The organism is Arthrobacter sp. ZGTC131, assembly GCF_002929275.1.
Taxonomy (GTDB): domain Bacteria; phylum Actinomycetota; class Actinomycetes; order Actinomycetales; family Micrococcaceae; genus Arthrobacter.
Genome location: NZ_PJIK01000012.1, coordinates 55,052 through 111,351 on the forward strand (window position 1 = coordinate 55,052; position 56,300 = coordinate 111,351).

At 67.0% G+C, this 56,300-nt stretch carries 53 protein-coding genes, 2 pseudogenes and 1 riboswitch (2 of these 56 running past the window's edge); of the genes and pseudogenes, 20 read left to right on the forward strand and 35 right to left on the reverse strand.

Annotated elements, in window-relative coordinates:
- The 7 genes from CXQ90_RS15240 to CXQ90_RS15270 all read left to right on the forward strand — a co-directional run.
- Positions 1-516, forward strand: partial view of a Gfo/Idh/MocA family protein gene (locus tag CXQ90_RS15240; RefSeq protein WP_104140225.1) — the final stretch only. 672 nt of this gene lie to the left of the window's left edge; only the last 516 of its 1,188 coding nucleotides appear in the window; the start codon falls outside the window, past its left edge; it ends in the stop codon at positions 514-516.
- A 27-nt stretch (positions 517-543) separates the two neighbouring features.
- Positions 544-1,548 carry a sugar phosphate isomerase/epimerase gene (locus CXQ90_RS15245; RefSeq protein ID WP_104140226.1) on the forward strand — a complete coding sequence of 335 codons (1,005 nt, stop codon included), beginning with the start codon at positions 544-546 and terminating at the stop codon, positions 1,546-1,548.
- A gap of 58 nt (positions 1,549-1,606) precedes the next feature.
- Entirely contained in the window at positions 1,607-2,305 is a 699-nt protein-coding gene (locus CXQ90_RS15250; protein ID WP_104140227.1) for a ThuA domain-containing protein, read from the forward strand.
- Complete coding sequence (locus CXQ90_RS15255) at positions 2,290-3,417, forward strand: Gfo/Idh/MocA family protein (RefSeq protein WP_104140228.1); 1,128 nt, start codon at positions 2,290-2,292, stop codon at positions 3,415-3,417. The genes CXQ90_RS15250 and CXQ90_RS15255 overlap by 16 nt, the downstream gene beginning before the upstream one ends.
- Before the next feature lie 201 nt (positions 3,418-3,618).
- Positions 3,619-5,076 carry a sugar porter family MFS transporter gene (locus CXQ90_RS15260; RefSeq protein ID WP_104140229.1) on the forward strand — a complete coding sequence of 486 codons (1,458 nt, stop codon included), beginning with the start codon at positions 3,619-3,621 and terminating at the stop codon, positions 5,074-5,076.
- Between the two features lie 192 nt (positions 5,077-5,268).
- The gene (locus CXQ90_RS15265; protein ID WP_219816694.1) at positions 5,269-6,252 is read left to right on the forward strand and encodes a LacI family DNA-binding transcriptional regulator; all 984 of its coding nucleotides are present in this window, start codon (positions 5,269-5,271) and stop codon (positions 6,250-6,252) included.
- Between the two features lie 114 nt (positions 6,253-6,366).
- A complete protein-coding gene (locus CXQ90_RS15270) occupies positions 6,367-7,815 on the forward strand; it encodes a cell wall metabolism sensor histidine kinase WalK (RefSeq protein ID WP_104140231.1) in 1,449 nt (482 codons plus the stop codon).
- A gap of 26 nt (positions 7,816-7,841) precedes the next feature.
- Here the strand turns inward: CXQ90_RS15270 and CXQ90_RS15275 are convergent, their stop codons facing one another.
- On the reverse strand, positions 7,842-8,528 hold the full coding sequence (locus CXQ90_RS15275) for a response regulator transcription factor (protein WP_104140232.1): 687 nt from the start codon (positions 8,526-8,528) through the stop codon (positions 7,842-7,844).
- Between the two features lie 500 nt (positions 8,529-9,028).
- On the opposite strand from CXQ90_RS15275, the gene CXQ90_RS15280 reads away from it, so the two are divergent.
- Positions 9,029-9,229 (forward strand): hypothetical protein, encoded by a 201-nt coding sequence (locus CXQ90_RS15280; protein WP_104140233.1) that lies wholly within the window; start codon positions 9,029-9,031, stop codon positions 9,227-9,229.
- A gap of 117 nt (positions 9,230-9,346) precedes the next feature.
- Here the strand turns inward: CXQ90_RS15280 and CXQ90_RS15285 are convergent, their stop codons facing one another.
- The 7 genes and pseudogenes from CXQ90_RS15285 to CXQ90_RS15315 form a co-directional block, all read right to left on the reverse strand.
- Positions 9,347-9,676 carry a PepSY domain-containing protein gene (locus tag CXQ90_RS15285; protein WP_104140234.1) on the reverse strand — a complete coding sequence of 110 codons (330 nt, stop codon included), beginning with the start codon at positions 9,674-9,676 and terminating at the stop codon, positions 9,347-9,349.
- A gap of 131 nt (positions 9,677-9,807) precedes the next feature.
- Positions 9,808-10,521, reverse strand: a complete 714-nt coding sequence (locus tag CXQ90_RS15290) for a glycerate kinase (RefSeq protein ID WP_308470555.1) — start codon at positions 10,519-10,521, stop codon at positions 9,808-9,810.
- A pseudogene (locus tag CXQ90_RS15295) lies at positions 10,491-10,610 on the reverse strand (LysR family transcriptional regulator); the annotation flags it as partial. The gene CXQ90_RS15290 and the pseudogene CXQ90_RS15295, both read right to left, overlap by 31 nt.
- Before the next feature lie 155 nt (positions 10,611-10,765).
- Positions 10,766-11,290: a YbhB/YbcL family Raf kinase inhibitor-like protein gene (locus CXQ90_RS15300; RefSeq protein WP_104140235.1), complete on the reverse strand. Its 525-nt coding sequence runs from the start codon at positions 11,288-11,290 to the stop codon at positions 10,766-10,768.
- A 9-nt stretch (positions 11,291-11,299) separates the two neighbouring features.
- Positions 11,300-12,265 (reverse strand): carbohydrate kinase, encoded by a 966-nt coding sequence (locus tag CXQ90_RS15305; protein ID WP_104140312.1) that lies wholly within the window; start codon positions 12,263-12,265, stop codon positions 11,300-11,302.
- A gap of 104 nt (positions 12,266-12,369) precedes the next feature.
- Positions 12,370-13,548, reverse strand: coding sequence for an acyl-CoA desaturase (locus tag CXQ90_RS15310; RefSeq protein WP_104140236.1), 1,179 nt, complete (start codon positions 13,546-13,548; stop codon positions 12,370-12,372).
- 13 nt (positions 13,549-13,561) lie between these two features.
- Positions 13,562-14,656 (reverse strand): ferredoxin reductase, encoded by a 1,095-nt coding sequence (locus CXQ90_RS15315; protein ID WP_104140313.1) that lies wholly within the window; start codon positions 14,654-14,656, stop codon positions 13,562-13,564.
- A gap of 242 nt (positions 14,657-14,898) precedes the next feature.
- Between CXQ90_RS15315 and CXQ90_RS15320 the strand changes: the two genes are divergently transcribed.
- A complete protein-coding gene (locus CXQ90_RS15320; protein WP_146068911.1) occupies positions 14,899-16,359 on the forward strand; it encodes an insulinase family protein in 1,461 nt (486 codons plus the stop codon).
- On the opposite strand, the gene CXQ90_RS15325 is transcribed toward CXQ90_RS15320, so the two are convergent.
- Positions 16,356-17,183, reverse strand: coding sequence for an alpha/beta hydrolase (locus tag CXQ90_RS15325; RefSeq protein WP_104140238.1), 828 nt, complete (start codon positions 17,181-17,183; stop codon positions 16,356-16,358). The genes CXQ90_RS15320 and CXQ90_RS15325 overlap by 4 nt on opposite strands.
- A 257-nt stretch (positions 17,184-17,440) precedes the next feature.
- On the opposite strand from CXQ90_RS15325, the gene CXQ90_RS15330 reads away from it, so the two are divergent.
- The 4 genes from CXQ90_RS15330 to CXQ90_RS15345 all read left to right on the forward strand — a co-directional run bounded on the left by CXQ90_RS15330 (position 17,441) and on the right by CXQ90_RS15345 (position 21,920).
- Positions 17,441-18,547 (forward strand): GTP pyrophosphokinase family protein, encoded by a 1,107-nt coding sequence (locus tag CXQ90_RS15330; protein WP_104140239.1) that lies wholly within the window; start codon positions 17,441-17,443, stop codon positions 18,545-18,547.
- Positions 18,548-18,553: 6 nt separating this feature from the next.
- Complete coding sequence (locus tag CXQ90_RS15335) at positions 18,554-20,056, forward strand: SulP family inorganic anion transporter (RefSeq protein ID WP_104140240.1); 1,503 nt, start codon at positions 18,554-18,556, stop codon at positions 20,054-20,056.
- Between the two features lie 144 nt (positions 20,057-20,200).
- Positions 20,201-20,402: riboswitch (cyclic di-AMP (ydaO/yuaA leader) on the forward strand.
- A 3-nt stretch (positions 20,403-20,405) separates the two neighbouring features.
- The gene (locus CXQ90_RS15340; RefSeq protein ID WP_104140241.1) at positions 20,406-21,191 is read left to right on the forward strand and encodes an NlpC/P60 family protein; all 786 of its coding nucleotides are present in this window, start codon (positions 20,406-20,408) and stop codon (positions 21,189-21,191) included.
- Between the two features lie 207 nt (positions 21,192-21,398).
- Positions 21,399-21,920, forward strand: coding sequence for a hypothetical protein (locus tag CXQ90_RS15345; protein ID WP_104140242.1), 522 nt, complete (start codon positions 21,399-21,401; stop codon positions 21,918-21,920).
- 116 nt (positions 21,921-22,036) lie between these two features.
- On the opposite strand, the gene CXQ90_RS15350 is transcribed toward CXQ90_RS15345, so the two are convergent.
- The 3 genes from CXQ90_RS15350 to CXQ90_RS15360 all read right to left on the reverse strand — a co-directional run bounded on the left by CXQ90_RS15350 (position 22,037) and on the right by CXQ90_RS15360 (position 23,494).
- The gene (locus CXQ90_RS15350; protein ID WP_104140243.1) at positions 22,037-22,453 is read right to left on the reverse strand and encodes a CBS domain-containing protein; all 417 of its coding nucleotides are present in this window, start codon (positions 22,451-22,453) and stop codon (positions 22,037-22,039) included.
- Between the two features lie 33 nt (positions 22,454-22,486).
- Complete coding sequence (locus CXQ90_RS15355; RefSeq protein WP_104140244.1) at positions 22,487-22,960, reverse strand: SRPBCC family protein; 474 nt, start codon at positions 22,958-22,960, stop codon at positions 22,487-22,489.
- Between the two features lie 114 nt (positions 22,961-23,074).
- A complete protein-coding gene (locus CXQ90_RS15360) occupies positions 23,075-23,494 on the reverse strand; it encodes a MarR family winged helix-turn-helix transcriptional regulator (RefSeq protein WP_104140314.1) in 420 nt (139 codons plus the stop codon).
- A gap of 331 nt (positions 23,495-23,825) precedes the next feature.
- Here CXQ90_RS15360 and CXQ90_RS15365 point away from each other — a divergent pair, with 331 nt between their 5' ends.
- Entirely contained in the window at positions 23,826-24,101 is a 276-nt protein-coding gene (locus CXQ90_RS15365) for a hypothetical protein (protein ID WP_104140245.1), read from the forward strand.
- A 220-nt stretch (positions 24,102-24,321) separates the two neighbouring features.
- A complete protein-coding gene (locus CXQ90_RS15370; RefSeq protein WP_104140246.1) occupies positions 24,322-24,828 on the forward strand; it encodes a hypothetical protein in 507 nt (168 codons plus the stop codon).
- 131 nt (positions 24,829-24,959) lie between these two features.
- Here the strand turns inward: CXQ90_RS15370 and CXQ90_RS15375 are convergent, their stop codons facing one another.
- Together CXQ90_RS15375 and CXQ90_RS15380 are read right to left on the reverse strand one after the other, a co-directional pair.
- Entirely contained in the window at positions 24,960-25,862 is a 903-nt protein-coding gene (locus CXQ90_RS15375) for an LssY C-terminal domain-containing protein (RefSeq protein ID WP_258064547.1), read from the reverse strand.
- Between the two features lie 195 nt (positions 25,863-26,057).
- Positions 26,058-27,197: a diguanylate cyclase gene (locus CXQ90_RS15380; RefSeq protein WP_104140247.1), complete on the reverse strand. Its 1,140-nt coding sequence runs from the start codon at positions 27,195-27,197 to the stop codon at positions 26,058-26,060.
- Positions 27,198-27,354: 157 nt separating this feature from the next.
- Between CXQ90_RS15380 and CXQ90_RS15385 the strand changes: the two genes are divergently transcribed.
- Positions 27,355-28,380: a bile acid:sodium symporter family protein gene (locus CXQ90_RS15385; protein ID WP_104140248.1), complete on the forward strand. Its 1,026-nt coding sequence runs from the start codon at positions 27,355-27,357 to the stop codon at positions 28,378-28,380.
- Positions 28,381-28,402: 22 nt separating this feature from the next.
- Here the strand turns inward: CXQ90_RS15385 and CXQ90_RS15390 are convergent, their stop codons facing one another.
- From CXQ90_RS15390 to CXQ90_RS15415, 6 genes and pseudogenes are all read right to left on the reverse strand, one after another.
- Entirely contained in the window at positions 28,403-28,909 is a 507-nt protein-coding gene (locus CXQ90_RS15390; RefSeq protein ID WP_104140249.1) for a flavin reductase family protein, read from the reverse strand.
- A pseudogene (locus tag CXQ90_RS15395) lies at positions 28,893-30,306 on the reverse strand (LLM class flavin-dependent oxidoreductase). Before CXQ90_RS15395 ends, CXQ90_RS15390 begins: the two are co-directional and overlap by 17 nt.
- A gap of 111 nt (positions 30,307-30,417) precedes the next feature.
- The gene (locus CXQ90_RS15400; protein WP_181038581.1) at positions 30,418-31,362 is read right to left on the reverse strand and encodes an ABC transporter permease; all 945 of its coding nucleotides are present in this window, start codon (positions 31,360-31,362) and stop codon (positions 30,418-30,420) included.
- A complete protein-coding gene (locus CXQ90_RS15405) occupies positions 31,362-32,270 on the reverse strand; it encodes an ABC transporter ATP-binding protein (RefSeq protein WP_104140250.1) in 909 nt (302 codons plus the stop codon). The genes CXQ90_RS15400 and CXQ90_RS15405 overlap by 1 nt, the downstream gene beginning before the upstream one ends.
- 382 nt (positions 32,271-32,652) lie before the next feature.
- Positions 32,653-33,339 carry a LacI family DNA-binding transcriptional regulator gene (locus CXQ90_RS15410; protein ID WP_104140251.1) on the reverse strand — a complete coding sequence of 229 codons (687 nt, stop codon included), beginning with the start codon at positions 33,337-33,339 and terminating at the stop codon, positions 32,653-32,655.
- Positions 33,340-33,419: 80 nt separating this feature from the next.
- On the reverse strand, positions 33,420-34,241 hold the full coding sequence (locus CXQ90_RS15415) for a hypothetical protein (RefSeq protein ID WP_104140252.1): 822 nt from the start codon (positions 34,239-34,241) through the stop codon (positions 33,420-33,422).
- 388 nt (positions 34,242-34,629) lie between these two features.
- Between CXQ90_RS15415 and CXQ90_RS23005 the strand changes: the two genes are divergently transcribed.
- A complete protein-coding gene (locus CXQ90_RS23005; RefSeq protein ID WP_258064548.1) occupies positions 34,630-35,910 on the forward strand; it encodes a hypothetical protein in 1,281 nt (426 codons plus the stop codon).
- A 92-nt stretch (positions 35,911-36,002) separates the two neighbouring features.
- Here the strand turns inward: CXQ90_RS23005 and CXQ90_RS15425 are convergent, their stop codons facing one another.
- The 4 genes from CXQ90_RS15425 to CXQ90_RS15440 all read right to left on the reverse strand — a co-directional run bounded on the left by CXQ90_RS15425 (position 36,003) and on the right by CXQ90_RS15440 (position 41,185).
- Positions 36,003-37,814: a biotin carboxylase N-terminal domain-containing protein gene (locus CXQ90_RS15425; RefSeq protein WP_104140253.1), complete on the reverse strand. Its 1,812-nt coding sequence runs from the start codon at positions 37,812-37,814 to the stop codon at positions 36,003-36,005.
- A complete protein-coding gene (locus tag CXQ90_RS15430) occupies positions 37,814-39,493 on the reverse strand; it encodes a 5-oxoprolinase/urea amidolyase family protein (protein ID WP_104140254.1) in 1,680 nt (559 codons plus the stop codon). Before CXQ90_RS15430 ends, CXQ90_RS15425 begins: the two co-directional genes overlap by 1 nt.
- Before the next feature lie 87 nt (positions 39,494-39,580).
- Positions 39,581-40,339, reverse strand: coding sequence for a LamB/YcsF family protein (locus CXQ90_RS15435; protein ID WP_104140255.1), 759 nt, complete (start codon positions 40,337-40,339; stop codon positions 39,581-39,583).
- A 108-nt stretch (positions 40,340-40,447) separates the two neighbouring features.
- Positions 40,448-41,185 carry a LysR family substrate-binding domain-containing protein gene (locus CXQ90_RS15440; protein WP_104140256.1) on the reverse strand — a complete coding sequence of 246 codons (738 nt, stop codon included), beginning with the start codon at positions 41,183-41,185 and terminating at the stop codon, positions 40,448-40,450.
- A gap of 80 nt (positions 41,186-41,265) precedes the next feature.
- Here CXQ90_RS15440 and CXQ90_RS15445 point away from each other — a divergent pair, with 80 nt between their 5' ends.
- On the forward strand, positions 41,266-41,664 hold the full coding sequence (locus CXQ90_RS15445; protein WP_104140257.1) for a DUF5997 family protein: 399 nt from the start codon (positions 41,266-41,268) through the stop codon (positions 41,662-41,664).
- 354 nt (positions 41,665-42,018) lie between these two features.
- Positions 42,019-44,295: a fibronectin type III domain-containing protein gene (locus tag CXQ90_RS15455; RefSeq protein ID WP_104140259.1), complete on the forward strand. Its 2,277-nt coding sequence runs from the start codon at positions 42,019-42,021 to the stop codon at positions 44,293-44,295.
- 131 nt (positions 44,296-44,426) lie between these two features.
- Here CXQ90_RS15455 and CXQ90_RS15460 read toward each other — a convergent pair whose 3' ends face one another.
- The 11 genes from CXQ90_RS15460 to CXQ90_RS15510 all read right to left on the reverse strand — a co-directional run bounded on the left by CXQ90_RS15460 (position 44,427) and on the right by CXQ90_RS15510 (position 55,125).
- On the reverse strand, positions 44,427-44,903 hold the full coding sequence (locus CXQ90_RS15460) for a universal stress protein (protein WP_104140260.1): 477 nt from the start codon (positions 44,901-44,903) through the stop codon (positions 44,427-44,429).
- Positions 44,904-45,023: 120 nt separating this feature from the next.
- On the reverse strand, positions 45,024-45,809 hold the full coding sequence (locus tag CXQ90_RS15465) for a DeoR/GlpR family DNA-binding transcription regulator (RefSeq protein ID WP_104140261.1): 786 nt from the start codon (positions 45,807-45,809) through the stop codon (positions 45,024-45,026).
- A 96-nt stretch (positions 45,810-45,905) separates the two neighbouring features.
- Positions 45,906-46,595: an SDR family NAD(P)-dependent oxidoreductase gene (locus CXQ90_RS15470; protein ID WP_104140262.1), complete on the reverse strand. Its 690-nt coding sequence runs from the start codon at positions 46,593-46,595 to the stop codon at positions 45,906-45,908.
- Positions 46,592-47,890, reverse strand: coding sequence for an exo-alpha-sialidase (locus CXQ90_RS15475; RefSeq protein ID WP_104140263.1), 1,299 nt, complete (start codon positions 47,888-47,890; stop codon positions 46,592-46,594). The genes CXQ90_RS15470 and CXQ90_RS15475 overlap by 4 nt, the downstream gene beginning before the upstream one ends.
- A 4-nt stretch (positions 47,891-47,894) precedes the next feature.
- The gene (locus CXQ90_RS15480) at positions 47,895-48,671 is read right to left on the reverse strand and encodes an HpcH/HpaI aldolase/citrate lyase family protein (RefSeq protein WP_104140264.1); all 777 of its coding nucleotides are present in this window, start codon (positions 48,669-48,671) and stop codon (positions 47,895-47,897) included.
- 60 nt (positions 48,672-48,731) lie between these two features.
- Complete coding sequence (locus CXQ90_RS15485; protein WP_104140265.1) at positions 48,732-49,721, reverse strand: aldo/keto reductase; 990 nt, start codon at positions 49,719-49,721, stop codon at positions 48,732-48,734.
- A 57-nt stretch (positions 49,722-49,778) separates the two neighbouring features.
- Positions 49,779-50,612: an ATP-binding cassette domain-containing protein gene (locus tag CXQ90_RS15490; protein WP_104140266.1), complete on the reverse strand. Its 834-nt coding sequence runs from the start codon at positions 50,610-50,612 to the stop codon at positions 49,779-49,781.
- Positions 50,605-51,678, reverse strand: coding sequence for an ABC transporter ATP-binding protein (locus tag CXQ90_RS15495; protein ID WP_258064549.1), 1,074 nt, complete (start codon positions 51,676-51,678; stop codon positions 50,605-50,607). The genes CXQ90_RS15490 and CXQ90_RS15495 overlap by 8 nt, the downstream gene beginning before the upstream one ends.
- Before the next feature lies 1 nt (position 51,679).
- A complete protein-coding gene (locus CXQ90_RS15500; RefSeq protein WP_181038582.1) occupies positions 51,680-52,615 on the reverse strand; it encodes an ABC transporter permease in 936 nt (311 codons plus the stop codon).
- Positions 52,612-53,547, reverse strand: a complete 936-nt coding sequence (locus tag CXQ90_RS15505; RefSeq protein ID WP_104140267.1) for an ABC transporter permease — start codon at positions 53,545-53,547, stop codon at positions 52,612-52,614. Before CXQ90_RS15505 ends, CXQ90_RS15500 begins: the two co-directional genes overlap by 4 nt.
- 3 nt (positions 53,548-53,550) lie before the next feature.
- Positions 53,551-55,125: an ABC transporter substrate-binding protein gene (locus tag CXQ90_RS15510; RefSeq protein WP_104140268.1), complete on the reverse strand. Its 1,575-nt coding sequence runs from the start codon at positions 55,123-55,125 to the stop codon at positions 53,551-53,553.
- A gap of 205 nt (positions 55,126-55,330) precedes the next feature.
- Here CXQ90_RS15510 and pdxA point away from each other — a divergent pair, with 205 nt between their 5' ends.
- A protein-coding gene (gene pdxA, locus CXQ90_RS15515) for a 4-hydroxythreonine-4-phosphate dehydrogenase PdxA (protein ID WP_104140269.1) crosses the window boundary here: on the forward strand, positions 55,331-56,300 show its 5' portion. Its footprint extends 1,442 nt past the window's final position; 970 of the gene's 2,412 nt are visible here — the first part of the coding sequence; its start codon is at positions 55,331-55,333; the stop codon falls past the right edge of the window.

Here is a 56,300-nt window from a genome sequence, read left to right on the forward strand (position 1 = left end):
CGGCCTCTTGCAGGGGACTTGGTGGGGCTCGGCGGGCAGGGCGGCGCTGATGCGCCCCGCGGAGCGGTGACGGTTGACGACGCCGCGATCTTCAGTGCCCGGTTCGACGGCGGCGATGCTTCAGCTGGCGCCGTCGGTGTCTTCGAAGCCACCCGGTACGCTCTGGGCAGGAAGAACGCCATGCGCTTGGAACTGAACGGCACCAAGGGGTCCCTCGCCTTCGATTTCGAAGACATGAACGTTCTTTCCTTCTACGACGCCGCCGAGTCGCCCGACGCAGGATTCCGCCGGATCCTCGTGACGGAGCCCGAGCACCCCTATGTGGGCAAGTGGTGGCCCACCGGCCACGGCCTGGGTTACGAGCACGGTTTCACCCACCAGGTGGTGGACCTCGTCAACGCCTTGGCGGAACAAAGGCAGCCGGAACCGTCGTTCGCGGACGCCCTCCAGGTCCAGCAGGTGCTCGCCGCCGTGGAATCCAGCGCCGTCAATTCCAGCCAGTGGCAGAAGGTCTAAGCCCGTGAAGACAGACAAGGAAGCACGATGACCCGACCCATTACGCTATTCACCGGCCAGTGGGCCGACCTGCCGTTTAAGGAGGTGGCCCGGCTCGCAGGCGAGTGGGGCTTTGACGGGCTGGAGATCGCCTGCTGGGGCGATCACCTGGACCCGCGCCGCGCCGCCGAGGACGATGGCTACGTCCAGGACCGGCTGGACATCCTGGAAAAGAACAACCTGCAGGTCTTCGCAATCGCCAACCACCTGACCGGCCAGGCGGTGTGCGACGACCCGATCGACCAACGCCACCGGGACATCCTCGCTCCGGAGATCTGGGGCGACGGCGATCCAGAAGGCGTCCGTTCCCGCGCCGCGAGCTCCATGATGGACACCGCCCGGGCCGCCGCCCGGCTGGGGGTGAAGACCGTCACCGGCTTCACCGGCTCCTCGATCTGGAAAGCAGTGGCGATGTTCCCGCCCGCGTCCGAGGCCATGATCGACGCCGGGTACCGGGACTTCGCGGACCGCTGGAACCCGATCCTTGACGTGTTCGATGAGGTTGGAGTGCGCTTCGCACTGGAAGTCCACCCCTCCGAAATCGCCTATGACTACTGGACCACCAAACGCACCCTCGAGGCCATCGGGCACCGGCGGGCCTTCGGGCTTAACTTTGACCCGTCCCACTTCATCTGGCAGGACCTGGATCCCGTGATGTTCCTGCAGGACTTCGCCGAGCACATCCTGCACGTGCATGTGAAGGAATCCGTGCGCCAGCTCGACGGCCGCAACGGCAGGCTCGGCTCGCACCTGCCCTGGGCCGACCCGCGCCGCGGCTGGGACTTCGTGACCGCCGGGCACGGGGACGTGCAGTGGAACAGGATTTTCCGGACGCTGAACGCGATCGGCTACGCCGGACCCACCAGCATCGAATGGGAAGACGCCGGCATGGACCGGCTCACGGGGGCGCCGCAGGCCCTGGCCCTCGTCAAGGACCTCGCTGCCATCGCCCCGCCGTCTGCGGCATTCGACGCCGCGTTCGCCACCCGCTGACTACCGCGCGCTGACCATCTTCCGCCGGCCACAGGCCGGCGCCCATCAAAGGAACCCCATGACAGAACGTAAGACCGCCCTAGTGGTCCGTGGCGGCTGGGACGGGCACCAGCCCTTCGAAGCCACCGAACTCTTCATTCCCTACCTCAAAGACAACGGCTATGACGTCCGCGTCGAGGAGTCGCCCAAGGTGTACGCCGACGCGGCCTATATGGCCGGCGTCGACCTGATCCTGCAGTGCATGACCATGACCACCATCGAAAAGGAGGAGTTCGCGGGCCTGCGGACCGCCGTCGAAAATGGCACCGGTCTGGCCGGCTGGCATGGCGGGATCGCCGACTCCTACCGCAACAACTCGGACTACCTGCACCTCGTCGGGGGGCAGTTCGCCTGCCACCCCGGCAAACACCCGGATGAATGCATCGGGGAGCAGTCCGACAACTACGTGCCCTACACAGTGAACATGCTTCCCGCCGCCGCCAGCCATCCCATCACGGAAGGCATCTCCGACTTCGAGCTGGTGACCGAGCAGTACTGGGTGCTCTCCGACGACTACATCGACGTTCTCGCCACCACCACCCAAAAAGCCCGCGAATGGGACCCTTGGCACCGCGAAGTCACCTCACCGGCAATTTGGACGCGGCACTGGGGTGAGGGCCGGATTTTCGTCGCGACCCCCGGCCACCGCGTGGAAATCCTCCAAGACCAGAACGTTCGAACCATCATTGAAAGGGGCCTGCTGTGGGCAAGCCGTTGAAAGTAGGAATCATTGGCTGCGGGGCCATCATCGCCCAGTACCTCACTAACTTCCGCCGGCTCGACCAGATCGAACTGGTAGCCGTAGCGGACTTGGATCCCGCCCGCGCCCAGGCCGTCGCCATGGACTACGAGGGCGTCCGTGCCGTCACCGTGGAGGAACTGCTCGCCGCGGACGACGTCGAACTGGTGCTGAACCTGACCATCCCCGCCGCGCACGCCGAGGTTGCCCTGAAGGCCATTGCCGCCGGGAAGAGCGTCTACGGCGAGAAGCCGCTGGCGGCCTCCACCGCCGAGGCGCGGCAGGTCCTGGACGCTGCCCGCCAGGCGGGCGTCGCCGTCGGCTGCGCTCCTGACACGGTGCTCGGCACCGGGATCCAGACGGCCCGCAAGGCGATCGACGACGGCCTGATCGGCGCGCCTGTCTCGGCCACCGCCACCATGGTGACCCCGGGGCACGAGCGGTGGCACCCGAACCCGGACTTCTATTACCAGCCCGGCGGCGGTCCCCTGCTGGACATGGGCCCCTACTACGTCACCGCCCTGGTAACCCTGCTCGGCCCCGTGGTGTCCGTCATGGGCGCCGCCAGCCACACCCGCAACACGCGCACCATCGGCTCCGGACCCCGCCAGGGGCAGGAGGTCCCGGTAGACATCGACTCCCATGTCACGGGCGTCCTCGTACATGCCTCCGGCGCTCTCTCCACCTTGTTCATGAGCTTTGACGCTGTAAAGTCCAAGTCGCCCAACATCGAGATTCACGGTGAACTCGGATCGCTGGTGGTGCCGGATCCCAACCACTTCGACGGCGACGTCCGGCTGTTTTCGCTGGGCGCCGACGAATGGGACACCCTGCCCGTCTCGGCCGGCTACGTTGACTCCGGCCGCGGCTTCGGCATCGCCGACCTTGCCTCGACGCCGCCCGGCGAAGAGCCGCGGGCAGGCGGGGAGCTGGCGTACCACGTCCTTGAAGTCATGGAATCGGTCCTGGAATCTGCCCGGACCGGCGCTGCGGTAGCCATCCAGAGCACTGCGAAGCGGCCGGACACCGTCAGCTTGACCGTTTTGTCCACCGAGATGGAGGGGCTGCAGGTTCAGGAAAGCACGTCCTAGGATCCGGGCCCGCAACTGCTGCTGCGCATGCACCCTGGACGGGCCTCGGCCCCGAGGCCCGTCCAGACAGTTTGACCGCATGTCAGAACAAAGTCTTGACTCGGGAATTAGAGCGCTCTAATCTGGGTAAACGGTGTCTGCACCACCTCTCACCATCCATCGCCCGAAGGCCGCCCGCAGTTCGGCCCCACCGATCCCAGGATGTCAACAATGTCGTTGCAAGCAGCACGCCCGCCCGCGTCGGGCTCCAAACATCGCGGATACCTCACCCGCCTGACCGTCATCTCCACCCTTGGCGGACTCCTGTTCGGCTACGACACCGGAGTCATCTCCGGTGCGCTGCTTTACATGCAGGACTCATTTAGCATGACCCCGGTGGAGGAGGCAACGGTCGTCAGCGCCCTGCTGTTCCCCGGCGCCGCTGTTGGCGCACTCAGCGGCGGGCGGCTCGCCGACGCGCTGGGACGCCGCGGCACTCTGCTCATCTGCGCCTTGCTCTTCCTCGTCGGCGCCCTGGGCTGCGCGATCGCGCCTAACGTCGGCTTTATGATCGTCGCCCGCGTGGTTCTCGGCCTCGGCGTGGGAGCCGCAGCCGTCACCTGCCCCCTCTATCTCGCGGAAATGGCGCCGGCGCACCTCCGCGGCCGCATGGTCACTATCAACGAGCTGATGATCGTCACCGGACAGATGCTCGCCTTCGCCATCAACGCGCTTCTCGACACCCTCATCCAAGACACGTCCGTATGGCGCCTGATGCTCGGCGTGGCGTCCATCCCCGCGATTGCGCTCCTGATCGGCATGCTCGTGCTGCCCGAGTCACCGCGCTGGTTCGCGCTCCGGGACCGTTTTGCAGACAGCCGGCGAATCCTGGACTTGAGCCGCAGCCCCGAGGAAGCGGATTTCGAGTACAAGGAAATCGTTGAGTCTGCCAAGACAGCGAGGGATGAGCGCTCCCACGCCTGGCGGGATCTCAAGAACAACCCGTGGATGCGCAAGCTCCTCTGGATTGGCATCGGACTCGCCGTGGTCCAGCAGGCCACCGGCATCAACACCGTGAACTACTACGCCCCGAGCATCCTTGAACGCAGCGGGCTCGGCGTGAGCGCGTCGCTGGTCGCAACCATTGCAGTGGGCGTGACCTCGGTGGTCATGACGATCGTGGGCATCTGGCTACTCGGCTTCATCGGGCGGCGCCGCATGCTCATCATCGGCTTCTCCGGGGTTGTGGGCTCCCAGGCGCTTCTCGCCGTCGTCTTCATGCTCCCCCAGTCGGATGCCGTCAGTTACACGATCCTGGCCGCCATGATGCTGTTCGTCGCCTTCGTGCAGTGCTTCATCGGAACCTGCGTCTGGCTGCTCCTGTCGGAGATCTTCCCGATCGCCATCCGGGGATTCGCCATGGGGATTGCGGTCTTTGCCCTCTGGACCGTCAACGCTGCCATCTCCTTCCTTTTCCCGATCCTCGTGGTGGCCTTGGGATCGACGGGAACCTTCGCCGTGTTCGTGCTGGTGAATGTCCTGTCCCTGGCCTTTGTGGCGAAGTTCGTGCCGGAGACCATGGGGCAGTCCCTGGAAGAACTGGAGGTGCACTTCCGCACCGGTGCCTTGCCCATCGTCGTTCCCGCCGCGGCGTCCGGCAAGGCTGCGGCGACCCAATGAAGTCCCGTGTCCGTGCGGCCGCTCTCCGCCGTTCATAGCCGCTGAGCGTAACCGGCATTGCTTCAGGAGCTTGTAGGGGGCGGCGGCCGTCCGCCGCCCCGCTGCGCGATACGCTGGGCGCCAGGAGGTGGCCAAGTGTCGGGGAATGAAGTAAAGCGGCAGCTAACGGGCAGGCGCGCCACGATTGTCGATGTGGCGCAGGAAGCAGGCGTCTCACGGGCACTCGTATCCCTGGTCCTCCGGGGCTCGCCCAAGGTCAGCGAGCAAAAACGAAAGGCCGTCGCCGAGGCAATGGCCGCCCTCGACTACAGGCCGAGCAACGCAGCGCGCTCCCTTGCCAGCGGACGGACCGGTGTTGTGGGAGTCCTGCTCGATGACCTGGCGAACCCCTGGTTCGTGGAGCTGCTCGACGGGCTAAAGAGCGTGTTCCTGGAGAAGGACCTGCGGATGGTCCTCGGCGATCCGCGCTACCTCGCCCGCCCCGGGGAAAGCCCGGTGTCCCCTTTCATGGATCTGCGCGTCGACGGACTCGTCATCGCAGGAGACATACCGCCCGACGACGACCTGACCCGGGCATCCCTGCACACACCCACAGTCGTAGCCGGCGTCCGCGGATTCGACCTGCCCGCAGCGGATCTGGTTGCCAACGACGATGTGGCCGGCGCGCGCATGGCCGTGGATCACCTGATAGACCTCGGCCACCGCGACATCGCCCATCTTGCCGCGCCGACCAGAGCCGGCGGGCTGCGGGCCAGCGTCTATCAGGACACCATGTCCCGCCACGGACTCAAGGAATACGTCCGGGTAGAGCAAACCGACATGACCGAAAAGACCGGTTTTGAGGCCATGACTCGTCTTCTCGACGGCGGGCGGCCGCCCACGGCGGTGTTTGCGGCCACCGACCTCCTCGCCGTTGGAGCGCTCTCTGCCGCTGCCGGACGCTCCGTTGGCGTTCCTTCGCAGCTGTCAGTCGTGGGGTACGACAACACCTATCTCGGGCAGATCCGCCACCTTTCCCTGACCACCGTTGACCCCGTCAGCCGTGACGTCGGCAAACGTGCCGCGGAACTGCTGCTGGAGCGCATGGCGGAACCGCGGTTGCCCCAACGCACCGAAGTCCTGCCCCCTCACCTGGTCGTCCGCGGCAGCACGACGGCGGCCGCCGGCCATGACTGAGCCGGACAGTAGCGGGGTACTCAGCTGAATAAATGCTGAGAGTTGTTGTGGAGAGGCTGAGAAAGCCGCGTCCCGGGCTTTGTTTATAGCCGGTGGCGGCCGCATCCTTGGATCATGGATGCAGTCCGGACGCTTGCCGGTCGTGGCGTACCCCGGACTCTCTGGGGTGTGCGAAAGCGCGCCACGGCCACTGCTGTGTTGGTCGTGGCTGCGGCGCTTGTCATCGGCGGCCTGACCATGCTGGTGCTGCTGCAGACATCGCTCGTCGCCACTGCGGAGGTCGCTGCCCGGGGCGAGGCCACGGACGTCGCCGCCCAAATCTCCGAACAGGGCCTGGCTGAAGGACGCCATATCATCGAAGCTGCCGGGGACGTCGGGCAGTATGTCCAGCTCCTGAGTCCGCAGGGGTCCGTCGTCTTCTCCTCGGTACCTGCCGCGGCAGCGGCTCCGCTGACCGGTTTACGTCCGGACGAGGGGCAAACGGTGGTCCAGGGCGTGCCCGAGCTGGACAGCCTCGATAACGACGACGACTTCCTGGTTGTGGCGACCGGGGTCCGTGACAAGGGCGTTCTTTATACGGTGGTGGTGGCCGTCACGACCCAGGTCGAGGCCAATACCGTGGCCACGGTGTCGTGGTTCGTGCTCGGCGCTACGCCGCTGTTGTTGACGCTTGTAGGGACCGCCGTCTGGATGCTGGTGGGCCGGTCCCTGCAACAGGTGGAGAGAATCCGGGGCCAGGTTGCCACGATCACCGCCCGCCGGCTGGACGGACGGGTGGAAGTTCCGCCTACCGCCGATGAGATCCAGGCCCTGGCGCAGACAATGAACTCCATGCTGGAACGGCTCGAGGCTGCCGATCTGGAACAGCGGCGCTTTGTCTCGGACGCCAGCCATGAGCTGCGCAGCCCCCTCGCCACCCTCAGTGCCGGGGTGGAAATCGCCGCCGCCGATCAGTCCGGGCGGACATGGGACGAGATGAAGTCGGTCCTTGCCGGCGAAACAGCCAGGATGCAGTACCTCGTTGAAAATCTTCTCACCCTGGCCAAGGCCAACGACGGAGGGCTGCGCCTGGAGAAGACCGATGTGGATCTCGACGACGTCCTGAACGACGAGATTGTTCGGCTGCGCTCGACGAGCCGGCACCGGATCGTGGCGCATCTTGAACCGGCGCGGATCACTGGCGATGCGCGCAGGCTCGCCCAAGTGGTCCGGAATGTCCTCGACAATGCCGATCGGTATGCCAAGTCCGTGGTTTCCATCGAGGTTCACAACGCCGAGGCCCAAGCCACCATAACCATCGATAACGACGGGCCGCCTGTGCCCGCCGCAGACCGGGAACGGATATTCGAGAGGTTTGTCCGGCTTGATGAAAGCCGGTCCCGCGAACGGGGCGGCAGTGGCCTTGGTCTTGCCATTGCGGCCGCCGTCGTGGCAGCCCATCACGGGTCGATCAGGGCATCAGAAGCGCCCGGCGGCGGATGCCGCTTTGAAATGGTCTTTCCGCACGCCGCGCCCGCCGACGACACCGGCAAGAAGGTCTCGGGCAGGAAAATATCTCGTTAACTCCAGCCAGGCCCATACTCGCAGCGCTATCCCACCGGGGTCCTGTCGGCGGTGAGCAGGTATCCCATGCCTCGGACCGTCATCAGGGTCTGCACATCGAACGGGACATCGATTTTCCGGCGGAGGTACCCAATATAGACCTCGACGACGTTCTCGCCGCCGTCAAAGGCCGCATCCCACACGTTGTCCAAAATCTCGCCCTTTGAAACCACCTGGCCGGGCCGCCGCATCAGGAAATGCAGCAGCGCGTACTCCTTGGCGGTCAGCGCAATCGCTGCCTCCCCGCGGCGCACTTGGCGGCTTGCAGTGTCAAGGCTCAGGGATCCCAGCTCCAGGACAACGGGCCGCTCCGGCGCTCCGCGGCGGATCAGCGCCCTTATCCTGGCAACGAGGACGACGAAGCTGAACGGCTTGGTCAAGTAGTCGTCGGCTCCAAGGTCGAAAGCGTCCGCCTGGTCGTACTCGCCGTCTTTGGCCGTCAGCATCAAGACCGGCGTCCAGATTTTGCGGCCGCGGACTTCTTTCAGCACGTCGTAGCCATTTTTCAGAGGCAACATCAGATCGAGCAGAATCACATCGTAGGTCTTCTCCGTGGCGGCCCAGACTCCGGTGACCCCGTCATGGACAACGTCCACCACGAATCCCTCGTTGGTCAGTCCGCGGCGGACTGTATCGGCCAACTGCTTTTCGTCCTCAACGATGAGAATTCTCACGCCCGCCTCCGCCCACTCATTCTCGAAGTATCCCTGACGGAGGGCTTGCCTGTCCCCTGCCGCACGGGATTCTCAGCTTGCTCTCATGACCGGTGCACCATGCTGTGCATAAGTCTTTCGTACCCGTACAGGAAAGAACGCCACCATGTACGCCACTGCAGGGCCCGCGGTCACCCTCAGTCCCCCTCGGCGCAAAAATCTGGGCACGGACAAGCCACCGTGATCCGTTCGCATGCCTCTGAACAAGCGAGAAGAACCTACCGAGGAAGTGAACGTCAGTGGCAAACATACGATGGGACTTGGTTCCCAACCCGGAGTGGGTACAAATGTACCGACGCGGCCTCAGCCGCGGGCAGATCTCAGCGCGGACGGGGGCGCCCATATCAACCGTGGGTTACCACCTGGCTGCCGCAAGGACCGCCGATCCCACGCTTCGTGAGGAGCACTTTGCCGCCGCCAATGGTGACCCTGCCAGGGCAACCCGACGGAGCGTCCAACGCATGAACGAGCTCGTCGGCATGGTGCGGCAAACAGGCCGGTATCCCGCAACCAACTCGTCGGAAGCCGCGGAACGCAACCTCGCAGCATGGCTGCGCCGCCGGCGCCGCGACGCTGCGGCTGGTTCCCTTACCCGCGTCCTCGATGACGGCCTGAGCGTCCTGCCGGACTGGAAGACACCCAACGGGCGCCGGTCCGCGTGATGCAGTGACCGGGCGGTTGAGCCTGTCGAAACGGTTGAGCCTGTCGAAACGGTTGAGCCTGTCGAAACCGTCAATCTCGACAGGCTCATCACCGGAACGGCGCGGTCAGCGGTTGGGTCAGTCGCTCTCTACGCCCTGATTCAGGACCTGGAAGTCCGGGCCGAGATTCACTTCGACTTCCGAGCCGCTGTTCAGCCGGATCTCAACTTCGTAGGCAGAGCCCGGGTCGTCGCCACCCTCAACGTCGGTCACCGTTCCCGGTCCCACCCTGGCAAGCGCGGCCTGGACTGCTTTGTCGCGATCGGCCTGGCTCAGGGTGCCTTGGGAACCTCCGTTGGTGGTCAAGTCGTCAACAACCATGTTTCCGGCCGCCCCCGCAACCGTTGCGCTTCCCAGTGCTGCCGCAGCCACCGCTGCTCCGATGATCCATGCTGTTCTCTTACGCACGACAGTTTCCTTTCACATCGTTTTTCCTAGTGTCCTACCGTTCTTGCGCCGGCACAACGCCCCCATAGGAGACGCCCGCCCGGGCTACCCCCGGGCGGGCAATTCTGGCTCCTGCAGCGGGTGGTTTTCCGCTACAGGAGGCTTGTCCCGATGTCTTTTCCGATCCGCTGGAGCAGGGCGGCGGACAGTTCGGGCTCCCTGGACGAGTCCCGGTCGATGTATTCCGCGAGGGTGTAGACCCGGGTCAGTGCCAGCTCGGACCAACGCTCCCGGGACAGGAGGGAGCGGCCGGCGACGGCGATGATGGGAAGGCTGCCCGAGCGCCGGGCAACGGCGGCTGGCAGCTTCCCGGACAGCGTCTGTTTGTCGATGCTGCCTTCGCCGGTGATGACGACGTCGCAGCTGTCCTTGCGGGCGTTGAAGCCCAGCAGGTCCAGGAAGTAGTCCGCGCCCGAGACCTGCTTGGCGCCGAGCAGCAGGCAGGCGTAGCCGATTCCGCTGGCGCTTCCCGCGCCGTCGTGCCCTGCCAGCGCCGCCGCGTCGGCGAAGCCGGCCTCCGCCATCTTGGCAACGAAGTGCTCAAGACCCTCGTCGAGGGCTGCGATGTCATCCGGCCCGGCGCCCTTTTGCGGTCCGAAGACCGCCGGGGCACCGTGGGCGCCGAGCAGCGCGTTGTGGACGTCGCTGGCAACAACGAGTTCCGTGCCTGCCAGCTCCGGAAGGTCGGTCCGGTGGATGGAGTGGATCAGCGCCAGGGCCCTGCCGCTGCCGTAAAGCTGCCGGCCGTCGGCGTCGCGGAAGCTGTAACCCAGTTCTCCAGGCCAGCGATAGTCTGCGACAGGGATGGCTGGGCGATGAGCAGGTGTTCCGCGGCCCGGTTGAAGCCGCCATGGTCTACCACCGCGAGGAAATACTTCAGCTTCCGCATGTCCATGCCAGCTTCGTCACCGCTTCCGGTCCCAGGCTCCACGGCACAGCGTGAAGGCATAAATAGCCTACGCCTATGGGACCTGCGGCCGCTGGTTGAGCCTACCGAAACCCCGCGGGCCCTCGATCTCGACAAGCTCGATCAGCGGTACGGCACCGCGGTCAGCGGCTGTAGATTCCCGTCAGCGTGGCCTGGCCCAGCAGGTGCTTGGCGAGTTGGGCTTCCAGCCCCTCGGGCCGGGACCCGGCTTTCAGTTCATCGACGTCCAGCGCATAGACGGTGACGACGTACCGGTGCCGGCCGTGCCCGGGCGGCGGTGCGGCGCCCACGTAGCCGCTGAAGCCGGCATCGTTCTTCAGCTGGACGGCACTGGGCGGGAGCTGCGGGCCATCCTCGGCTCCTGCGCCCTCCGGCAGCGAGGTGACGTCGGCCGGGATATTGACCACGGCCCAGTGCCAGAACCCGCCGGCGCCCGGGGCGTCGGGGTCAAAGACCGTGACGGCGAAGCTTCCGGTTCCCGCCGGCGCACCGTTCCAGCTCAGCTGCGGGGAATCGTCCGTGCCGCCGGCATGCAGCCTGCCGCTGCGCTGCGCGGGATGCAGGGTCTCGCCGTCCTGGAACGACTGGCTGGTCAGCTCGAACAACGGAACGTCCGGGAGGCTGGGAAAGGGATTGGCGGATGTCATGGCTGCCTTTCAGATGGTGGTGACTTCGGCTTCGTCTGCGGCCGCTTCCACGCGGTTGAGTTCGGCCCGCGTGGGCGGATTGGCTCCGGCGCGGGAGACTGTCACGGCGGCGGCGCGGGAAGCATGTGCCAGGAGGGCGGCGAGGCCGTCGACGGGCAGGTCGCGGAGGTCGGCCCGGTTCTGCGCACCGGCCAGGCCGCGGTCCACCACGCCGGACAGCAGGGCGGCCATGAAGGAGTCACCCGCTCCCACGGTGTCCGCTACGTCCACGCGCGGTGCGGCGAATTCGGCTTCCCCTGCCGCCGTGATGCCCCAGGGCCCGGATGCTCCGCGCGTCACCACCACCATGGCCGGGCCTCCGGCGCCGCCCAGCGACAGCCAGCGCCGCGCCGATTCCAGCACGTCCACACCGGGGTACAGCCAGGCGAGGTCCTCGTCGGAGGCCTTGACGATGTCCGAAAGTGTCACGAACTTCTCCGCCTGGCGCCGGGCATAGTCCGCGTCGGTGATGATGCTGGGCCGGCAGTTGGGGTCAAAGCTGATGGTCGCGGAGGGACGGGCATGTTCGACGGCGGCCAGGACGTCCGCGGCGCCCGGCGCCAGCATCGTGGCAATGGAGCCGGTGTGCAGCAGGGTGGTGCCCTGCAGCATGAACGGCAGCCGTTCCGCGAGTCCGGGAAGCTCCCAGGCGAGGTCGAACGTGTAGGTGGCGGCGCCGTCGTCGTCCACCAGGGCGGTGGCCACGCTGGTGGGCAGGCCATCCGGGGCCTGCGGGAGCATGACCGAGCTGGCCTTTAGGTGGGCGGCCACCGACTCGCCGTAGGCGTCGCGGCCGTAGCGGCCGATGAACTGCACGGGGTGGCCCAGGCGCGCGAGGCCCACCGCCACATTGAGCGGGCTGCCGCCGACGTGGGCTTCGATTCCTGAACTGCGCTGGACCACGTCAACGAGGCCCTCGCCAATAACTGTGAGCATGGACATACTCTGCCAGAGAACGCGGCCCGGCGCTCAGATGAGCCGGGCAGGCAACAGTGCAGCGGACCAATCGGCCCGCTGCACACGCCCGCTGCGGTAATTCGCTAGGACTTCTTCCCCGGCAACGCGAGTTTGAAGACCTTGGCCCAGGACGAACCCACCTGCTTCCAGATGGGGCCGGTGGTGTAGGGCAGGCCGTAACGCTTGCAGATTTCCTGCACCTTCGGGGCAACCTCGCCGTACCGGTTGGACGGCAGGTCCGGGAAGAGGTGGTGCTCGATCTGGTGGGACAGGTTTCCGGTCATGAGGTGCATGAACTTGGAGCCGGAGATGTTGGCCGAGCCGATCATCTGCCGGACATACCAGTCGCCGCGGGTCTCGCCTTCCACCATTTCCTCGGTGAATGTGTCAGCCCCTTCGGGGAAGTGGCCGCAGAAGATCACCGCATGGGCCCAGACGTTGCGGACGGCGTTGGCGGTCAGCGTGCCGTACAGCGCCTGCTTGCCCGAGCCGGTCAGCATGGCGACGGCCGGAGTGGCGGCGTAGTCCTTGGTGAACTGGGTGACTACCTTGCGGCCCAGGGCCTTGAGGTCCCGCTTCATGGCCTCCTTGGACTTCTTGCCCTCCTGGTATTCCACGAGCTCGAGGTCGTAGATGGCGATCCCCCACTCGAAGATGGGCGCCAGGATGGCGTTGTACAGGGGGTTGCCCAGGTTGTGCGGCTTCCACGGCTGCTCGTCATCCATGCGCAGGAGGTTGTATCCGACGTCGTTGTCCCGGCCCACCACATTGGTCCAGCGGTGGTGAAGGTCATTGTGGGTGTGCTGCCACGAACGTGCCGGCGTGACGAAGTCCCATTCCCAGGTGGTGGAGTGGATGTCCGGATCACGCATCCAGTCCCACTGGCCGTGCAGGATGTTGTGGCCGATTTCCATGTTTTCCAGGATCTTGGCGAGGCTCAGCAGCGTGGTGCCCGTGACCCAGGCGGCCTTGTTGCGGCCCATCAGCAGCGCGGCACGGCCGGAAATCTCAAGTCCGCGCTGGACCTTGATGACGCGCCGGATGTACGCGGCGTCGGACGCCCCACGTTTGGCCAGGATGTCATCCCGGATGGCGTCCAGTTCGCGGCCCATCTCGGCAACCTGCTCGTCGGTAAGGTGGGCAGCCGCCGGGGGACGCACCAGAGGGCTCCCGGAGGAGGCCAGCGCCCCGGGACGGTGTTTAGCCGCCGCCCCGTTGATCGACGTCGAATTCGCGGCTGTGCGGTCAGATATTGCAGTCATGCGGTGTTGCTCCTCAGATGTCGAGGTTAACGGGCCCGGCGGCTGCCGAAACACACGTCTGGATTAGTTGGCCCGGTTCGCCGTGGACCTCGCCGGTCCGCAGGTCACGGACTTGGCCGGACCGCAGCGGTAGCAGGCAGCTGTGGCAGATGCCCATGCGGCAGCCGCTGGGCATCAGGACTCCCGCGTCTTCGCCGACGTCGAGCAGCGGCGTCCCGCCGTCTGCCTCAACCTCGCGGTCCGACGCCTCAAAGGTGACCAAACCGCCGTCGTGCCCCGCTCCGCCCACCAGGCTGGTGTTGAAGCGTTCGATGATCAGGCTGATGGGGTCCGCTGCGAACGGACCCGGCGCTGCCTTCTCGTGGGCGGCGGCCTCGCTGGACCAGAGGGCCTCGGCGTCGTCGAGGAACCCCTCAGGACCGCACGCATAGGCGGCGCGCTGGCGCCAGTCCGGGCACAGCTCCTCCAGCTGGGCGGTGGACCCGAAGTCCAGCCGGCCGCGTTCGCCCGTGTACCAGTGGGTGACGCGGAAGTTGGGGAACTGGTCGGCGAGCTCGGACAGTTCCTCGTGGAAGATGCTGTCCTGGGGCGTGCGGGCGGAGTGGATGAGCACCACGTCGGCGTCCGGGCGGTGCGGCACCAGCGTGCGGACCATGGACATGACCGGCGTGATGCCGCTGCCCGCAGTCAGCATCAGCAGCGGACGGGGGTGTTCCGGCAGGACGAAGTCACCCTGCGGCGGCGCCAGGAACAGCACATCGCCGGGCTTGGTCTGCCGGACCAGGACGCCGGAAACCGCGCCGACATCACTCACAGTGATGGCCGGATCCTGCCCGGCGGGGGCGCTGAGCGAATACGAGCGCCAGTGGCGCACGCCGTCGAGCTCCACGCCGATCCGCGCCCACTGGCCGGCCTTGTGGGCCTTCCAGCCGCGGCCGGGTCGGAAGTGAATCGTGGCGGAATCCGCCGTTTCCGGGACAACCCTGGTGACCACGCCGCGCAGCTGGCGGGCGGAAAACACCGGGTTAAAAAGCGCAAGAACATCTTCCGGCGCCAACGGAGTGGTCAGAACGGACGCGGCGCGCGCCAATTTGCGAAGCCGAATCATGTTGTCCACCACCTGTTGGATTCACCCATATATTTCTCCTAGTGAAACCGGTGATCGTAATATACAAAACTACCCCAACCCCCAGCTACTAGATTCCTCCATACAGATGCCACTAGCAACCGGGGGCAACTGTGACAGTAAGTATACTTATCATCCCGGGACACGGCGACCTAGGAGCAGCGGACCCAAGGATGGCGCGCCCCTGACCGGCAACAACCAGCAGCCGCTTTACTATCTACCCCATGACTTTGCAACGAACAGACGTCGATGGAGTTCCCGTCTTCTGGGTGGACGGGCCCCAGCCATTCACGGCCCACCTGATTTTCCGCGCCGGCGTCCGGGACGAATCCTTCATGACAACCGGCCTCACCCACTTGGTGGAACACTTGGCCATGTCATCAATTTCTGACCTCCGCCAGAACCACAACGCCGGAGTTGAGCCTACGTTCACCTCATTCACGGCCAGCGGCAAGGCAGAGAGCGTGGGCTCATTCCTCGCCGCAGTCTGTTCCGCCGTTTCCGCCCCCGACTTGGGCCGGCTGGACGTGGAGAAGAAGGTCCTCACCGCCGAGGGCTCCGGCACTGTTCCACCGGCAACCGCGGAGCACCTGCGGCACCGCTTCGGCCTGTCGTCGTTTGGTCTGGCCGATGTGTCCCCGCCGGCGCTCGACGCGCTGGGATCCGCCGACGTTCTCGAGCACCTGCGTGTCTATTTCACTGCCGGAAATGCGGCCCTGGCCCTTAGCGGCCCGCCGCCCGAGGGGCTCCGACTGGCGCTGCCCGCCGGTTCGGCCCACCCGCCGGCCGCTCCTGCGCGTCTGCGCAAGTCGCTGCCCAAGTGGTTTGAACAAGGGGGGCCGCGGCTGGGCCTGTCGTTCGAGGTTCCGGCCGACACCGAAGCCCGGCGAGAGGCCGCGCGGGCCACGTCACGGATAGCCTGCAGGCGGGCGCTCCGCACTTTGCGGCAGGAGCATGGCTGGATCTACGACATCGACTGCCTGCACATTTTCGAGGACGACGGCCGGGGCGTGCTGTGCTTTGAGTCCGATCCCACGGCGCAGCACGCGGAGGACGTGCGGCTCGGTCTCATGGCGATCCTCCGGGATCTGCACCTCAACGGCCCCACCGCCGAGGAGCTGAACCTCGAAGTGGAGGAGTTGCAGGAGCACCTGGACGATCCGGCATCCGCGATTGACGTGGCCGTAGCGGCCGCGCAGTCCCACCTGCTGGGTCGGGCTGCCGTTGGCCACCAGGAAAAAGCGGCGTTGGCCAAGGGCGTCACGGCGGAGGCCTGCCGGGCAGCCTTGGACTGGCTAGAGGAGACGGCCATCTTCGGGATGCCGGACGGGACCCGTCCCGGCGACGACAGCCTCAAGTCGGATCAGGACAGGACCGTTGATTGGCTGGGCGGAAAGGAGTTCCGGCGCAGCGTGCGCGGCGCCTTCTACGGCGTCCCCGGCGGGAGCAAGTTGTTCGTCGGCGACAAAGGCGTGACGCTCTCCACCGACTACACGGCGAGCATCAGGTGGGAGGACCTGGTGGGAGTCGCCGTCGCGCCGGACGGCCTCGTCACCCTCATCGGCGCGGACTCGCAGGAGATCGTGATCCGGGATGTATGGTTCGGGGACGGCAGGCGCGCGATCGAGACCATCTTGGGCAAGGCAGGCGAAGGCCGCCGGTTCACTCCGGCAGCCCTCCCCTAGAGACCCAGAAGCTCCTGCACCAGCTCGCGGCACTTCCGGTAGGACGAAGCCTTCGGGTCGATCAGCGCGAAGTGGTCACCCGGAACCTTGACCACCTGGACCGGCGCCCCCGCGGCACGGGCGGCGGCCACGTAGGCCTCCGACTGGCTCATGGGCACGGTGTCATCCTCCAGGCCGTGGACCGCATAGATCGGCACCTCCAGCGGGACGGCGCTCATGGGATCGGCGTATTTGTGGCGCTTGGGGTACTTCCCGGAAGAGCCGCCCATCAGGTTGCTCACCGCGCCGTTGCTGAGATCGAGCCAGTCGGCCTGGGCCAGGTTGAGCAGCCCGGACTGGCTGACCACGCCCGTAAGGTGCACCGCCCCGCCGTTGAGATTCCTCAGGACCTGCCGGTCCGCGTCCGGCGTCCCGAGCCCGGCAAGCCTGTCCCGGCCGGCTGCCCAGACGGCGAGGTGGCCGCCGGCGGAGTGGCCCAGCGCCACGACACGGGAGATATCCAATCCGTGCTCTTCAGCAATGTCGCGCAGTTTGTCGATTCCGGCGAGCACGTCCTCGAACGTGTGCGGCCAGCCGCCGCCGTTGCCTGCCCGCCGGTATTCGAGGTTCCAGGCCGCCATTCCATGGGCGGCGAGGTCCTTGGCGAGCGGCTCGCCCAGCTCTGCGCCGTACTGCGAGCGCCAGTAGCCGCCATGGATGACCACCACTACGCCGCGGGTCACGGTGTGCTTGCTCCTGGACGGGGAAGGTGGCGGCGGTTCCGGCAGAAAAAGCTCGCCCCATTGGCTGGGGTGGTCACCGTACTGGTACTTCTGCCGCTTCACTGCATCCTCCTTGGGTCCCGGTGAACAGGAAGCGCCCAGCGCCGCCAGCGTCACCACTGCCGCAGCCCCCGGCAGTCCATTGGACAGCAAGGCACGACGGCGCACATCAGCCATGTGCCGAGCCTACATGGGAGCTGGTCCCGCCGGGCGGAAGCCGGGGCCGCATCGGGGCGGATGGTCCGGTTCAGGACGACGACGGCGGCCGGCCGCGGGTGTCATCCGCGGCCGCTGTCGCACCCCCTTGATAGTTTGGAACCATGGCAAGCAACTGGGATCGCCTGGACGTCAGTCAGCGCGACTCCGTGCAGGAAAACGTAGAGCTCTACGAGCGTGTCCGGCCTGCCCTGAAGCTGGTCACCCGCGAGGTCCTGCTGACTCTCCGGACCATGCTCAAGGACACCGAAGTCACGCCGCTGTTCGTCACCGGCCGCACCAAGTCCGTGGAGTCCTTCCGGGAAAAAATCTCCCGGACCGAGGAACCGCTGGAACCGGGCGGCCCGCGGGTGCTGAAGTTCCCCGATCCGTTCCGCACGCTCAACGACATGGTGGGCGTCCGCGTCATCACTAAGCTGCCGGCGGAAAATGCGGCAGTGGCCAACCTCATCAAGCGCCAGCGTCAGCTTTTCGACTGCCGCGGCGACCGCGAGAAGGACATCGGCTCCATCGAGTCCGGGACGTATGGCTACTCCAGCCGCCACCTCATCCTGCGGACCATCCAGAACGAGGCCGTCAAGGACTACCAGCAGGTCTTCAATCCGGAGGCGCAGCCCAACGGCAGCTACTTCTTCGAATGCCAGATCCGCACGGTGTTTGCGCACGCATGGAGCGAAATCGAGCACGACATCCGCTTCAAGGCAGAGGACCCGCGGGCCTGGACGCCTCACTTTGACCGTCAGTTCACCGCGACCGCCGCCATGCTCGAAACGGTGGAGACCGCCTTCGCGGACCTGCATGAACGCTACGAGGAGGTCCGCGGCTACTGGGACATGGCCGGTGAGGGCTCGGCCCAGCTGACGCCCAACCGCATCCGCGACGTCTGGCGTACGCTGCTGCCGCACGTGGACCGTAAAGTGGATGACGACTGGGGGTGGGCGGCCGAGCTCATGGCGGCCCACGGCCTCAACCAGACCGTGCAGCTCGCCGGCTTGCTCAGCGCCAACCGGATCACCGAGGTTCGCAAGGCCCTGGACCACCGCTACTCCCCCGGCCCGGACCGGCTGCTGGATGACCTCCTCCTCTGGCAGTACGGCACCAAGCACATTGACCTCACCGCCGAGGCGCCCGACGCCGTTCCGCACCCGCGGCGCGACAGCCTCCAGCGGCGGCTGAAACAGATCGAGCGCTACCGCCAGACCAAGAAATAGGGATCCATGAAGCCCGAACAACTCCAGTCCGTCCGGGCAACACTCCGCTCCCCGCGCCGCCTCAAGACCGAGGCCCTGGCTGGCCTGGTGGTGGCCCTGGCGCTCATTCCGGAGGCGATCGCCTTCTCCGTGATCGCCGGCGTGGACCCCAGAATCGGCCTCTTTGCCTCCTTCACCATGGCCGTCACCATCTCCTTCGTGGGCGGCCGGCCCGCCATGATCTCGGCGGCCACCGGGGCGGTGGCCCTGGTGATCGCCCCGCTGATGCGCAGCCACGGGCTGGACCACCTGATTGCCGCGGTGATCCTGGCCGGCGTCTTCCAGATCATCCTGGCCGTCCTCGGCGTCACCCGGCTGATGCGCTTCATCCCCCGCTCGGTGATGGTGGGCTTCGTCAACGCCCTGGCCATCCTGGTGTTCATGGCCCAGCTGCCCGAGCTGATCGGCGTTCCGTGGTTGGTGTATCCGCTCGTGGCGGCGGGCCTGCTGATCGTCGTCGGCGTTCCCCGGATCACGACGGCGGTGCCGTCGCCGCTGGTGGCGATCGTTGTGCTCACCGTCGTTGCTGTCCTGGCCGGCATCGACGTGCCGGCCGTCCGGGACAAGGGGCAGCTGCCCGAGAGCCTGCCCTCCCTGTTCGTGCCCAACGTGCCGCTGACCCTGGAAACCTTCCAGACCATCGCGCCGTTCGCGCTGTCCATGGCGCTCGTAGGGCTGTTGGAATCACTCATGACGGCGAAACTCGTGGACGACATCACGGACACCCGCTCCAACAAGACCCGCGAGTCCTGGGGACAGGGCGTGGCCAACATTGTCACTGGTTTCCTCGGCGGCATGGGCGGTTGCGCGGTGATCGGCCAGACCATGATCAACGTCAAGGGCTCGGGCGCGCGGAGCCGGGTTTCCACGTTCCTGGCGGGCGTGTTCCTGCTGGTGCTGGTGGTGACGCTCGGCGACGTCGTGGGCCTCATCCCCATGGCCGCGCTGGTGGCCGTGATGATCTTCGTTTCGGCCATCACCTTCGACTGGCACTCGGTTGCCCCGAGAACCCTGAAGCGGATGCCCCGTTCGGAAACGGCCGTCATGCTGATCACCGTCGCCACCGTGTCGGTGACCCACAACCTGGCTATCGGCGTCGGCGTCGGGGTGCTCGCCGCGATGGCGATGTTCGCCCGGCGCGTTGCCCACTTTGCCACGGTGGAACGGACCGAGGTGGAGCTGAACGGCCGGACAGTCGCCACCTACACGGTGGACGGCGAGCTGTTCTTCGCGTCCTCGAATGACCTCTACACGCAATTCGACTATGCCCGGGATTCGGAGCCGCACATCGCCGGCGTGGTGATCGACCTGCATGCCTCGCACCTGTGGGACACCTCCACCATCGCCGTGCTGGACGCCGTGACGGAGAAATACCGCCGGCACGGCCTCGAGGTGGAACTGATCGGCCTCAACTCGGCCAGCATCCAGATGCGGGAGCGGCTGGCTGGCAAACTCAACGCCGCAGAGTGAGGTTCACCACACAAATCAGACCACGATCCCATACCTGATGCGGGCCACTGCGGAATGAACGACACGGTACCGTTACCTGAATGTGACATTGAGCGAAGCCTCCCGTACGGTGGAAAACGTGCCTCTTTCACCGACGAGGCACTCCCGCGCTGATTGCCTAACTCTGCCGCAGCCCGAGGAACCAATCGAAGACCCATGTCCGGCAGAGACGGGGAAACCACTTTTTGGCCTGCTTGAAGCGGGCCTCGGGGTGAAGCCGCGCAGTTCCTGACCACGCTCAGGACCGCGGCCGGGTGCCTCCCATCCGAATCCGACAGCTCACCTCGCAGGCATCGGGAGAGGCTTCTTCATGTCGTTCCGCTTTATTTCTGGCCGCCGCGCTGCGGCCGCCCGTTCCAATCCGTTCACCCGCATCGCCTCCGCAAACTCGAGCCTCGGCCGCCAGGCAGCAGTGATCCTCGCCGCCTCTGGCTTGGCATTCACGGGCTCCGTTGCGGCGAACGCCGGCGGCGCCGCCCCGGCCCAGACTGCGGAGGCTCCGGCCGCCGCCCCCGCGGCGGCCAGCCAGGTCCAGGCTCCCCTAGACGCTGCTTCCAGCGTCAAGATCGACTTTGAACGCCCCGCGGTCAAGACGGCCCCGGCTCCCGTAGTGGCAGCAACCGTCGTCGAGAAGCCGGTAGCGAAGAAGGCCGCGGCACCTGCAGCCGCCCCGGTTGCCGCGCCCGCCAAGGCTGTTGCCGCGCCGGCCGCGCCCGCACCGAAGGTTACCGTCAAGGCTGCGGCTCCAGCGCCGAAGGCCCCCGTCAAGGCTGCGGCAGGCGTCAACGCAACCATGCTGGCTTCGGCCAACGCCCAGATCGGCATCACGCAGGACTGCACCGCCATGGTGGAGAAGGCCCTCGGTGCCGCCGGCATCCGCGTGGGTGACCTGGCCCCGATGCAGTTCCTGAGCCACGGCAGGGTGGTCTCCACCCCGCAGCCCGGAGACATGGTGGTGCAGTCCGGCCACGTGGCCATCTACGCCGGAGCCGGCAAGGTCATCAGCGGCGGCATGAACGGCATCAACGCCACCATGGCCCACCCGCTGTCCTGGCTTACTGCCACCGGCCCCGTCACGTTCGTGCGCGCGGCCTAACAGCACCCCAGCCTCAATCACCGAAGCCTCAGGGCCTCGGCGTGGAGGGCCGGCGTTCCGCTGCCTTGGGGGCAGCGGGGCGCCGGCCTTTTCGCTGCTTCGATTCCGTATCCACCAATGCGCCGCATTCCCTGCGCCGGCCGCGGACTTCTCAGTATGCTGACAGGACAGCCACACTGACTGCCCGCCACCCGGGAGGAAAATACCGTGAATGAGAGCAACGTAAGCGGCGGAACCGTAGACGATAAATCGTTGTCCGCGTATCTGCACAGCCATCTGATAGCGGCAGCCGCCGGCGAGCGCCTCTTCGAACAGGCCGCCAAGAGCTGGAACGGCACGACGCATGGCGCCACTCTCAGCCGCCTTGCCGCTGAAGTGAGCGCAGACAAGGGCGCGCTGCACGAGATCTCCGACCAGCTGCATCTGCACATGCCGGCCTACAAGAAGCCATTGTCGTGGATCAGCGCCCAGCTCGGCACGCTCGATCCTCTGAATCCGCTGCACTCGCCCGACGGGGCCAGCGGCCAGCTCGCCCTTGAAGGCCTCCTCAGTGCGGTCACCGGAAAGTCCTTGCTCTGGAAAACGCTGATCGTCCTCTCCCGCACGGACGAGCGCATCGACCCCGCCACGGCCCACCGCCTCCTAGACCGCGCACACGAGCAAATCAGGGAACTCGACGCGCTGCTGCTGGACTCGACGCCTGAGCGTTTCGCCACGTCCAACGGATGACGGGTTTCACTGCCCGCCACTGTATCGTGGCGTGCTGAAGGCCCGCCGGTCCCCCATCGGCGGGCCTTCTCATTCCTTAAGTTAGCGATTTTCCGGCCCTGGGTTCAGGGATCGATTCAGTAGAAGGAGATCAGCTCGACGAGCTCCCCGACCCTGTCCTCGGGGTAGTTCCGGGCAATGTCAGCCTGGCTGAGCATGCCAACCAGGTCATGGCCGTCGATGACCGGCAACCTGCGCACCTGATGCTCGCCCATGGTTCTGATCGCGTCCTCGATGGAATCATCAACGCCGATGGTCACGGGCTTGCCCTGGCCAAACTCACTGGCGGTGGCGGTGCGTGGGTCACCGCCCTCCGCCAAGCATTTGACGACGATATCGCGGTCCGTGATCATTCCTTTGAGCCGGTTATCCTCCCCGCAGATCGGCAGGGCGCCGACGTTTAGCTCTTTCATCTTCCGCGCGGCTGCTTCCAGTGTTTCGTTTTCACCGATGCATTCAGCACCGCCGGTCATGATTTCACGTGCTGTTTTCATGGCGGTTCTCCTCAGATGATTCGGCTGGTCCCCCTACAGCTGCCCCGTTGGGCCGCTGTCCTCGACTTCTCCCCTCCAGGCGCCGGTCTCGGCACCGCGCGATTCGATGAACTCCTTGAACTTGCGCAGGTCGGCTTTGACCTGCATTTCATCGAGCTTCAGGGCTGCGCCGGCTTTTTCGGTGGCGGATTCCGGGGCCCATTCGAAGTGGACCTTGACCTTCGTGTGATTGGCATCCAGCGGGGTGAACCTGATGATGCCGGCATGCGACTTGCCGTCGGTACTGCGCCAAGCGATCCGATCATCAGGCACCTGGTCAACTATCTCCGTATCAAATTCCCGCTGCACACCACCCACCTTGGTAACCCAGTGGTTGGTGGTATTCGTCAGTTGGGTAACGGATTCCACTCCAGACATGAACTGAGGAAAGGATTCGAACTGTGTCCACTGGTTATAAGCCGTACGAACCGGAACTGCGACATCTACGATCTCTTCAACGGTTTCCATCTGTTCCTCCTGCTACTAGTTGGGGGTTAACTACAGTTCCTATCCGGGAGCAATTCCTTACTGTTCTGTTGTTGATTCACACCTCATCTCCTAACGATCGCCTTTAAGCGTTGTTTAGTGTGGGGCCAGCCGTTCCGCATTCTTCGTCATGCGTTCGAGGACGCTCACGGCCATGGCATACTCATCCACTCCGATGCCCGCCGTAAGGTCACGGCGGCTGTCGTCCACCATCCTGGACGCCTCGGTATGCAAGGCCCAGCCGTCGTTGGTGAGGGTGAGGCGGCCATCCAGCAGGAACACAAGTTCCCTCCGAACCAGCGCGGCCATGTCCCTCTCCTGCGCGGCACTTCCGTTGGCTGCGCTGAAAGGGCGCAGGACGTCCGTCAGTTCGAAGGGTGTGATGGGGCCGGAGCTCAACGTATTGAGGACCTGCCACTGTCTTCTGCTCAGATGGAGGCGCGCGAGAGTTGAATCAAGGTGTGACTCCAGCGCCGCGTCCAGCCGCTTGACCCAGTATCCGATAGGCCTGTTCACCCTGCCATGGTGGCAGGGGCCTCCCCTTTGGGCAAGGTGTGCCGGGTCCCAAGCCAGCCACCCCTGGGAATGGGACCGCTCATCGCGCGCCAGCTGTGCGGATGTGGATGCCAGGATCAAGGTGCCGCTGGCGTGCACTCGCGAGACCCTCCAGAACACCCTTCCTTCTTCCTCACAGGCGTAGGGTCTGCTCCGGAGGAAAGTAAGCATGCTTGCTTTTTGGCTGTCTACGGGTAAAGTCTACGTTGTAGAGAATTTGTTATCACCGGTTTTAGCAGCGGGACCCTGGTGGCATGGCCGTTCCGGCCGCTCACACCACCAAGGAGAACCAATGACAACCCACACGCAGTCCAGCCACGCCGACACCACGCGGAACACCAACGACATCAAAGCATCCGTCAGGACCGTCGAGTTCGCCGTCTACGTCGCCGCAGTCCTCGCCACGATCATCACCGCCGCCGTTGTCGGCGACAATGCCAGCGAAAACGGCGTCGATGTCTTCAACGCCAGCCAAGCCATGCAGTACATCACCTGGCTCACCGTCGGATTCATGATCGCCCGCGGACTGGCCAAGGCAGGCCACCGCGCACACACCACTCACGCCTAAGCAGCCACACGCTGGCAGCAGCAAACTGCCGCATCCTGAACGTCCCGCGCAGCCGCCAGCCACGGTGGCTGCGCCGGGACGCTTTGGCATTACCATGCTCGACCCCAGGATCCGCAGAACTGCGGCCCCGGGCCCGCTTCAACGCCCAGTGCACGCGTTGAAGCATCAGCCGCTGCAGCCTCACGGCGGCGCATGCGCACCCCGCGGAAAAGAGCCACTCATGGCAACTTCGCAGTACGACCAATTCCTCAACGAAACCAGCCCCGACCACGGGCCCCACTCGACTCTCGGGCGGAACCACCTCCATGGCCTGCACACCACCTACGTCCCCCGCGACGCCCAACAGCCCCGGGCTACGCAGCCCTGGTGCGCGACGTGCGACACCGACGGGCACCTTCTTGTGGACTCCATCGCCGTCATGGACCGCCGGGCGGAAACCCTCGCCGTTGCCTTCAACTGTGTGAAATGCGGCGGCTCCAGGGTCCTGTCCACCACGGCAAGTTTCGTCGCTGCAATCCTGGCCCGGTCGGCCAAGAACGATGACGTCATGCACTTGGGCGACGAGTACATCCACTGCGGCGAACCCATGTCCGCGACCGATCCGGACCTCAGGAGTTCACGCGCACCGGTCTCCACCCACCCTCGACGGGCGGACTTCCTCGGCGCCTATCTTCAGACCCGGGTACTGCGGTGCCGGTGCGGCTTCCAAATGGAAATACCGCACTAAGTGCAGATGCCTTCCACCCCGGCAACACCTGACTGACACCGCCGGGTAACCCCCTCACTTCATGCTCAGCCAGCAGGCCGAATCAGAGGCCAACAGCAGCCAAGACCAGTCGGGCCGGTACCCACAAATGATCAAGCTCCGGGCCGATTGCCCGGCCGCTGCGGGGGATTCAGGTCAATGATCGGAAGGTGGCCGTCCGTACGGATGGAGTCGCCGCCGCCGTTGCGGTGGTGGTATCCGGTCGAGTAGTTCCTGATGGTGTGCACTGATTCAACGGCGCGGGCCGCCTGGAGGGTTTCGATGATGAAATCGCGCTCTTCGTCGGTGCGGTCGGCGATTTTATGGGTGATCTGGAAGGTGAAGAGGGACAATCCGACACTTTTGTCGTAGGTCCCGGCGCCCACCCAGTCCACCGCGATGCCCCCGGGCAGCATCCAGGCGTCCGGGCATTTCCAGAACCGGACGTGATGCCGTTTGCGGGGATTACCGTTGATCTCACGCTGAAAAGCCAAATCCTGTTTGTTTCCGAACACGTAGAGCGAACTGACCGGCGCGGCTGGGTAGCTGCGGCCCAAGACAGTTGACTTCAGGGTCCGCCAGGCAGTCGCGGGTGTTATTGGATCGGCTTCGACCCAGCCGGCGGCGCTCATGGCAAGCCGCAGTTCCTCTGCCGGACCGATGACGGCGAGGTTGACCGGATCGCCCAGCACCCCGTCGCCGGTCCGTGCGCGCCCGATGAAGTAATCCGGAATGTAGAGGGCGCTCAAAATCCTGTGGATGCGCGGCAACAACGCGTACGCCAAGATCAGCCAGACAGGCAGAAACACCCACACCTGTTCAGGTCCGCGTGCCAGGCGTGCCAGCAGGAAGTAGTAGACGGCCCACCCCACCGCAGCCGTGACGGCGACGTAGAACAGCCGCTGCGCCACCGCCAGGACAGTTGCCCAGCGGCTCTGCCTGCGCTCCAGGCGGCTGACCGCCCGGGTATGGTCCGGCTCAGCCGGATCAGCCCGCCCATCCCCATCTGAGATCACTGCGCCGTCCCTTCCATCATGATCAAACCCCTCAGTCTAAAGCGGTCCGCGGCCGGAATTTTCCCCCGCCTCCCTCGCGTTGCGCGGCACCCTGGTCCCGATCTCAGGAAGGTGTCGAGTCGAAGTCCAAGGAGCTTCGGAGCATCAAACTAAGTAGGGACGCTGCGTACGCGGTGCCCGTGGGCGCCGTAGGAGTCAGCCCCGTACAGTGCGGTTGCGCCCCTGCGACTTGGCTTCATACAGGGCCACGTCGGCGACAGCGATCAGCTCGTCCAGGTCTTCCGTCTCAGCCGTGAATCTGGAGAGACCGTAGCTGACAGTGGGCAACCGGAGCACCTCCGGAATGACATGCTGGGCCAACCTCCGGCTGATCTCAGTGGTGATGGCCTCGGCGCGGCGCGGACCAACCCCCGGAATCATGAGAATGAACTCCTCCCCGCCGTATCTCCCCACAAGGTCTGTCGAGCGGACCGTCTCCCTGCAGGCATCCGCGAATGCCTGCAGGGCAAGGTCGCCGGCCGCATGTCCGAAGGTGTCATTGACCGTCTTGAAGTGGTCCAAATCGGCAAGGATCAATGTTCCGTATGTGTTTGACAGCCGGCTGCGGGCCAGCTCTGCCGCCGCCAGCTCAATGAACGCACTGCGGTTGAGGAGGCCGGTCAGGCCGTCCTGCCTGGCCACGGTCCGCAGCGCCCGCGTCTGCTGTTCCGTGCTGAGTTCGGCCATGCTGTATGACCCGACCACGAGGAACACCATGGTGACCAACGTGGTGACGGAGGATCCGAAGTAGGTGACAAAGGTGGGACCCGCCGGCCCCTCGGCTATGAAGACGACCAGACGGCCCGCGTAGAAGGCCGCGACGGCTCCGGCAGCCAGGGCCGTTGGTATCCGGACCCGGGAATAGCCGGGCTCCAGATGCCACAGCTCGCGGGAAGCCAGGCCAATAAGGAGGCACATGGAGGCCAGGAAAACCGCGCCCCCGGCCCAGGTGTTGGATGCCGGATTGTCCAGGGCAGCAGCAATCCCCGCGATGGCCGGCACAGCAACGGAGAGCCAAACGTTGCATTTGAGCATCCGCAGCGAGCGAGCAGCGGCCCATACGCTCGCCACCCCGGCGACGAGCAGGACGTTTCCCAACGGGTTGGCCCACACTTGGTGCGGCGTGCCGTTGAGAAGGAAGCTTGCCGAGCCCGCGAGGAACAGCAGCAGTGCCAGACACCACCAGGCACTGTACGCGGAACGCGTGCTGCGGAACGCCGAGAAGTAGAACAGGATGCCCATGACCAAGGCCATCAAGGCAAAGGCAACGCGGAGTGTTGCCGTGTCTAGGATCATTTCCGGCCCCCTGCATCCCGATCCAGTGCAGACCCAGTATCGCACCCGCACTGCGCCGACGATTAGCCTTCCGCGGACTCAGTTTGTAACGCTGACACATTTGTCTGACATCAGTCACGAATTGGTTGGCCCCGCGCTTCGGTGTCAGCATTATTGAATGCTTGAGGCAACAAAAACCCCCGAAATTGGGCCGCTGGCCGCCGCCAGCGTCGAGCCCCTGAATCCGGCCCTCGCGGCGGAGGCAAAGGTGGCGCGGGTGGCGGTCACCGTGTTCCCGCTCCTGGTCCTCGTTGCCGGCGTGGCCGGGTTCCTGCTTCCCGGCGCCTTCCAGCCCCTCGGCCCCGCCGTCCCGTACCTGCTGGGCATCATTATGTTCTGCATGGGGCTGACCCTGACGCCTCCCGATTTCGCTGCTGTGGCCCGGAGGCCGTGGGCCGTGGTCCTCGGCATCGTTGCCCACTACGTGATCATGCCCGGAGCGGGATGGCTGATCGCCAACGTCCTCCAGCTCGAGCCGGCCCTGGCCGTGGGCCTGATCCTCGTGGGCTGCGCACCGTCGGGCACTGCCTCCAATGTCATGGCCTTCCTGGCCAAGGGCGATGTGGCCCTATCCGTGGCCGTGGCCAGCGTGTCAACGCTGATCGCCCCGATCGTCACGCCCATCCTGGTGCTCTTCCTCGCCGGATCCTTCCTGAGCATCGATGCCGGCGCCATGGTTCTGGACATCGTCAAGACCGTGCTCGTGCCCGTCGTTGCCGGGTTGATGGCCCGGCTGTTCTTCAAGAACCTCGTCGCAAAGGCGCTCCCGGCGCTGCCCTGGGCATCCGCCGTCGTCATCTCCCTCATCGTGGCGGTGGTGGTGGCCGGAAGTGCCGGCAAGATCGTGGCAGCCGGCGGCATCGTCTTCCTTGCCGTTGTGCTGCACAACGGTTTCGGCCTTGGGCTCGGGTACCTGGCCGGCAAGCTGGGCCGCCTGGACGACAAGGCCCGCAGGGCGCTGGCGTTCGAGGTGGGCATGCAGAACTCCGGGCTGGCGGCAACACTCGCCACCGCCCACTTCACGCCGCTGGCGGCGCTTCCGTCCGCCGTTTTCTCGGTCTGGCACAACATCTCCGGCGCCATCGTGGCCGCTTGGCTGGCCCGGAAGCCCCTGCAGGACCCCACGCCGCGGCCGGAGTCCTAGACGGCCCGCCGCCGAGGTTCAGCTACGCGTAGCTGGGCACTTGCAGGCTCCGGAATTCTGACCCCTGGAAGATGAGGGGGTCGCTGCTGCTGTCCCTGACCGAGTAGCCGTGGACCCTGAGCAGGACCACGGTGTGGTCGCCCGCGGGGACCTCCGTCTCCACCGAGCAGTCCAGCCAGATCGCGGCGTCGCTGAGGAAGAGCGCGCCCTGTTCCGTGGTGGTGAGCCCGATGCCGGCAAAACGGTCCGCCGATTTCGAGGCCATCTGCCGGCAGGCATCCGCCTGTCCGGCGGCCAGGACGGAGACGCCGATCCGGCTCCCCGTCCGGATCAGCGGCCACGTCCGGGAGCTTTTCTGCGCCGCGAACATCGCCAGGGGCGGGTCGAGTGAGACCCCCACGGTGAACGTCGACGCCACTATTCCCTGCGGAGCTCCGTCCACCAGCGTGCACAGCGCCGCGACGCCGGAAGGGACATGCCCGAAGGTTTCGCGGAGGGATGCCGGGTCTAAATCACGGTTCAGAAACAACGAGTTCTCTCTTCGTCGGTTCGGTTGGGACGGTCGGGCCGGCGGGTTCGGTGGGCTTGGCAGGCGCGGCGGGACCGGCAGCAGCACCGGCGGCACCGCCGGCGGCACCGCCGTCGGCAAAGACTCTGGCGGGCCGGGGCAGTCCGTAGTGCTCCCGCAGGGTGCTGCCCGTGTATTCGCGCCGGAACAGTCCCCGGGCCCGCAGGATGGGAATGACTTGGTCCACGAACGCGTCCAGTCCTGAGGGAAGCACGGGCGGCATGATGTTGAACCCGTCCGCAGCGCCTTTCTCGAACCAGTCCTGGATCGCGTCCGCCACCTGCTCCGGCGTGCCGGAGAAGGTGCGGTGGCCGCGGCCGCCGCCCAGCCTGCCGATGAGCTGGCGGACGGTCAGCCGCTCCCGCCGTGCGAGCTCCACGATCAGCGTGTACCTGCTCTTGGCGCCCTCGATCTGGTCCTCCGACGGGAGGTCCTCCGGGAGCTGCGCGTCCAGCGGGAGCGATTCGGGCGAAACCCGCAGGACCCCTGCCAGCTGCTTCCGCGCGTGTTCCGGGTGGATCAGTTCATCGAGTTCACGTTCCAGCCGGCGCGCTTCCTGCTCGGTGGAACCGATAATCGGAACGATGCCGGGCAGGATCTTGATGTTGTCCGGGTTCCGGCCGGCGGCGGCTGTCTTCCGCTTCAGGTCGGCGTAGAACCGCTGGGCTTCCGCGAGGGTCTGCTGCGCGGTGAACACGGCCTCTGCATAGCGGGCGGCGAAGTCCTTGCCGTTTTCGGAGGAGCCTGCCTGGACTATCACCGGGTGGCCCTGCGGCGGCCGCGGCACATCCAGCGGCCCCTGGATCCGGAAGTACCGGCCCGCGTGGTTGACGGCATGGACCCGGGAACTGTCCGCCCAGACGCCGGCGTCCTTATCCCCCACCGGTGCGTCGTCCTCCCAGCTGTCCCAGAGCTTCCGCGACGCGTCAAGGAACTCGGCGGCCCGCTCGTAGCGGCGCCAGTGTGCGGGCTGGTCATCCAGCGAGAAGTTCCGCGCGGCGGCTTCCCCGGCGGTGGTCACCACATTCCAGCCTGCCCTGCCGCCGCTGATGTGATCCAGCGTGGCGAAACGCCGGGCCAGGTTGTAGGGATCGTTGTACGTGGTGGACGCCGTGGCGATCAGCCCGATCCGTTTGGTGACGGCGCCGATGGCGCTCAGCAGGAGCGTGGGTTTCCAGCGTGCCGTAGGGGCGCTGGCGAACGTCGCCGTGCAGCACCGGTGAGTCCGCAAAGAAGATCGAATCGAAAGTGCCGCGTTCGGCCGTGCGGGCCAGCCGCTGAAAATGGGCCACCTCGGTCCCCGCGAAGCTGTCGCTTTCCGGCAGCCGCCACGAGGCCTCGTGGTGTCCGGTGCTCATGAGGAAGGCGTTCAGATGCAGTTGGCGTTCGCCGCCGGCCGCTGCGCGCTTGGTTTGTGTACGTTCTGGCATGACGTTCCTTCGTGTTCAGGGGCAGGTAGGGGGCGCCGCTCAGGCGGCCTGGGATCCGACGGCGGTCCGCCAGCGGGAGAAATGGCGTTCGACGGCGACCAGCAGGTAGTTGACCAGCAGGCCGAGCAGCGAAACAGTCAGGATCCCCGCATACATGTCCGGGATCAGGAAGCTCATTTGCGAATTGACGATCAGGTAGCCGAGGCCGGCCTTGGCTCCCACCATTTCCGCGGCAATCAGGACCAGGATGGAGGACGTACCAGCCATCCGGATGCCCGTGAAGATGGTGGGCACGGCCGACGGCAGGATGACCTTCTGGAACAGCTGGAAGTTGGACAACCCCAGCGAGCGCGCGGCCCGGATCAGCAGCGGGTCCACCGTCCGGACGCCGGCGATGGTGTTCAACAGGACGGGGAAGAACGCGGCGTAGGCCACGATGCTGATCTTGGACGTTTCCCCGATGCCCAGGAGCAGCGTGAATACCGGGAGCAGCGCGAGCGCCGCGGTGTTCCGGAACACTTCCAGGAGCGGATTCAGGAAGCGGTCCAGGGACCGGTACCACGCCACCAGCAGGCCGAGGGCGACGGCGGCCACCACGGCGATGCCGAAGCCGCTGGCTGACCGGGTCAGGCTGGCCGCCAGGTGGTTCTGCAGCTGGCCGTTCCCAATCAGGGTCCCCAAGGCCTGGAGCACCTCGTGCAGTGGGGGGAGAAAAACGCGGGTCGACGCCGGCGCGAGGTACGTCGGGCCCAGTTCCCACAGCAGCAGGAACAGCAGGATGGCTCCTGCGCCCCAGACGGCCCGTCCCGCGGTCAGGGCAGCCAGGCGGAACCGCGACGGTCCGGTGTGGCCGGCATGAGGCCGGGCCGGCGCGGAAGTTGCACCTGTTGCGGGACCGTCTGTTGCGGGATCGCCTGTTGCAGGACCGTCCTTTCCGGAGGCGTCCCGGGTATTCGTGTCTTTGGTGAGTGTTGGCGTGCTCATCAGGCTGCCTTTCCGGTGGGGATGTTCCGTGCTTCGTCGGGTGCCGAGCCGTCCGGCTGGATCTTGGCGTGCCCGGCTTCCTGGGCCCGCCGCACTTCGTCGTGAAGGAGCGACCAGACCTTGTGCCGGTGCTCCACGAATGCCGCGTTCGAGCGGACGTCCTCGTCCCCGGAACGGTCGCCAAGATCGATGTCCACGATCTGCTTGAGCCGGCCGGGCCGGGAACTGAGCACCGCCACCCGCTGGCCCAGGTACACGGCCTCGTCGATGCCGTGGGTGATGAAGATGATGGTCTTTCCCGTGGCGGCCCAGATGCGCAGCAGCTCCGCCTGGAGCTGTTCGCGGGTCTGGGCGTCCAGGGCAGCGAAGGGTTCGTCCATCAGCAGGACGTCCGGTTCGTAGGCCAGGCTGCGGGCTATGGCCACGCGCTGTTTCATGCCGCCGGACAGCTCATGCGGGTACCGGTCCTCGAAGCCGCCGAGGCCCACCAGCTCGAGGTACTCGCGCGCCTTCTCGGCGCGCTCCTTGCGGCCGAAGCGTTTCCCGTCGCTGCCGGCTCCTTCGAGGCCGAAGGAGACGTTCGCCGCCGCGGTCCGCCAGGGGAAGAGCGCGTACTGCTGGAAGACGACGGCGCGGTCCCGGCCCGGTCCGGTGACTTCCCTGCCGTCCACCAGGACTTTGCCCGCGTCCGGTTTGGTCAGCCCTGCCAGCAGGTCCAGGAGGGTGGTCTTGCCGGAGCCGCTGGGCCCGACGAGCGTGATGAACTCACCGGCGGCGACGTCCAGGGAGATGCCGTCGAGGGCTGTCAGGACGGACCCCTCGGGGTTCTCCCGGGTGGGCCGCACGGTGAACTTCTTCGTGATGTTCTGCAGGCTGATTTTGGGGGTGGGGCCGGTACCGGAGGTCATGGTCTGCTTCCCTTCAGCAGGTCTTCGGATTCGTTGGTGTCCACCATCAGAACAGAGTTGAATCCGTGCCTGAAGGGCTCGGTCATGAGGGGCAACGGGACGTAACCTGCCGCCCCAGGCCCGTCTCGACGCGTGCGGGCGCGCCGCAGGACACACGGGGAAACAGGGCGTAAAGACGGGGACATCTCCCGCGGCGTCCGGACGCTGCCGTGCCCGCGGACTGCTCCAAGTGACACCGGGGCTACCCGCCGCTACGGCATGTGACAGCGCCCGTCACAATGCGTGTCATATCCCGGATTAGGGACGGGGCGCGGCGAAGCGCCGAATGTTACGTCAGCCGGGTCGCCGGAATGGGGGCGCCGGAGCTACGCCGGGCAACCTGCTACGAGAAAATTCCGACGGCGGACGGAACCGACCGGTGCACGTCAAGGGTGGCGCCCCGCAGGGTCAGTTTCCGCGGCGCGGGCTCCGGGATTCCGGCCGGCGGGGTGTGCCCGGCCAGCCGGTCAACCAGCATGGAGACGGCCCGTTCCGGCAGATCCTGCGAACCGCCCTCCGAAGGATTCGGGGCGCCGGCAGAGGGCACCAGGACATCAAAACCGGCCGGGTGCATGGTTTCCGAGATGACCACCTGCGCCACGCCGCGCCTGGCGAGCTCAGCAATGGTGCCGTCCTGGGCGGCGGCATGTGGGGCCACGCCCACGATGACGCCGTCCGCACCGCCGGACAGCATGAACTGCCGCCAGGTCTGGCCCAGCAGGATGACCGGCTGGTAGCCGTGGAGCGGAAGGATGGAAGCCGCTGCCGTGGCAAGCGCGCGGTCCGGCGGCCACTCAAGATCGCCGATGGCGATGGCCACCAGGTCCGTCCTTCCGCGGCGCATTCCGCGGGCAGCCTGGTTGGGTACGTAGCCGAGTTCCCCGACGGCGGCCATCACGCGCTCCTGGGTGGGCCGGCTGATGCGGGTTGTGCCGCCGCTCCGTCCGGACAGCACGTACGACACGGTGGTCAAGGACACTCCCGCCCTTTCGGCAACATCGCGAATGGTGGGGTTGGATACGCTCCTCACTGCTTACTCCTTCTGTCACTCTCGCCGCTGAGCGGCGCCGGCATTTGCGTGCCGAATTGATGGAATATTGTTGGATGGCCTCAGCCGCCCGTGTGCGGGTGGTCTGGTTGGTTTTCAAGTAATTCAGGGTCCCAGGGCGGTTCCGTTCTCATGTCCACACCCGTTCCGGCAGTGGACCTCGGTCCCACGGCAATGGTGGATGCCGCAACGTGCGCCTGGCGGGCGATGCCTCCGCGGACGGTCTCCACCAGGTCGTCACCGAGCAGCGGTCCTGTGTAGCTGATGCTGAGTTCTCCGTCCTTGGCCGTGGTGTCGTAGTTCCCCAGCGCATCCGAGAGGATTCCCTCCCGGTCCACGGCGGCCGACAGTGCGGCGGGATTGACCGCCTTCACGCTGAACCGGAGATCGTGAACCAGCACCGGCAGGACGTAAAAGTTGTTCACGCCCAGATTCGCGGTGCCCTTTTCGGTGGCCTTGCTGACGATGGCGCGGCCGTCATCAACGCTCGCCGTGGCCGGAAGGGCCACAATCACCTCGGGGACCACCTGCTGGAGAACGGCGGGCTCGAGCACATCGGGGGAAATGTTGGACAGCACGGTGTTCCGGGCCGCCGCTGCTGTGCCCAGCTTCTTGCGGATGCCTTCAACGTTCGCCTCCAACGTTGAATGAACCGCGATCACCACGCGGCGCCGGACCATGAGTCCGTCGAAGCTGACAGCGGGCCGGCCGTTGCCCAGGTCATGCGCTTCCTCCGATTGGGCCCCTACCTTCGTGGCTGCGGCAGAATCGTTCGCCGTGGCGACGGGCGCCGCGTTAGCCATGGGGTTGGCCTGGGCGCCGCCGGTGCAGCCGCTCAGTGCAAGCGACAACAGCACCGGCGCGATCACGAGGAGACGCTTCATCTCAGGTTCCTGCCGGGCAGGGGTCGCCCACGGCAAACTGGCCCATCGTGCTCAGCTTCAGCATGCGCCTTCGCATCTTCACGCATTCCTCCAAGTTCCGGGCAGCTCCCATACACAGGTGTGGAACAAGGCCATCGTGCGCCGTTGGACTTCTGAAAACCTTGGGGAAGTCATCCATCCAGGCGAGTTCCCACCCGAATGGGTGGTTTACTACATGAGGTATCCGCTACTGCGGGTACTACATGAGGTATCCGCTACTGCGGGTCACGCTGCGCGGCGCTGCTGCGCGTTTATTTGGGGGATAAATTGAGGCTTTTTTCGGCGACCCGTCCGTCTTCGTTGCGTGCTCTAGTGGTCGCGGCCGACGCGGGTGATCATCACGGGCTGCGTGAAATCAGGGGCCGGCTACATTACGGAATGGCAGACCACCGGCTTCGCGGGTAGCCAGGGGTTCTCCGCGCCGGGCCAAGCCCGGGAGGACACTTACCGCTCTCCTACCGGATCGTTCACGGTCACGGAGGCGCTGGGCCGGCGGAATCCGGGCACGGCGCTCAGGTACCGCGCCATCAACCGGTCTTCCCGGTGGGGAGGCGAACACAGAGCCACCTACAACCAGTACTTTGAGGGCCTCGGCGGGCCTGCGGACGAGAACCTGTGGACGTACATGAACCAGGGCTACTACGAGCAGGCCGCCGTCATTAACTACAACCGTCTTCCGGACGCGTCCACGGTCCTGGGCGCCTCCTACGCCATCTTCCTCCACGCCGGGAACGTCCCGTCGGCAGGCTGCATCTCCACCACACTCGCCACGGTGACCCGGTTCCTGCGGACCAGCAGGCCGGGAGACCGGATCGTCATGGGCGCCGTCGGCGACGTGTTCCGATCGGTTTCACGGACGGGCCCTGCGGATACCGCAGGAAAATCCCTGGCGTCGATCCACAGCAGTTCAGATGCCCTGAGTGTGGCCCCCGACGGAACACTGTGGAACTACCCTACCCTCGGCAACGGCGCCCTTGGCCAGCGCGCCGCGATCGGCAAGGGGTGGGGAACTGCCCGTTCGGTGTCCAAAGTGGACTGGAACCGGGACGGCATCCTGGACCTGCTGGCCCAGTGGCCCAACGGCACGATGACCGTCTACCCTGGCCGGTCCGCAGGCGGCTTCGGTGCAGCCTTTACGGCCGGAACCGCCGGGTGGCATCAGATGTCCATCGCGGCCGGCACGTGGGACACCTCGCAGCGGTATCCGGGCGTCCTAGCGCGGGACTCCGCGGGAAAGCTCTGGCTCTATGACAACCCTGCCGGGCGGGGGCTGGCGGGCCGCCGCCTCGTGGGCAGCGGGTGGGCAACCCTGGCAAACGTCACCATCGCGGACTGGGACAACAACGGGGTTCCGGACCTGTTGGCACCGGGCCGGGACGGTGTCCTGCGCCTCTACCGCCAGGACGGCAGGGGCAACTTTCGCAGCGAAGCCCGCCCGCAGATCGGCACCGGCTGGGGCGGTGCCCGCACCATCACAGCCAGTACCAGCTTTCAGGGCGCAGGCACCCGGGGGCTGACTGTCGTGTTCCATGACGGCGCCGTGCGGTACTTCCCCATGGGTCAGGGAACGTGGGGCGCACCGAGCAACATCGGGACGGGCTGGGGCGCTTTCCGCACGCTGGCCCGCTGACGGCGCCGGTTAGCTGACTGCGCTGGTCAGCTAACGGCGCGGGTTAACTGACGGCGCGGGTTAACTGACGGCGCGGGTTAACTGACGGAGTTCTACTCGATCCGCCCCACCACAGCGCCGGCGCTGACCACCCCGCCCTGGACGGCCACGAGTTCCGCGAGCGTTCCCGAGCGGTGCGCCGTCACCTGGGTTTCCATCTTCATGGCCTCCAGCACCAGCAGCGGATCCCCCGCAGCCACCTGTGCTCCGGCTTCGACCAGCCATTTCACCACGGTGCCGGCCATCTGCGCGCGGAGTTCCGCCGGGTGGGCGCCGGGGACGTTCGGCACATCGTCTCCGTTCGTCCCGACGGCGGTGCCGCCGCCGCTTCCGGAGCGGCCGCCGGCGGCGGCAGCTCCGCCGTCGAACCCGTCCGGGAGTCCCTGCCCGGAGCGGGCCCAGCCGTCCAGCAGCGCTGCCGGAAGCCCGACGGCCAGCCGCTTGCCGTCCACGTCAACAGTGATGGTGCGGCGTTCGCCGCCGGGTGCGGCCGTGCTGAACGCCTCATCGGCCGGAATCTGGCCGGCGAAATCCGTCTCGATCCACCGGGTGTGGACGCCGAGGCGCCCCGTTGCCGTGAAGTCCGCGGCCTCGACGACGGCGCGGTGGAACGGCAGGACCGTGGGAACACCGGTGATGCGCATTTCGGCGAGCGCGCGGCGGGAACGGCGCAGGGCCTGCTGGCGGTCAGCGCCCGTAACGATCAGCTTGGCGAGCAGGGAGTCGAACTGCGGCGGAACCAGCGAGCCGGCTCCGAATCCCGCATCCAGCCGGACGCCGGGGCCGGTGGGACCGGTGAACTCCGCGACCGTGCCGGGGGACGGCAGGAAGCCCCGGCCCACATCCTCGGCGTTGATCCGGAACTCGAAGGAATGGCCCCGTGGAGCCGGGTCGGCGGTGAAACGCAGCCGCTCCCCCGCGGCGATCCGGAACTGTTCCTGCACCAGGTCGATTCCCGTGGTCTCCTCCGTGACGGGGTGCTCCACCTGCAGCCGCGTGTTCACTTCGAGGAACGCCACGGTGCCGTCCTCGGCCACGAGGAATTCCACCGTTCCGGCGCCGGAATAGCCGGCCTCGCGACACACGGCCTTGGCGGCGTCGTAGATTTCCCGGGTCTGCTCTTCGCTCAGGAAGGGCGCGGGGGCCTCCTCCACAAGCTTCTGGTGGCGGCGCTGAAGGGAGCAGTCGCGGGTTCCCACCACCACCACGTTGCCGTGGTTGTCCGCCAGGACCTGGGCCTCGACGTGCCGGGGCCTGTCCAGGTAGCGCTCCACGAAGCACTCGCCCCGGCCGAAGGCGGCCACTGCTTCCCGGACGGCCGAGTCGAACGACTCCTCGATCTGGTCCATCTCGCGGACCACCTTCAGTCCGCGGCCGCCTCCGCCGAACGCCGCCTTGATGGCGATGGGCAGGCCGTGCTCTTCGGCGAAGGCGCGGGCGTCGGCGGCCGTCGCCACGGGGCCGTCGCTGCCGGCCACCAGCGGGGCGCCCGCACGCACGGCGATCTCCCGCGCCGTGATCTTGTTGCCCAGCAGCCGGATCGCCTCTGGCGTCGGGCCGATCCACACCAGTCCGGCGTCCAGCACGGCCTGCGCGAAGTCAGCGTTCTCGGACAGAAAGCCGTACCCGGGGTGGACTGCGTCCGCGCCGGAATCCGCCGCGATGCGGAGCAGCTTGGCGATGTCCAGGTACGTTTCCGACGGCGCGTTGCCGGCGAGGCTGTAGGCCTCGTCCGCGGCGGAAACGTGCAGCGCGTCGGCGTCGACGTCGGCGTACACGGCCACCGAGCCGAGCTCCGCGTCATCGCAGGCGCGGGCAATGCGGACGGCGATTTCACCGCGGTTGGCGATCAGGACCTTGCGCATCAGTTACTCACTTCTTGTGTTGGTGTTTTCGTCGGGGCATGCGGAGCGATCCGGAAGCGGATTCTCCCGCCGATCGGCACCTGGGCTGCCCGGTCCAGGTGTTCGTCGGTCACCACGCCGATCACCGGATAGCCGCCGGTGATGGGATGGTCGGCCAGGAACAGGACGGGAAGTCCCTCCGGGGGGATCTGGATGGCACCGGCCACGGTCCCTTCGCTGGGAAGCTCGCCGTCCCGGCTGCGCCGCAGGGGCTCGCCCTTCAGGCGCATGCCGACGCGGTTGGACTGCGGGGTGACCTGCCAGGCCTGGCTGCAAAGCGAGGCAAGAGCCGCCGCATCGAACCAGTCATCCCGCGGGCCCGGGACGATGTCCAGTTCGGTGACGTCCGGTTCCGTGGCGCCCGCTCCCGGGAACTCCGGCTGCAGCTCGGGGTTTCCCACTACTCCGGAGTCGGTGACGTGCCCGGCCGGGAGCACCTGGCCGGCGGCCAGCGCCGCGGGGCCGATGCCGGACATCGTGTCGGTGGACCGGCTGCCGAGCACCGGGGCGACGTCGGCCCCGCCGCGGATGGCCAGGTAGCTGCGGAACCCGCTCTCCGGGGCACCCACGCTCAGGATTTCGCCGTCGAGCAGGGCAAACGCCGTGGCGACGGGCACCGTTCGCTGCCGGCCGGGTTCTCCGGCGTCCGACGGCGATTCAATGCTCAGCGGGACGGGCGCACCGGCGACGGCCAGGACCTGGTCCCCTACGGCTTCGACGCGGAGCCCGCCGGCGACGGTTTCGACGGCGGCCGCGGAAGGGCCGTTGCCCACGAGCCGGTTGGCGCGACGCAGGGATGCACGGTCCAGCGCGCCGGCGGCGGAAACGCCCAGGGCGGCGTGGCCGTGCCGGCCCAGGTCCTGGATCAGGCTCTGCAGCCCCGGGGACAGGATCCGGAGACCGGCCACGGCCTGGCCTGCACCGGCTGCCGCGTCGACAGTCGCCGGCGCTGCATCCCGGGCGGTTTCCGGCCCGGCGGCAGGCGCTACGGCGACCGCCTCCCGGACCGAGCGGAACTGCACGCGGTCGCCGGGCTTGGCCAAGGCGGGCTGCGGCCGGCTGAGGTCCCACATTCTCGCTCCGGTCCGGCCGATCAGCTGCCAGCCGCCGGGCGAACTGCGCGGATACACTGCCGAGTAGTTGCCGGCCAGGGCCACGGAACCGGCGGGAACGGCGGTGCGCGGCGAGTTCCGGCGGGGAACTTCCAGTACCTGGTTTTCGCCCACCATGTAGCCGAACCCGGGGGCGAACCCGGCGAAGGCCACGGTCCAGACCTGCCCGGAGTGGGCGGCGATCACGCCGTCCGTGCTCAGGCCGGTCAGCGCCGCGACTTCGGCGAGATCCTCGCCGTCGTACACGGTGTCAATGACCACGAGGCCGCCTTCGGAATGGGCCGGCGCCGCAAGGTCCATGTCCAGCAGGAGTGCGGCCATGCGGCGGGCGGCCGACGGTGACTCCGCCTTGATCATCACGGTTTCCGCCGCCGCGAGGACGTCGACCTGCCCGGGCAGCGGAGTCTCCAGCAGCAGGGCCTGCAGCGCGAGCACGTCCTGCAGCCCGCTCAGCTCGGCGAGCACCGCACGGGTGCCCACGGGCCGCACGGCTTTCACGCGATGCACGGTTTTACTTGGTGCTGTCATTTGATACTCCGGACTGGGTGTTGGAGTGATGAAGGAGTCGCGGGTACGGACTCTGGTGGCCGCGCTGGTGCGCTCAGGCAAACGCGGTCAGGCAAACGCGGCGAGGCTGACGCCCGCCCCGTTGAGGGCGGATTTCACCGCGGCGGCCATGGCCACAGCGCCGGGAGAGTCGCCGTGGACGCAGATGCTCTCGGCCCGGATTTTGAGGATGGAGCCGTCCACAGCGCGGACGGCGGATTCGGTGGCCATCCGGAGGACGTGCTCCGCCACCTGTGCCGGATCTTCGAGAACGGATCCGGGCAGCGACCGGGAGACCAGCGTGCCCTCCGGGGTGTAGGCCCGGTCCGCGAAGGCCTCCGGAACGGCGCGCAGCCCGGATGCCTCGGCCAGGCGCAGCACCTCGGAGCCCGGAAGGCCCATGATGGGCAGTCCGGGATCCACGGACTTCACGGCGTCGACGACGGCCTGCGCCTGCGCAGTGTGGTGGACGATGGCGTTGTAGAGGCCGCCGTGCGGCTTGACGTATTTGACGCGCGACCCCTCCGCTGCGGCCAGTGCCTGCAGCGCGCCGATCTGGTAGACCACGTCATCCGCCAGCTCGTTGGGTTCAATGTCCAGGAAGCGGCGGCCAAAGCCCGCCAGGTCGCGGTAGCCCACGTGCGCTCCGATGACGACGCCGGCCTCCGCGGCTTTCCGGCAGGTGCTGCGGATAACGCTGGGGTCACCCGCGTGGAATCCGCACGCGACGTTGGCGCTGGTGACCGAGCGGAACATCGCCTGGTCATCCCCCAACGTCCATCGTCCGAAGGATTCCCCGACGTCGCTGTTCAGATCCATGGTCGGCATTGTGACCCCTGTCTCATTGAAGTGTCTGCTTCAAGGATGCAACACTTTCCTGAATTGTTCAACAATCCAGCAATTCAACGATCCGAAGGCGAAGAGACCCAGCCCTAGCTAGCGCTTGCCCTTTTTCCGCGAGCCCTTGCCTCGGCCCTTGTCCGGGTTAGGGGCGTAGCGCTGGGCCACCTTGGGCTTCTTGACTCCGGTGCCGCGGCGGTCCGGCTTGGGCTCCTTCTTCGGCTTCTCCTGCTGGGCCGAGGGCTGCCGCGAACTCTGCGCAGTCCTGCCGCGGACAATGCCGATGAACTCCTCGATCACCTCGTCCGTGGCATGGCTGGGCCACGCAAGCGCGATCTCCGTCCCGGGCGCCCCGCTGAGGCGGCGCGCCACGGTGTCCTTGACGTTGAAATGCCGGGCCACGGACATGGGCAGGATCAGCAGGCCGGCTCCGGACGCCACCACCTGCAGCGCGGCCTCGGGCCCGCCCAGCCCGTCGGCGTCCAGGAATGTCTCCTCCGCCAGGTCCTCCAGCGCCACCTCTTCGAACACGGAGATCTCGTGGCCCTTCGGCGCCACCACCACCGGCTGTTCCTCATAAAGGGGAATGACGTTCAGGCCTTCTCGGTCCACCGGCAGCCGGACGAAACTGAGGTCCGCCGAACCGTCGCGCAGCACCGCAACCTGCGCGCCGCCGTCGGACATGAACGAGCGCAACGGAACATGCGGCATCCGTTCTTCCCACCGCCTGATCCACTTTCCCGGAGTCACGCCGGCGACGTACGCAAAGCGGAGCTCCCTCGGCTGAGGTTCCGGCGGGGCGGGGGCAAGCGTGGGTTCATCTTCAGCGGGCACACCTTCACAGTACCGCCAGCACCGCCGGCCGGCGCCTGCTGTTGGTGCGCCGTTCGCGGCCAGCCAGATACCCTTGAAGCATGACCTCTGCTAACTCCCAGTCCATGAAGCCGGCCACCGTTGCCAAGAAGCTTGGCATCTACCTGCCCGCAACACCCCAGGAGTTCCAGGATTCAACAATCACCCGCGCAGAGTTCGCCGAGCTCCAGGCCAATCCGCCGGAGTGGCTGGCCGAGCTGCGCCGCAACGGCCCGCACCCCCGCCCTGTGGTGGCGCAGAAGCTCAACGTCTCCATCAGCGGCCTTGCCCGCGGCGGTGTCGAAGAGGCGCTGACGACGGCGGAAATCACCGCGCTGCTGCAGGCTCCCCCTGCCTGGCTTGTCGCCGAGCGCTCCACGCACGCAGCGGTGCGCGCCGAGGCGCAGCGGGTCAAGGACGAGGCCGCCAAGAAGGACGCGAAGAAGGCCCGCCAGGACTAGCACGTCCGGCTACGCCGGCGCCAAGGCAGCGCGGACCCCGTCCAGCCCTTGGAGAAACCCGGATTCCTGATCCCCCAGCCTTAGGGGAAAGACATCCCCCATGGGGGTTACTGTCCCCTCACGGGACTCCCGTCCCGCAGGGACTGGCCCCGGCCTCCCCTGCCTGCCGTCGCGGCGAATGGGCGGTTGAGTCATCGCGCCCATTCCCCCTCCATCTGGGGGACCAGGGGTGCTTCCAAATGGGTGGCCGGGGGCGGCTGGCCTCTCCGGGACGTACAGCGTTTCCCCAAGGGGACCTATTGATTCTGTGATTGTGCGTGAAGGTATCGCGCACCTCGGATCGATGAGGTCATCATGAAATCAGCACAGTACGAGCCGGGAGCGCACACTTTCCGCCCTCCCGGCGCCCGCAGGGCCGGAATCATTGCCACCGTTTCGGCCGTCATCTGCTCCACGTCCATGTTCGCCATTCCGGCTGCCAATGCGGCCGTGCCTTCCTTCCCGGACAACATCGTGGTCTTTCCAGACCGCGACTTTGTGACCATTGAGGGGTACCAGGACCACCTCGGCGAAACAGCAACGGTTGAGGTCACCCGGCCGGGCATCGGAGTCGTCGGCTCCGCCAAGTCCCTGGTCGCGGCGGGCGATGTGGCGTTCGAAATCAACCACCCGGGCGGCGTCTGCTGGGGTGCCGATACCGGACTCAATGTCACTCCCGATATCCTTCCCGGCGACGTCGTCTCAATAAAGTTCGGCAGCACGGTCGCCGGTGAAACCAAGGTCCAGGACACCTACGTGAAGGGCGCAACCACAATCAGCGGCACCACCGTCACGGTCAAGGGGCATGTCGGAACCGGCGTCAACCGTAACCAGATGGAACAGCGCATCATTGAGCCGGCCCTCAAGGACACCGCGGTTTCGCGCCGCGACATCCGCGCAGTTCCCGGGCCCCTGACCCCGGCTGACAAGGGCGGATACTCGTCAGCCCTGGAGTTTGACACCGACGGCCCCAACACTTTCACCGCCACCTACGTATTCGACGACGCCGCAACCGCGCAAATGGCAGCGGCGGCCGGCGGTGCACGCGCCATGGCCTGGGAAGCTGAGGACGTGGACGCCAACCGCCAGGGCCTGACCATTGCCGAGTTCGGCGAGCCCGGCGGCCCCGGCATGGGCGGCTGCCCCAACGGCCCCCGCCAGTCCGGCCCCGCGGCTCCCACCAACATCACCGCCGCCAAAACTTCCGCCGGCCTCAAGTTGAACTGGACCCCGGCCGCAGCCATCCCCGGCACGCCGGCCATCACCGGCTACCGCGCCGTGGCCGTGGGCAAGACGTGGAGCAACAACGAAACGGTGGAAATCGGCAAGCGGATCTCCGGCCAGGGCGCCACCGGCACCACCATCACCGGGCTCTCCGGCACCGAAGAGTACGACGTCTACGTGGTTGGCGTGAGCAGCTCCGGAGAGACCTTCCCGGCAGCGCATGCAGTTCCGCAGACCGACACCACCGCCCCCACGGTGACCGCCTCGCCCAACGGCGCTACGTCCCCCACCGCCCAGAAGGTGACGCTCACCACCGGCGAATCGGGTGCGCAGATCTACTACACCCTCGACGGGTCCGAGATCTTCCTGGCGGGCGGTGTCCTCTCCGACAAGGCAGTGCTCTACAAGGGTCCGATGGACGTCGCACAGACCAGCACCCTGAAATACGCGGCCATTGATCCCTCCGGCAACAGGTCCGAGACCGGAGTAGCCACGTTCACCATCACCAACGATCCCGTGCCTGCAGCGCCGGTCTTCTCCGCCGCTACGGTGGGCCAAGGGACGGCAAGCCTGACCTGGACCGCACCTGACCCGGGCGCGGCGGGCCTGACCATCACGGGCTACACGATTCAGGCCTACACCGGAACCACCCCGTTCGGCGCCCCCAAGACGGTGGCCGGCAACGTCACCAGCCTGGTCTATGCCGGCCTCAATGGTGACACCGCCTACCAGTTCACTGTCAGGGCCAGCAACACCAACGGCATGGGACCCGAATCCGCCAAGTCCTCTCCCGTGACGGTCCAGGGTGCCCTGGTGGCCATGGCCGGCCCGGATCAGACCGTCGCACGCCGTACCACCGCCACCAACGTCACGTTGGACGGCACCGGCTCCACCGCCGGCGCCACCTACCGGTGGGAGCAGATCCCGGCAACCGGCCACGACGCCGTCACCCTGAACGGTGCGAACACCCCGAAGCCCACGTTCAGCCTGCCAGTCTTCAAGTACCCGATGACCAACAGCCCGCTCACTTTCAGGTTGACGGTCACCATGGGCACCGAATCCCGGACCGACGATGTCAAGGTAACCCCCCTGCCGGACCGGGTGACGGTCACCGCCCAGTGGAAGAGCGGCGACTTCCGGATCTCCGGCACCGGCTCCCTCGTTGGAAGCACCGTAACGGTCCGCGCAGGCGGCCCGACCGGCAGGCTTCTGGGTACGGTAGCTGTTACGGCCGCAGCGGCACCTGCCACGGGAGGCGTCTACTCCCTGCGGCTCCGCAACGCAGCCGCAGGCACCAACCCCGGCACGGTCTGGGTTGAGTCCACCGGAGGGGGCATCGCGGGACCCACCACCGTAACCAACAAATAGGAAACCACACGCGGCCTCAACGATCACGGTGACGCTGCAGTAATCGAGGCAATTTCGCCACCAGTCCGGTGGCTGCCGGCACCGCGCCGGCAGCCACCGGACTTCGTTGTCCAGGTATGACGGAACGGCCATCAGCCGTCGTACGGGATGATGAGGACGGGCAGCCGCTGCTGACGGAGCAGGGCCGCGTAGACCGGTCCCTCGATCAGCCGGTCCAGCCAGGCGATAACGCCTGACCGGCGGCAGCCCACGATGAACATCGATGCGCCGGCGCTCTCGGCAAGGCGGCCGAGCGCGGGCGAAATGTCACCGTTCAGTACCCGGAAGGACCAGCCCTCTCCGGGCTGGCCGAGAATGGCTTCCAGGCTCAGCAGCAGCTGCCCGGCCGGAAAATCGGCCTCCTCGTTGACGGCAGGGTCCATGGAATGGGCAGTCCGGAGCTCTTCAGCCTCCCACTCGGTCAGGTAGCTGGCCGGATCGACAAAAGCGCACACCAGATGCAGGCCAAGATCCGCGGCGAAGTCGGCGGCCCTCCGGACCAGGAGCTCCGGGAACCCCCAGCTGACGCCAAGCACGATCGGCCCGTCCGGCCACCCCGCCTCAGGCAAGGGTCCGCCCGCCTTCGGTAAGCCGCAGCTGCGGTTCGTACTGCCGCGGAACGGGAACGACGTCCATGGGCGTCAGAATATCCGCCCGGGCCTTGGGCGGCGAGCGCTGGCTCAGTACGCCTAAGCCGTTGCCTTGCTGTCAATCGGCACCAGCTCAACCTGGACACCGGCGTTCCTGAAGAGTGCCACCTGGCCCGGGTCGGCGTCGGCGTCGGTGACGAGGGTCCACGGCAGCGGAATCTTGGCCCAGGCGTGGAACGGCCGCTTGCCGAGCTTGCTGGAGTCAGCGAGGACGTAGACGGCGTCGCCACGGCGTGCCATGAGCTCCTTTAGCCTGGTCTGGGAGTGGTCCGCCTCGCACAGCCCGTCATCGGCTGTCACCGCATCCGCACCCAGGAATACGCGGTCGAAGCTCATGCGTTCCAGGGCGGCTTCGGCAAGCGGGCCCACGAACGTCTGGCTGACACCGCGGAGCCGGCCCCCGAGGCAGTCCACCTGGATGCCCGGCGAGTCCGCCAGTTCCTGCAGGGTGTTGATGCCCGGCGTGGTGACCGAAAGGTTTTCCCGCCCGCGCAGCGCGTGCGCCAGCGCGCCAACGGTGGAACCGCCGTCGAGCAGGATGTTCTCGCCGCCCTTGACCTCTGAGGCGGCCCAGGCCGCGATGGCCTGCTTCTGTTCGAATGCCTGGCCGGTGCGCTGCCGCAGGGACGGTTCGGGGTGGGCGCCGAGCGCCACCGCGCCGCCGTAGGTCCTGGCGAGCTTCCCCTGCTCATTCAGCTGGGCGAGGTCCCGGCGGATGGTGGACGCCGTGACCTGGAAATGCCGCGACAGTTCCTCCACCGACGCCAGCCCTGTGGTGACGGCGAGGTGGTAGATCTCTTCGCGCCTGGTCTTGGCGGTGGTCATCCCTGGTTCTCCTTCGGCAGCTGATGCCGCATCCTGATCCGCGTCCTGCGGGCCATCACGCTGCCCTCATCGTATTTGCCCGCCGGCCGTATCCGCTCACAGGGACGCGCCGCCGCAGATGACGTAGTTCTGCCCGGTGATGGACTTCCCGTGCGGCCCCAGCAGGAAACCGGCCAGCGCCGCCACGTCCTCCGGGTCCACCAGGCGGCCCAGCGCCGGCAGTTTCGGCGGAGTGGCCGCCCGCCCGGGATCGGCCAGCATGGGGGTGTCCGTGGGCCCGGGCGAGAGGACGTTGACCGTGATGCCGCGGGGCGCAAGCTCCTGGGCCCAGGTCCTGCCCATGCCCAGCAGCGCGGCCTTGGTGGCCGCATACTGGCTCTTGCCCGGGGACCCGGTCGACGTCCGGCTGCCGATCAGGAGGACCCTCGCGCCGTCGGGCATCCTCGGGACCAGGGCGTTGGCCAGGGCGCTGGCAGCGGCCACGTGGACCGTGAACATCCCGGCGAGCGCCTCCGGATCCAGCTCGCCCAGGACGGCGGTCCGCTGGAACCCCGCGGCGTGCACCAGGGCGTCGGCCGGGCCGACGTCGGCGACCGCTTCCGGCAGCGACGCCGGATCGGACAGGTCAGCACGCAGCCACTGAAAGCCCGGCCCCAGCGCGGTTTCGCCACGGCTCAGCCCCGTCACCGACCAGCCGTCCGCCAGCAGCCTCTCGGCGATGGCCTTGCCGATGCCCGAGCTGCAGCCGGTGACCACGGCGTGCCGCGCTGCCTGCGGAATGGTCACGCGTCCCCGCCGGGGGTGGTGCTGCCCTCGTAGGCCCACTGCGGGTCCACGCGCACGTACTTGATGGCCTGGCGGAAGTACGTGTAGGCGATGTTCAACGCGCCGTCCGGACCCTGGTGGATGGACGGGTAGGAGTACTCGCGGTTCAGGCCGTCCCGGGAGTTGTTGGAGAGGCAGTAGCCGTCCCCGACGTCGAGGTTCCGCCGGATGGGCCAGCTGCGGCCCGAGTCCTCCGAGATCGCCAGCGTCATCGGCGAGCGGGGCGTGCCCCAGAAGGCGCGGCGTTCTGCGCCGTCGCCGGAACCCGCAACGCCCGCCGGCGCAGCCGGTTCGGTAATCTGCCCCTGTTCCTCGGCCAGGCCGTCGTCGTCGATCTCGTCGTAGAGCGAGAGCCGCCGCTCGGTGTTCTCCTCTGCGCGGCTGTGGTTGTAGACCAACGCCAGCCGGCCGTCGGCGAGCGCCGTGAACTGGATGGAGGAGTTGTTGTTGGGCAGCTCGGTGGGGACGGGCTCGCTCCAGGTGGTGCCGTCGTCGGTGGACAGCGATTCGTAGATCGAGTCGGCCCAGCGGCTGCGGAACAGTGCCAGCAGCGAGCCGTCGGCCACCGGCTGGATGTTCATGTGGACGCAGCCCCGGCTGCCCGGCAGGACGTACTCGCTCCAGGTGGCGCCGCCGTCGTCGGAAACCATCACGGCACTGTCGTCGCTGTTGCCCACCCACTTTTCGCCGGGCGTGGTGATGCAGCGGAAGATCGGGATGATCAGGCGGCCGGACGGCAGCACTACGGGCAGCTGCCGGACGAACACGCCGCCGGTTTCGTTGGCCGCGAAGAGCGTCTCCACGGGCCCCCAGGTCCGGCCGGAGTCCGTTGACGTCCGACGGCGGACCTCGGCGGTGTCCTGATTGCCCGCCTTCTGCGCGGTGTAGAGCAGCCACAGCTGGCTGTCCAGACCTGAAGCGTCCGGGGCGGTGAAGAGGATAGGGTTCTGCTCGGACCGGGTGCCGTCGTCGGAGAGCTGCTCCGCCGGGGACCACTGCGTGTTCCCGGGCACCAGGGTGGAGAACCAGATGGAGATGTCCGGCACGCCCTCCTGGGTTCCGCCGAACCAGACGCAGCCGAGCCGTCCGTCCGGCAGCGTCAGGAGGTTGGCGGCGTGGCTCTGCACGGTGGGCGCAGGCAGGTACGCGAAGTCCGCGCCGTCGGCGTGCTTCAAGGCGCCGTCCGGGGTGATGGAGCCGTAGCCGGTGCTATCCGTTGTGGAGGTGGGCGTGGGCGTCGTGGGGTTGGTGGACACGGAATCAGTCCTTTGCGGTTGCGGCGGCCAGGTGCGCCTTGGCGGCCAGTTCCAGGTGGGTCAGGTCCGAGGCCACCGTGGTGAACGTGTAGCCCTGGCGGAGCCGCTGGGCGGCGATGTCGCCGGAAGCGGTGTGGATGCCCGCGGCCACGCCTGCGGAGGCCGCTGCTTCGGCGACCGCCTCCAGCGCGGCGTTGAACTCGCTTTCGATGGCGGGGTCACCCGGGAAGGCACCGCCTACGGCGATCGCCAGGTCCGAGGGGCCCACGTAGACGCCGTCGAGCCCCGGCGTCGCGCAGATCTCCTTGACGTTTTTCAGGCCGTCCGGCGTCTCGATCATCGCGAACACCAGGGTGGCGGCGTTGGCGTCGGCCGGTACCGGGCCGATCCGGAGGGCGGAGCGCATGGGCCCGTACGAGCGGCCGCCCATCGGCGGGTACTTCGCGGCGGCCACGGCCGCGGCGGCGTCCTCTGCCGTGTTCACGAGCGGCACGATGATGCCGACGGCGCCGGCGTCCAGGGCCTTGCCGATGGCGGTCAGGTTGTTGTCCTCAACGCGCACCATGCCGACGGCGGTGTGCCCGGCGTCGATGGCGATCAGACCGTTGAGGATCCCCGAATAGCCCAGCAGTCCGTGCTGCGCATCCAAGGCGACGTAGTCGTAGCCCAGGCGGCCTATGCGCTCCGTGGCCACGGCCGCGTCCAGCACGGCCCAGTATCCGACGGCCTGCTCGCGGGCGCGGATCTTGCGGGCGAATTCGAGGGCCAGGTCCGATGTCATCTTTTTCTACCTTCAGTCGTGTTGTGGGCCGCTTATGGTGTGCGGCTGGTCTGGGTCAGGTCAGCGGTTGTAGGCGGGCATGGGGCCCCGGAGCCCGGCTCCGATGGCGTCGCACGCAGCGGTGGCGTCGGCGGGCAGGGGGCCCTTGGCCACGGCCGCGATGTTGGCCTGCAGCTGCTCCACCTTGGAGCCGCCCAGCAGCATCGACCCGACGCCGTCGCGGTAGGCGAGCCAGCGCAGCGAGAGCTCCACCAGGCCGATTCCGGCGTCTGCAGCGATGCCGGCGAGGCCCGTGACGGCCTCGAACAGCTGCTTGTCCCAGTAGCGCTGCGTGTACATGGCGGCAAGCTTGGAGTCCCCGAAGCGGCCCTCGGAGGGCTTGGACTCGAAGCTGTGCTTTCCGGTGAGCAGCCCGCCGCCTAGCGGGTTGTAGACCATGGTGTGGACATCGTGGGTGGCGGCGAATTCAAGGTACTCCTCCTCGACGCGGCGGGCCACCAGGTTGTAGAGCTGCTGCGCCACCACCGGACGCGGCGCCCCGACTTCGCGGGCCACGTGGATGACGTCTGCGATCTGCCAGGCGGCGAAGTTGGACACGCCCAGGGCGCCGATCTTGCCCTCGGCGGCGAGTTCAGCCACGGTGGCCAGGGTGTCGCGCAGCGGCGTGGCCCGGTCCGGCTGGTGCAGGTAAAAGAGGTCGATGCTGTCCACGCCGAGGCGGCGCAGGCTGCCCTCGGCGCTCTTGCGCAGTCCCTGCGGCGAGAGGGGGGTGTGCTGGCCGTGGTCGGCGTGCGGCATGCCCGCCTTGGAGGCCAGGACGATGTCTTCGCGGCGGTCCTTGAGGAGCCGAGCGAGCATTTCCTCGGTGGCACCGCCCACGTAGGCGTTGGCGGTGTCGATCGTGGTGATGCCGGCGGCGAGGGCCTCATCCACCATGCGGCCGGCGGTAGCCTCGTCGGCGGTGTCGCCGAATGTCATGGTGCCTAGGACGAGGCGGGAGATGGGTAGCTTCAACCCGTCCACGGGAGTGCCTTCTGGCTGCTTGCTCATGTGTTGGTTCCTCATGGTTGCAGTGTTTGGTTCAGTTCGGTTCAGTGCGGATTCGGGTCAGCCCGGCTGGTTGGCGAGGGCCAGCGACCTCACCAGGTGCCTCGGCTTGAGCCCGCGCATGGTTGACGGATCGAGGGCCGCACGGCGGAGCTTGCGGGTGTAGTCCTCCTTGGGGGATGTCAGGACTGACGCGGTGGTGCCCGACTCCACGAGCTTGCCGCGCTGCATCACCATGACGCTATCGCTGATTTCCTGCACCACGCCAAGGTTGTGCGAGATGAAGACGTACGTAATGCCGGTCTCCTCCTGGATGGATTTCAGCAGCCGCAGCACCTGGGCCTGCACGGACACGTCCAGGGCGCTGGTGGCCTCGTCGCAGACCAGCAGTTCCGGCTTGGATGCCAGGGCCCGTGCGATGCCGATCCGCTGCCGCTGGCCCCCGGAGAATTCCGCCGGATGACGGTCCAGGGATTTGGCCGGCAGGCCCACCTGGTCGATCAGCTTCGCCGCGGCCTTGTTCCGCTCGGCCCGGGACCTCACGCCCTGCAGTTTCAGCGGCTCGGCCACGATCTCCTGGGCCGTGAGGTGCGGGTCCAGGGAACCGTAGGGATCCTGGAAGACCATCTGGAACTTGGAGCGCATCGGCCGCAGCTTGGCTTCGCTCATCGCGGCAATGTCCGTCCCGTCCAGTTCGATCCGGCCGCCGGCCGGCGTCACCAGCCGCATCAGCGCCTTGGCGATGGTGGACTTGCCGCAGCCGGATTCACCGACGACGGCGATCGTCTTGCCTTTGTCCACCGAGAAGGACACATCGTCCACGGCCCGGAAGGTGCCGCCGGGCACGTGGTAGTCCACCACGAGGTTCTCGACGGAGAGGAACGGCTTAGTCATGGCGGACTCCAGTCCTGGTCAGGGGGGCGGCGCCGGGCGCCGTGGTGGTGGTGTCGACGGCGGGACGTCCGACGGCGGGACGTCCGACGGCGGTCGCGTCGCCGCCGGCGGTGCCGTCGCCGTCGGCGGTGCTGTCGCCGTCGTCGTTCTTACGTACGCCGGGGTCTTCACTTGAGGCGGTATCGCCTGCGGGCACCGCCGGGGTTTCGTCCCAGGGGCCCAGGACCGGCACGGCCGCCAGGAGGCTGCGTGTGTACTGCGTGGCGGGATGCTCCACGATCTGCTGGACCTCGCCGGACTCCACGAACGAGCCGTCCTTCATCACGTGGATCCGGTCCGAGATGAGCCGGGCCACGCCGAGGTCGTGGGTGATCATCAGGATGCCGATGCCGCGCTGTTCCTGGAGCTCCAGCAGGAGATCCAGGATGCCGCCCTGAACGGTGACGTCCAGGGCCGAGGTGGGCTCGTCGGCTACCAGGAGCTGCGGTTCGCTGGCCAGGGCGATGGCGATCAGCACGCGCTGGAGCATGCCGCCGGACAGCTGGTGGGGGTACTTCTTCAGCTGCTTGTCCGGCGTCGGGATGTGGACCTGCTCCAGGAGGCGGATGGCCCGGGCCCGGACGGCGTCCTTCTCCTTGGAGGCGGCGCCGGCAATCCGAATGGCTTCGGACAGCTGGCTGCCGATCGAGTGCACCGGACTCAGGGCGGTCATGGGGTCCTGGGGTATCAGCGCGAGCGTTTTGCCGCGGACCTTGTCGATTGCCTTGGGCTCGGCGATCACGTCGGCCCCGTCGATCAGCACGGAGCCCGAGATCACGGCCAGGTCCTCCGGCAGCAGCCGCAGGATGCCCATCGCCGTCGTCGATTTCCCGGAGCCGGACTCACCGATGATGGTGACGGTTTCGCCCCGGTGGATGCTGAAGCTCACGGAGTCCACGGCGCGGACGATGCCGGCGTCGGTGATGAGTTCCACCTGGAAGTTGCGGATCTCCAGCAGGGCCTGCTCCTGATGGCCGGTGTGGGCGTGCGCTGTGTTGGTTTGGCCTGCGGCGTCGTGTGCGTTCATGTCAGGCACCCTTCTTCTTGCGGCGGGGACGGTCGCGGAGGCCGTCGCCCAGCAGGTTCACGCCCACCACCATGAGCACGATCACCAGGCCGGGCAGGGTGACCATCCACCAGGAGGTGGTGATGTAATCCTGGCCGTCGGAGATGATGCGCCCCCAGGTGGCGAACGGCCGCTGCGGGCCGGCGCCGAGGAAGCTGAGCGCGCTTTCCAGGAGCACGGCCTGGGCCAGGAGCAGCAGGACCACCAGCGTTGCCTGCTTGATGACGTTGGGGATGATGTGCTGGATGAGGATCTGGATCCGGTGCAGGCCCAGGATCCGGGCCGCGGACACGTAGGGCTTTTCGCGTTCCACCAGCACCATGGACCGCGTCAGCCGGGCCACTTCCGGCCATTGGGCTATGGCGATCACGAACGTGATGACCGGGATGGAGGGGCCGAAGAGTGCCACTACAAGGAGCAGCATCATCAGCAGCGGCAGCGACATCTGGGCCTCGAGGATGCGCGAAACCACGGTGTCCACCCAGCCGCCGAAGTAGCCGGCCGCGGCGCCGAGGATGATGCCGATGGCGCCCGAGACCACCACGGCCAGGATGCCGATGGTCAGCGAGACCTGGCCGCCGTGCAGGACGCGGGAGAGCAGGTCGCGTCCGAGCTGGTCGGTGCCGAAGAGGTGGCCGTCCATGAGCGGCGGGAGCCGGCGGGCGGACAGGTCCTGGTGGTTTGCGTCCGGCAGCGGAAGCAGCTGGGCCAGCAGGATGGGGATGATGACGATCAGCGTGCAGACCGCGCCGATCCGCAGCTTCCACTGCGCTGCCTTGCGGCGGCGGGTGGCGCCCGCCTTGGCGATCAGCTCCTTGGTGACGGCGCTCGGGGACGGCGTCCTCGCCGGAGGCATGTCTGCCGGGACTTCTGCCGGGGGTGCGGTGTCGAGGCTCATGCTGTTGCCGCCTTTCCAAGACGAACGCGGGGATCAAGAAGGGGGTAGGCGAGGTCGATGACCAGCTGGACGGCTACGGCCAGTAGTGCCGTCAGCAGGACTGTGGCCTGGATCAGGGGGTAGTCGCGGGTCTCGAGGGCACGGACGATCAGTGAACCGACGCCCGGCCAGGCGAACACCACCTCCACCACCACCACGCCGTTGAGCATGGCGGCGAACCGGGTACCGAGGGCGGTGAAGACGGGAATGGCGGAGTTGCCCATGGCGTAGCGCCAGGTCAGGACCGAGTTCCGGACGCCGCGGGACCGTGCCACAGTAAGGAACGGTGCCGCGAAGTTCGCGGTCATCTCGCGCCGGACCATCCGCGAAATCAGGGCGATCTGGAGAATGGCGATGGTGACGGTGGGGAGCACCAGCCCGCCCCAGGTGGCAAAGCCCGACGCCGGGAACAGCGGGATCAGGACGGCGAAGCCGGTGAGGAGCATGATGCCGGTCCAGAAGTCCGGCATGGACTGCCCGGCGATGGTGAGGACGTTGACGCCGAGTTCGCGGTTGGTGTCCGGGCGGCGGGACATCCACACGCCCAGCGGGATAGCCACCACCGCGGTGAGGAGGATCGATGCGGTGGCGAGCGTCAGCGTGTAGGGCATCCGCTCGGCCACCACCTGCATGGCCGGCGCCTGGAAGGAGTATGAGGTGCCGAGGTTGCCGGTAAACAGCTGCTGCAGGAAGATCCAGTACTGCTCCAGCACGGGGCGGTCCAGTCCGAACTGCTCGCGGACCTTGGCCAGCTGTTCGGTGGTGGCGAGCGGTCCGGCGTAGGACACGGCAGGATCACCCGGGGCCAGGCGGATCAGGATGAAGACGGTGGAGACGGTGAGGAACACTGTCAGCAGGCCTTGGCCGAGCCGCTTGAGGATGTAGTTGGTCATGACTCAGGCCTCCAGCCGGACGTCAACGAGGGGGTAGGAGTTGGTAGGGGCCAGGGATAGGCCGCCCACCCGCTTCTGATGGGCCAGCACGGACTTGGGCACGAACGCCCAGGCGCACGGCCAGGTGTCCCAGATGGCCTTCTGCGCCACGGCCAGCCGCTGCTGCCGGCGGACCGGATCCACCTCGGAGGATGCCGCCTGGATTTTGGCCTGCACCTCGGGGAACACATAGCCCTGGTAGGTGTCGCGGGTCTTCTCCTTCTCGGGAGTGCCGGCATACATGCCCTGCATCATGGTGATGGCCAGGCCGGTGGGGCTGCTGAAGCCGTTGCCCAGGAGGTCCCAGTCGCCCTGCTTGCCCTGGCGCCAGGCCAGGATGTTGCCGCCGGGCTCGAACTGCTGGAGCTGGGTTTTCACACCGACGGCGCCGAACATTTCCACGAGGGCCTCCATGACGGAGGTGTCCGACGCGAACTCGCCGGTTTCCCAGATGATTTTCAGGTTCAGGTCCGTGACGCCCAGGCTCTTCAGCCTTGCCTTGGCCTTCCCCGGATCGTAGGTGTAGGTGCCGGTCTTCGAGTAGCCGGTGAGGCTGGATGGCACCACGCCTTCGGCCGCGCTGACCGAATCGACCAGCACGTCCTTGACCAGCGCCTCGCCGTCGACGGCCCAGCTGAGGGCCTCGCGGACGCGGACGTCGGCAAGCGGGTGGCCGGCGGGCTTGCGGAAGTTGTAGAAGATCTGGTTCAGCCGAAGGCTGGAAGCTTCGGCAAGGACGACGCCGGGAAGCCCCGCCAGCTGTTCGCGCGAGTCAGGGGTGATGGAGTCGATGACGTCCACCTCGCCGCTGCGAAGGGCGATCACGCGGCTGGATTCCTCGGGGAGGAAGCGGACCTCGACGTTGTCCACCTTGGGAGCCGGGCCCCAGTAGTTCTCATTGCGCCTGAGGCTGTAGGTGCCGGCGCCGCGGTTGTACTTGGTGACCACATAGGGGCCGGAGCCGACGCCCTCTTGCAGTTCCTCTGGCTTGTTCTTGGCTGCCGGGCTGATCAGGATCATGCTCATGAGCGAATCCAGGATGGGAATGGGGTTCTTGGACTCCATCAGGAAGGTGCGGTCATCAACGGGCACCACAGTGGGGAACTCGGGGAAGAACCCGGCGACGAAGGATCCCTGCACCTGCTGGTACATCTTCAGGGCCGTGGCGATGTCCTCGATGACCACCGGCGTGCCGTCGGAGTATCGGACGCCCTCGCGGAGCCTGACGGTCCACTGCGTGGGCTTGGTCATCTTGAAGCTTTCCGCAAGCACCAGCACCGGCTTGGTTTCGGGCCCGATGGCCGTGAGTCCTTGGCGAACGGCGCGCTGGACGGTGACGGCGGCGTCGAACTGGTTAAGTTTGTTGTCCAGGCTGACAAGCGACCTGTTGAGGGCCAGGGTCAGGGTGCTGGGACCCGGCAGGCCCGTGGGCCCGGCACACCCGGCGATGGAGCCTGTGCCCAGGAGAAATCCGGCGGCTGCGCCGAACTGCAGGAGGCGGCGCCGTGAGATCTCACTTCCTTGAGGAAGAACGGTCATCGTTGACCTCTCGGTTGAACGGGACGGCTGGCGGCCGGTTGGCCTGCGCCGTGTTACATGGATCACTCTGCCACTCCTGCGCAGAATGCGCAAGAGCGCTGGCGCATTCCGCGCAGTCATGCCATGATGGAGCTATCGACGACGCGGGGGGACTCATCCCGGCCGGTTCCGAATCGGGTGGACCTACAGAAGAAAGGAGGATGACGTGACCGCAGTCCTTATCCAGGCGGACGACTTTTCCGGCGCAGCAGAAGTGGGGCAATGCTTTGCCACCCAGGGCCTGGGAACGCGCCTCCTCCTGGCCGGCACTGAAGCCGGAACTCAAGCCTTGACGGACAGCGACGGCCCCGACGTCCTCGTGGTGGACACGCATACCCGGGCCGTCGCACCGGAAGCGGCCGAAGCGGCGGTTTCCGCGGTCTTCGGCGGCACCACGGCAGCCCGTGCGCAGGTCCTTTTCAAGAAGCTGGATTCACTGTGGCGCGGCAACGTAGGCCCCGAAGTGGCCGCGCTGACGCGCTTGGGCTACCACGTCGTGGTGGCCGGGGCACTCCCCCAGCTGCGGCGATCCGTGGTGGGCGGCCAGCCCTTTGCCGACGGCGTCCGGCTCGACCGCACGGCACTCTGGCAGGCGGAGGACGCCGCGCCGCCGTCGTCAGTGGAGCAGGTGCTGAACCGGCCCGAAGGCTCCGCCTTTGTTTCGGCCGACCTCGACGTCGCGAGGTCCGGCGGCCTGGCAACCTTTCTGACTGACGCCCTGTCAGCCGGCGGTCCAGTCACGGTGATTGCCGACGGCGAGACCGAAGCGGACCTGGAAGCCGTCGCCGACGCCCTTCTGGAACTGGAGTTCACGGCTGCCGGCCGCCGGATCGTTCTGGCCGGGACGGGCGGCGCCGCCGCGCTCCTGGCAACGAAACTGGGCTCAAGACTGGGCAGCCAACCTGCGCGAATCACGCAGAATGAGCCTGCCCGGTGGCAAGATCATGCATCGGCGCGCGTAGTCCCGCCGGTGCTGGCCGCCGTCGGCTCCGCCTCCGCCACGGCGGCGGCGCAGCTGCTGCGGCTGGAAAATGTCGGCTTCAGCGCACTGCGCATAGCTCCTGCCGAGCTCCGCGAGCCGGAAGCCTGCTGGCAGCGGCTCCAATCGGCAAAGCAGCTGCTTTCCGCGGGCACGC

Excerpts from the sequence above, each read along its gene's own strand:
- CXQ90_RS15245 (WP_104140226.1), top strand. The coding sequence starts at position 544 with ATGACCCGACCCATTACGCTATTCACCGGCCAGTGGGCCGACCTGCCG.
- CXQ90_RS15250 (WP_104140227.1), top strand. The coding sequence starts at position 1,607 with ATGACAGAACGTAAGACCGCCCTAGTGGTCCGTGGCGGCTGGGACGGG.
- CXQ90_RS15260 (WP_104140229.1), top strand. The coding sequence starts at position 3,619 with ATGTCAACAATGTCGTTGCAAGCAGCACGCCCGCCCGCGTCGGGCTCC.
- CXQ90_RS15270 (WP_104140231.1), top strand. The coding sequence starts at position 6,367 with ATGGATGCAGTCCGGACGCTTGCCGGTCGTGGCGTACCCCGGACTCTC.
- CXQ90_RS15280 (WP_104140233.1), top strand. The coding sequence starts at position 9,029 with ATGAACGAGCTCGTCGGCATGGTGCGGCAAACAGGCCGGTATCCCGCA.
- CXQ90_RS15300 (WP_104140235.1), bottom strand. The coding sequence starts at position 11,290 with ATGACATCCGCCAATCCCTTTCCCAGCCTCCCGGACGTTCCGTTGTTC.
- CXQ90_RS15305 (WP_104140312.1), bottom strand. The coding sequence starts at position 12,265 with ATGCTCACAGTTATTGGCGAGGGCCTCGTTGACGTGGTCCAGCGCAGT.
- CXQ90_RS15310 (WP_104140236.1), bottom strand. The coding sequence starts at position 13,548 with ATGACTGCAATATCTGACCGCACAGCCGCGAATTCGACGTCGATCAAC.
- CXQ90_RS15315 (WP_104140313.1), bottom strand. The coding sequence starts at position 14,656 with ATGATTCGGCTTCGCAAATTGGCGCGCGCCGCGTCCGTTCTGACCACT.
- CXQ90_RS15320 (WP_146068911.1), top strand. The coding sequence starts at position 14,899 with ATGACTTTGCAACGAACAGACGTCGATGGAGTTCCCGTCTTCTGGGTG.
- CXQ90_RS15330 (WP_104140239.1), top strand. The coding sequence starts at position 17,441 with ATGGCAAGCAACTGGGATCGCCTGGACGTCAGTCAGCGCGACTCCGTG.
- CXQ90_RS15335 (WP_104140240.1), top strand. The coding sequence starts at position 18,554 with ATGAAGCCCGAACAACTCCAGTCCGTCCGGGCAACACTCCGCTCCCCG.
- CXQ90_RS15340 (WP_104140241.1), top strand. The coding sequence starts at position 20,406 with ATGTCGTTCCGCTTTATTTCTGGCCGCCGCGCTGCGGCCGCCCGTTCC.
- CXQ90_RS15350 (WP_104140243.1), bottom strand. The coding sequence starts at position 22,453 with ATGAAAACAGCACGTGAAATCATGACCGGCGGTGCTGAATGCATCGGT.
- CXQ90_RS15355 (WP_104140244.1), bottom strand. The coding sequence starts at position 22,960 with ATGGAAACCGTTGAAGAGATCGTAGATGTCGCAGTTCCGGTTCGTACG.
- CXQ90_RS15365 (WP_104140245.1), top strand. The coding sequence starts at position 23,826 with ATGACAACCCACACGCAGTCCAGCCACGCCGACACCACGCGGAACACC.
- CXQ90_RS15370 (WP_104140246.1), top strand. The coding sequence starts at position 24,322 with ATGGCAACTTCGCAGTACGACCAATTCCTCAACGAAACCAGCCCCGAC.
- CXQ90_RS15380 (WP_104140247.1), bottom strand. The coding sequence starts at position 27,197 with ATGATCCTAGACACGGCAACACTCCGCGTTGCCTTTGCCTTGATGGCC.
- CXQ90_RS15385 (WP_104140248.1), top strand. The coding sequence starts at position 27,355 with ATGCTTGAGGCAACAAAAACCCCCGAAATTGGGCCGCTGGCCGCCGCC.
- CXQ90_RS15400 (WP_181038581.1), bottom strand. The coding sequence starts at position 31,362 with ATGAGCACGCCAACACTCACCAAAGACACGAATACCCGGGACGCCTCC.
- CXQ90_RS15405 (WP_104140250.1), bottom strand. The coding sequence starts at position 32,270 with ATGACCTCCGGTACCGGCCCCACCCCCAAAATCAGCCTGCAGAACATC.
- CXQ90_RS15415 (WP_104140252.1), bottom strand. The coding sequence starts at position 34,241 with ATGAAGCGTCTCCTCGTGATCGCGCCGGTGCTGTTGTCGCTTGCACTG.
- CXQ90_RS15425 (WP_104140253.1), bottom strand. The coding sequence starts at position 37,814 with ATGCGCAAGGTCCTGATCGCCAACCGCGGTGAAATCGCCGTCCGCATT.
- CXQ90_RS15430 (WP_104140254.1), bottom strand. The coding sequence starts at position 39,493 with ATGACAGCACCAAGTAAAACCGTGCATCGCGTGAAAGCCGTGCGGCCC.
- CXQ90_RS15435 (WP_104140255.1), bottom strand. The coding sequence starts at position 40,339 with ATGCCGACCATGGATCTGAACAGCGACGTCGGGGAATCCTTCGGACGA.
- CXQ90_RS15445 (WP_104140257.1), top strand. The coding sequence starts at position 41,266 with ATGACCTCTGCTAACTCCCAGTCCATGAAGCCGGCCACCGTTGCCAAG.
- CXQ90_RS15455 (WP_104140259.1), top strand. The coding sequence starts at position 42,019 with ATGAAATCAGCACAGTACGAGCCGGGAGCGCACACTTTCCGCCCTCCC.
- CXQ90_RS15465 (WP_104140261.1), bottom strand. The coding sequence starts at position 45,809 with ATGACCACCGCCAAGACCAGGCGCGAAGAGATCTACCACCTCGCCGTC.
- CXQ90_RS15480 (WP_104140264.1), bottom strand. The coding sequence starts at position 48,671 with ATGACATCGGACCTGGCCCTCGAATTCGCCCGCAAGATCCGCGCCCGC.
- CXQ90_RS15485 (WP_104140265.1), bottom strand. The coding sequence starts at position 49,721 with ATGAGCAAGCAGCCAGAAGGCACTCCCGTGGACGGGTTGAAGCTACCC.
- CXQ90_RS15490 (WP_104140266.1), bottom strand. The coding sequence starts at position 50,612 with ATGACTAAGCCGTTCCTCTCCGTCGAGAACCTCGTGGTGGACTACCAC.
- CXQ90_RS15495 (WP_258064549.1), bottom strand. The coding sequence starts at position 51,678 with ATGAACGCACACGACGCCGCAGGCCAAACCAACACAGCGCACGCCCAC.
- CXQ90_RS15500 (WP_181038582.1), bottom strand. The coding sequence starts at position 52,615 with ATGAGCCTCGACACCGCACCCCCGGCAGAAGTCCCGGCAGACATGCCT.
- CXQ90_RS15505 (WP_104140267.1), bottom strand. The coding sequence starts at position 53,547 with ATGACCAACTACATCCTCAAGCGGCTCGGCCAAGGCCTGCTGACAGTG.
- CXQ90_RS15510 (WP_104140268.1), bottom strand. The coding sequence starts at position 55,125 with ATGACCGTTCTTCCTCAAGGAAGTGAGATCTCACGGCGCCGCCTCCTG.